Below are 57,523 nucleotides of genomic sequence, written 5' to 3' on the forward strand. Positions count from 1 at the left end.
TCGATTCTTTTGGAATCCCGGGCCGGTCCGCCGCGGCCCGGGGCGAAGGGTGCGTCGGCCGGTCAGCCGCTCACGCCCTTGCCGAGTTCCCACAGCTGCAGCGTCGACGAGGAGTTGAGCACGTAGGCGGTGCCCGTGACGTCGTCGCGTGCGGCGACGTACTGGTTGCCCTGCCACAGCGGCAGCACGGGGACGTCGTCGGCGACGATGTCCTGGATCTCGGTGAGGCTTCCGGCTGCGGCGATGCGGTCGGCTTCGCGGCGGGAGTCCGGAATCAGGGTGTTGCGGATCTCGCTGTTGTCGTACGGCGAGCCGAGGAAGTTGTCCTTGTCGAGGAAGGGCGCGAGGTAGTTGTCGGCGTCGGGGAAGTCCGGGAACCAGCCCATGCCGTAGACGTCGTACTTGCCCTTCTGCTCGGCCGGGCGGAAGGTGTCCCAGGGAGTGCCCTGGATGCTGACGTCGAAGAGCCCGCTGTCGTTGAGCTGCTTCTGCAGGTCCTCGAACTCCTCCTTGGTGGCCGGCCCGTAGTGGTCGGTCGTGTAGTGGAGGGTCAGCTTCACCGGGGTGGTGATGTTGGCCTGGCTCAGCAGCGACTTGGCCTTGGTGACGCTCGGGTCGCCGTACTTGTTGAAGAACGCGTTGGAGTGGCCGGTGATGGAGGCCGGGACCAGCGAGAAGAGCGGCTCGGCCTGGGTGCCGTAGACCTTGGAGACGAGTTCGCTGCGGTTGATCAGCTGGGCCATCGCCTGGCGTACCGCCCTGGACTTCACCGAGGGCGCCTTGGTGTTGAAGGCGAGGTAGCGGATCTCCAGGCCGGCCATCTCGACGAGGTCGATGTCGCCGCCGGACGTGTTCGAGAGCTTCTGGATCTGCGTGGGCGACATGGTGCGGGTCATCAGGTCGATGTCGCCCTTGCTGAGGGCGCTGCCCATGGCGTCGGCGTCGCTGAAGGAGCGCAGTTCGACCTTGTCGTTGTTCACCGTCAACGCCCCCTTGTAGTTGGGGTTCTTGGTGAACACGGCGTCGACGAGCTCGTCGTTCTTGACGTCGGCCTTCATGGTGTAGGGGCCGGAGCCGTCGACGTCGAAGCCGTCGCGGAGCTTGCGCTTCTCGTAGTCGTCGGGGTTGACGATGCCGGCGACCGGGGTCGACAGCTTGTACGGGAAGGTGGCGTCGGCGGTCTTGAGGTGGAAGATGACCTCGCGGTCGCCCTTGGTCTCGACGGTGTCGATGGTGGACAGCAGGGCGAAGACGCCGGAGTCGGCCTTGAGGGCACGGGCGCGGTCGATGGAGTACTTCACGTCGGCCGCCGTGATGGCGTCGCCGTTGGCGAACTTCAGGCCGTCGCGCAGGGTGCAGACGTAGCGTTCGTTGCCGCTGTCGCTGAAACCGCAGGACTGGGCGGCCTCGGGGACGGGGTCGCCGTCGCCCTTGGGCTGGATCATCAGGGTCTGCACGGTCTGGCGCAGGACGTTCCAGGTGCCGACGTCGTAGGCGTAGGCGGGGTCGAGCGGCGCCGGAGCGTCCTTGGTGGCGGTGAACCGGTCGGTGGTGCCGACGACGATCGCATCGCTCGAGCCACTGCCGCTGTCGGTCCCGCCGCAGGCGGCGAGTACCGGCGCGAGCAGACCGATGACGGCCGGCAGCACCAAAGTCTTGCGGTTCATGCTCGAGTTTCTCCAGAGCTCTTGGGTCCGTGTACCCGGCATGCATGGGTGGTGCGGCGGATCACGGGGGTGGGGCGATGTTCTCAGCAGGAGATTAGTCCGCACCTGAAGGAGGGTTCGCGGGCACCGGAGTTGAAGTGCCATCACACAGCGGAACCGGGTGCGGACGCACCGAAAACCCGACGGGGGAAGGATTAGTGCAGGATTCCATCAATCGGGACACATGGGCACGGCCGGAACCCCGGAAGCGGGGCGTCCGGCACAGCCGCGCCCGGCTGTCGAGCCTCCGTCGAGTGGGGAACCTCACACCCGTAACGGGGCGGCAGCCGACCGGAATTCGGCCATCCGGCGCGCTTCGAATTCCTGCGACGGGGATCTGGGGAATTACCGCGCTATCCGCGTTGCACGCTGGGTGAACACCGGAGGCATTTCCGTCATCGAAGGTTGATCAAGCCGCGCAGAAAAGTCAGGTCGATCTCTTCGAGGGAGCCGACGACGGTCCGTCCGGGGGCGGGCGGGATGGGGGCGACGGAGGGCACGGCCACGACCTGGCAGCCGGCGGCCTCGGCGGCGGCGACTCCGGTCGCGGTGTCCTCGACGACCGCGCATCTGGCCGGATCCGCGCTGAGTCCGGCGGCGGCGAACAGATAGGGGTCGGGGTGCGGCTTGGTGCGCGGCACCTCGTCCCCGGCGACCGTGAGGGCGAAGTGCTGGGGGCCGAGGGAGGTGAGGACGCGGTCGATGATGCGCCGGTGCGAGGCGGAGACCAGGGCCGTGGGGATCCGGTGCGCGGAGAGTTCGCCGAGCAGCCGCATGGCACCGGGCATCAGGGGCAGGGCGCGGTCGATGCGGTCCTCGAAGCCCTGGTTGAGCAGGACGGTGAGCTCGGGGAGGGTGATGTCGGCGCCGGTGGCCTCGATGAGGAAGCCGGCGCTGCGGGTCATGGGGCCGCCGACCACGACGTGCCGCCAGGAGTCGTCGAGGGTGTGCCCGAGGCTCGCGAAGACCTCGACCTCGACGTCCCACCAGAAGCCCTCGGTGTCCACCAGGGTGCCGTCCATGTCGAGGAGGACGGCCTGGAGGGCGGAGCCGTCTGCCGTACGGGTCAATGGTGCGGGGACCGTGCTGGTCATCCACGTACCTCCTTGGGGGACGAGCAGGCCGGTTCCCACGAAGGGAACCGGCCTGCGGTGGACCGACCAGTGTACGACTTATCCGATCAGCGTGCTCGGCGAGCGCTCGGTGGAGCCGACCGGCGACTCGGTGAGCGGCTTCAGCGGGCGTTGAAGTACTTCGCCTCCGGGTGGTGGATGACGATGGCGTCGGTGGACTGCTCGGGGTGGAGCTGGAACTCCTCGCTGAGGTGGACGCCGATGCGCTCGGGCTGGAGCAGGTCGGCGATCTTGGCCCGGTCCTCCAGGTTGGGGCAGGCGCCGTAGCCGAGGGAGAAGCGGGCGCCCCGGTACTTCAGGGCGAACATGTCCTCGATCTCGTTCGGGTCCTCGCCGGAGAAGCCGAGCTCCGAGCGCACGCGCGCGTGCCAGTACTCGGCGAGCGCCTCGGCCAACTGGACGGACAGGCCGTGCAGTTCGAGGTAGTCGCGGTAGGCGTTGGCCTCGAAGAGCTTGGCGGTCCGCTCCCCGATGCGCGAGCCGACGGTGACGACCTGGAGGCCGACCACGTCGGTCTCCCCCGACTCCTCGGGGCGGAAGAAGTCGGCGAGGCAGAGCCGGCGGCCGCGGCGCTGGCGCGGGAAGGTGAAGCGGGTGCGCTCGTTGCCCTCCTCGTCCAGGATGATCAGGTCGTCGTCCTTGGACACGCACGGGAAGTAGCCGTAGACGACGGCGGCTTCGAGGAGGTTCTCGGTCTGGAGCTGGTCGAGGAGGCCGCGCAGCCGGGGCCGGCCATCGGTCTCGACGAGCTCCTCGTACGTCGGTCCCTCGCCGGTGCGGGCCTGCTTGAGCCCCCACTGGCCCTTGAACAGGGCGCCCTCGTCGAGCCAGGAGGCGTACTCCTTGAGCTGGATGCCCTTGATGACGCGGGTGTCCCAGAACGGCGGGGTGGGCACCGGGTTGTCGGTGGCCACGTCGGAGCGGACGTGCCCCTCCTCGGGCCGCTCCTCCTCCACGGTCACGGCGCCGGCGCGCACCCGGCGCTGCTTGAGTTCGGGCAGCTTGGCGCCGGGCACGCCGCGCTTGACGCCGATGAGGGCGTCCATGAGGCGCAGTCCCTCGAACGCGTCGCGGGCGTAGCGGACTTCGCCCTCGTAGATCTCGTGCAGGTCCTGTTCGACGTACGCCCTTGTCAGGGCGGCTCCGCCGAGGATGACCGGGAAGTCGGCGGCGAGGCCGCGCTGGTTGAGCTCCTCCAGGTTCTCCTTCATGATCACCGTGGACTTGACCAGCAGGCCGGACATGCCGATGACGTCGGCGCGGTGCTCGGCGGCGGCGTCCAGGATCGCGGAGACCGGCTGCTTGATGCCGAGGTTGACGACGTTGTAGCCGTTGTTGGACAGGATGATGTCGACGAGGTTCTTGCCGATGTCGTGGACGTCGCCGCGGACGGTGGCCAGCACGATGGTGCCCTTGCCGGCCTCGTCGCCCTCGACCTTCTCCATGTGCGGTTCGAGGTAGGCGACCGCGGTCTTCATGACCTCGGCGGACTGGAGGACGAAGGGCAGCTGCATCTGGCCGGAGCCGAAGAGCTCGCCGACGACCTTCATGCCGTCCAGGAGGGTGTCGTTGACGATGTCGAGGGCGGGGCGGTCCTGGAGGGCCGCGTCCAGGTCGGCCTCCAGGCCGTTCTTCTCGCCGTCGATGATGCGGCGCTTGAGGCGCTCCTCCAGCGGGAGCGCGGCCAGCTCCTCGGCCTTGCCCGCCTTCAGCGACTTGGCGGTGGCGCCCTCGAACAGGGCCATCAGCTTCTGGAGGGGGTCGTAGCCCTCGCCGCGGCGGTCGTAGATGAGGTCGAGGGCCGTCTGCACCTCTTCCTCGCTGAAGCGGGCGATGGGGAGGATCTTCGACGCGTGGACGATCGCCGAGTCCAGGCCCGCCTTGACGCACTCGTCGAGGAAGACCGAGTTGAGCAGGATGCGGGCGGCCGGGTTGAGGCCGAAGGAGATGTTCGACAGGCCCAGCGTGGTCTGGACGTCCGGGTGGCGGCGCTTGAGTTCGCGGATCGCCTCGATGGTGGCGATGCCGTCCTTGCGGGACTCCTCCTGACCGGTGCAGATGGTGAAGGTCAGGGTGTCGATGAGGATGTCCGACTCGTGGATGCCCCAGTTGGTCGTCAGGTCCTCGATCAGCCGCTCGGCGATGGCGACCTTGGTCTCCGGGGTACGGGCCTGGCCCTCCTCGTCGATGGTCAGCGCGATCAGGGCGGCGCCGTGCTCCCGGGCGAGCTTGGTGACCTTCGCGAAGCGGGACTCGGGGCCGTCGCCGTCCTCGTAGTTGACGGAGTTGATGACCGCGCGGCCACCGAGCTTCTCGAGGCCGGCCTGGATGACGGGGACCTCGGTGGAGTCCAGCACGATCGGCAGGGTGGAGGCGGTGGCGAAGCGGCCGGCCAGCTCCTTCATGTCGGCGACGCCGTCCCGGCCGACGTAGTCCACGCAGAGGTCCAGCATGTGGGCGCCCTCGCGGATCTGCTCGCGCGCCATCTCCACACAGTCGTCCCAGCGGGCCTCCAGCATGGCCTCGCGGAACTTCTTCGAGCCGTTGGCGTTGGTGCGCTCGCCGATCGCCAGGTAGGAGGTGTCCTGACGGAAGGGGACGGTCTGGTAGAGGGAGGCGGCGCCGGGCTCGGGGCGGGGGTCGCGCTCGGTCGGGGTGACGTCGCGGACCCGCTCGACCAGCTGGCGCAGGTGCTCGGGGGTGGTGCCACAGCAGCCGCCGACCAGGGACAGGCCGTAGTCGCGGACGAAGGTCTCGTGGGCGTCCGCCAGCTCCGGCGGGGTGAGGGGGTAGGTGGCGCCGTTCTTGCCGAGCACCGGCAGGCCCGCGTTCGGCATGCACGACAGCGGGATGCGGGAGTGCCGCGCCAGGTAGCGCAGGTGCTCGCTCATCTCGGCCGGGCCGGTGGCGCAGTTCATGCCGATCATGTCGATGCCGAGCGGCTCCAGCGCGGTGAGCGCGGCGCCGATCTCGGAGCCCAGCAGCATGGTGCCGGTGGTCTCGACGGTCACGGAGACGACGATCGGCAGGTCCAGGCCGGAGAGCTGACGGGCGCGCTGGGCACCGATGACGGCGGCCTTGGTCTGGAGCAGGTCCTGGGTGGTCTCCACGATCAGGGCGTCGGCGCCGCCCGCGATCAGCCCCTCGGCGTTCTTCTGGAACGCGTCACGGATCGTGGTGTAGTCGATGTGGCCGAGCGTGGGCAGCTTGGTGCCGGGGCCGATGGAGCCCAGCACCCAGCGCTGGCGGCCGTCCCTGGCACCGTAGGCGTCGGCGGTCTCGCGGGCGATACGGGCGCCCGCCTCGGACAGCTCGTACACCCGCTCGGGGATGTCGTACTCGGCCAGTGCCGCGTGGTTCGCACCGAAGGTGTTGGTCTCGACGCAGTCCACGCCCGCGTCGAAGTACTCCTCGTGGACCGAACGGACGATGTCCGGGCGCGTGAGGTTCAAGATCTCGTTGCAGCCCTCGAGGTTCTCGAAGTCCTCGAGTGTGGGGTCCTGGGCCTGCAGCATGGTGCCCATCGCTCCGTCGGCGACCACCACTCTGGTGGCGAGCGCCTCGCGGAGCGCGGACACACGGGTCCGGCTGTCGGCGGAAGGGGTCAGTGGCGACGAGGCCATGAAGGGGCTCCCTCAGTTGCGACGGCTGTCGGCTTCAGGCGCCCGCGAGTCGTCCCACGCCGGGCGCACCACGCCAGGGTAGCCGGGTCCCGGCGAGGATGGTCGGCACGTCCATGGGACGGACGGGGGTGGCGGGCAGGTCACCGGCGGGATACCAGTGACGCAACAGATGCCGACCGACCATTAGCGGGAGGTCGGCATCGACCGGTAGTGTTCGACATTGCCGAACGGCGGCAGTACAGCCGTAACAATGGCAGCGACGCCGTCAACAGTCGGCTGTCGAAGGGGACGGAGGCAGAACGGCGATGGCACGGAACATCCAGTCGCTCGAACGGGCGGCCGCGATGCTGCGGCTCCTCGCGGGCGGCGAGCGGAGACTCGGCCTGTCGGACATCGCCTCGTCCCTGGACCTGGCCAAGGGCACCGCGCACGGCATCCTGCGCACCCTCCAGGCGGAGGGGTTCGTGGAGCAGGACGAGGCCTCGGGGCGGTACCAGCTGGGCGCCGAGCTGCTGCGCCTGGGCACCACCTATCTCGACGTCCACGAGCTGCGCGCGCGTGCGCTGGTGTGGACCGACGACCTGGCCCGCTCCAGCGGCGAGAGCGTGCATCTGGGCGTGCTGCACCAGCAGGGCGTGCTGATCGTGCACCACGTCTTCCGGCCCGACGACAGCCGGCAGGTGCTGGAGATCGGGGCGATGCAGCCGCTGCACTGCACGGCGCTGGGCAAGGTGCTGTCGGCGTACGACCCGGTGGCGCACAGCGAGGCACTGGAGAGCGACCGCAAGCCGTTCACCGACCGGACCGTGTGTGAGCTGGAGGAGTTCGAGCAGATCCTCGACATCACGCGCGCGCGTGGGTACGCGGCGGACGTCGAGGAGACCTGGGAGGGCGTGGCGTCCATCGCCGCGCCCATCCACGACCGGCGGCGCATGCCGGTCGGCGCGGTGGGCATCACCGGGGCCGTGGAGCGGCTGTGCCGGGACGGTGAGCTGCGTCCGGAGCTGATCGCGGCCGTACGGGACTGCGCCCGCGCGGTGTCGCGGGACCTGGGGGCGGGGCGGTTCTGAGCCCTGCGTGAGAAGCGGTCCTGAGGACCGCAAGAAGGGCCGGTTCGTCGGGCGACGTACCGGCCCTCAGTCGTAACCTGACACAACGGCACAAAACACCAGAACAAGATCGTTGGCACACAGGTATCAATAACGATCGTGTTTTCGACTACAGAACCCTTGACGTGCGTGTAACCCCGGAGCAAGACTCCCGTCCATCGGTCGGCATTGTCGAACACCTACCGGCAATACGCGCTAGAGTGTGACAACGCCAAGGGCCGGCATCGCTCTCACCCCCGAGGGCAGCTCGAACCTCCGGAGGGACCCGGGGTTCGGTCCCCTGGACGAAGGACAAAGGAGTCGCGGGTGTCCAGCTCCGACATCTTCATCGGCGAGACCATCGGTACCGCCATACTCATCCTGCTCGGCGGAGGCGTCTGCGCCGCCGTGACGCTGAAGGCCTCCAAGGCGCGCAACGCCGGCTGGCTCGCCATCACCTTCGGGTGGGGTTTCGCCGTTCTGACGGCCGTCTACACCTCGGCGCCGCTCTCGGGCGCCCACCTCAACCCGGCCGTGACCCTGGCGCTCGCGCTCAAGAAGGACGGCATCTCCTGGAGTGACGTCCCGATCTACTGGGGCGGGCAGCTGCTCGGCGCCATGATCGGTGCGGCACTGGTCTGGATCGCCTACTACGGCCAGTTCCACGCGCACCTCACCGACAAGGAGATCGTCGGCGCTCCGGGCGCGCAGGCCACCACGGCCAAGGCCGTCGAGGCGCAGGAGAAGGGCGCGGGCCCGGTCCTGGGCATCTTCTCCACCGGCCCCGAGGTCCGCGTCGCCTGGCAGAACGTCGCCACCGAGGTCATCGGCACCATCGTGCTGGTGCTCGCCGTCCTCACCCAGGGCCTCAACGGCGACGGCAAGGGCCTGGGCACCCTCGGCGCCCTCATCACCGCACTGGTCGTCGTCTCCATCGGTCTGTCCCTCGGTGGCCCGACCGGTTACGCGATCAACCCGGCCCGTGACCTCGGTCCGCGCATCGTGCACGCCCTCCTGCCCCTGCCCAACAAGGGTGGCTCCGACTGGGGCTACGCCTGGGTTCCGATCGTCGGTCCGCTGATCGGCGGTGCGATCGCCGCAGGCATCTACAACGTCGCTTTTGCTTAAAGCACCGGTAGAACGTCCCCTCCCACCCACGGAACCCCAGGAGCACACAGTGACCGACGCCCACACCGCCGGCCCCTTCATCGCCGCCATCGACCAGGGCACCACCTCCAGCCGCTGCATCGTCTTCGACAAGGACGGCCGTATCGTCTCGGTCGACCAGAAGGAGCACGAGCAGATCTTCCCGAAGCCGGGCTGGGTCGAGCACAACGCCAACGAGATCTGGACCAACGTCCAGGAGGTCGTCGCCGGGGCCATCCAGAAGGCCGGCATCACCCGTGACGACATCAAGGCCATCGGTATCACCAACCAGCGTGAGACCACGCTGCTGTGGGACAAGAACACCGGTGAGCCCGTCCACAACGCCATCGTCTGGCAGGACACCCGCACCGACGCCCTGTGCAAGGAGCTCGGCCGCAACGTCGGCCAGGACCGCTTCCGCCGCGAGACGGGCCTCCCCCTCGCCTCCTACTTCGCCGGCCCGAAGGCCCGCTGGCTGCTCGACAACGTCGAGGGTCTGCGCGAGCGCGCCGAGCGCGGCGACATCCTCTTCGGCACCATGGACACCTGGGTCATCTGGAACCTGACCGGTGGTGTCGACGGCGGCAAGCACTACACCGACGTCACCAACGCCTCCCGCACCATGCTGATGAACCTCCACACGCTGGAGTGGGACGAGAAGATCGCCGAGTCCATCGGCGTGCCGCTGTCGATGCTCCCGGAGATCCGCTCCTCCGCCGAGGTCTACGGCGAGGTCACCGGCGGCAAGCTGGGCGACCTGCTCGGCGGCATCCCGGTCGCCTCGGCGCTCGGTGACCAGCAGGCGGCCCTGTTCGGCCAGACCTGTTTCGCCGAGGGCGAGGCCAAGTCGACGTACGGCACCGGCACGTTCATGCTGATGAACACCGGCGAGAAGATCATCAACTCGTACAGCGGTCTGCTCACCACCGTCGGCTACCGCATCGGTGACGACAAGCCGGTCTACGCCCTGGAGGGCTCGATCGCGGTCACCGGTTCGCTGGTGCAGTGGATGCGCGACCAGATGGGCCTGATCTCCACCGCCGCCGAGATCGAGACGCTCGCGCTCTCCGTCGAGGACAACGGCGGCGCCTACTTCGTGCCGGCCTTCTCCGGTCTGTTCGCCCCGTACTGGCGCTCCGACGCGCGCGGTGTGATCGCCGGTCTGACCCGCTACGTCACCAAGGCGCACCTCGCGCGTGCCGTCCTGGAGGCCACCGCGTGGCAGACCCGTGAGATCACGGACGCCATGACCAAGGACTCGGGCGTGGAGCTCGCGGCTCTCAAGGTCGACGGCGGCATGACCTCCAACAACCTGCTGATGCAGACCCTCTCGGACTTCCTGGACGCCCCCGTGGTCCGTCCGATGGTCGCCGAGACGACCTGCCTCGGTGCCGCCTACGCCGCCGGTCTCGCCGTCGGCTTCTGGACCAGCACCGACGACCTGCGCGCCAACTGGCGCCGGGCCGCCGAGTGGACCCCCCGCATGGACGCGGACACCCGCGACCGTGAGTACAAGAGCTGGCTCAAGGCCGTCGAGCGGACCATGGGCTGGCTCGAGGACGAGAGCTGAGAGAAACACCCCCCTCTACAGCTCTGAAGAGGAGTAAGAACCCCACATGACCAGTCAGTCCACCCTCCAGTCCGTGCCTGCCCTCGGTACGCGCCCGGCCTCCGGCTCCAACCCGAGCCGCGCCGAGACCCGGGAGCAGCTCGCCAAGGCGTCGTACGACCTTCTCGTGATCGGCGGCGGCATCCTGGGCATCTCCACCGCCTGGCACGCCGCGCAGTCCGGCCTGAGGGTGGCCCTGGTCGACGCCGGCGACTTCGCCGGCGCCACCTCCTCCGCCTCCTCCAAGCTGCTCCACGGCGGTCTGCGCTATCTGCAGACCGGCGCGGTGAAGCTGGTGGCGGAGAACCACTTCGAGCGCCGTGCGGTCTCCCGCCAGGTGGCCCCCCACCTGGCGAACCCGCTCACCTTCTACCTCCCCGTGTACAAGGGCGGGCCGCACGGCGCGGCGAAGCTCGGGGCGGGCGTCTTCGCCTACTCCGCGCTCTCCGCGTTCGGTGACGGCGTCGGCCACCTCCTGTCCCCCGCGAAGGCGGCGCAGGACGTGCCGGAGCTGCGCACCGACAACCTCAAGGCCGTGGCCGTGTACGGCGACGACCAGATGAACGACGCGCGCATGGCGCTGATGACGGTCCGCGCGGCCGTCGAGGCGGGCGCGGTCGTGCTCAACCACGCCGAGGTGACCGGGCTGCGGTTCACCAAGGGCCGGGTGACGGGCGCGGACCTGCGCGACCGGCAGTCCGGCGACGAGTTCGGCGTCAACGCCCGGCTGGTACTCAACGCCACCGGCCCGTGGGTGGACCACCTGCGCAAGATGGAGGACCCGAACGCGGCGCCCTCGATCCGCCTGTCCAAGGGCGCGCACCTGGTCCTGAAGCGGACCGCGCCGTGGCGGGCCGCGCTGGCGACGCCGATCGACAAGTACCGGATCACCTTCGCGCTGCCGTGGGAGGACATGCTGCTCCTCGGCACCACGGACGAGGAGTTCGAGGGCGACCCGGCGGACGTCTCGGTCACCGAGAAGGACACGGCCCAGATACTCGACGAGGCCGCGTTCTCCATCCGCGACCAGCAGCTCGACCGGGACCTCATCACCTACGCCTTCGCCGGTCTGCGCGTGCTGCCGGGCGGTCCCGGCGACACCGCGAAGGCCAAGCGGGAGACCGTGGTCACGGAGGGCCGGGGCGGGATGCTGTCCGTCGCGGGCGGCAAGTGGACGACGTTCCGGCACATCGGCCGTACGGTCATGCAGAAGCTGGAGGCGCTGCCGGGCGCTCCGCTGGGCGACGACTACGAGCCGATCTCCTCCCTGCCGAAGAAGCTCCCGCTGCCCGGTGTGGCCAACCCGCGCGCGGTCGCGCATCGGCTCCTGGTCGACAACCCGGCGCCGGGTCCGCGCATGGCCGCCGACACGGCGAAGCACCTGGCGACGCACTACGGTTCGCTGGCCTTCGACATCGCCCGGCTGGCCAACGAGAACCCCGAGCTGGGCGAGCGGGTGCACCCCGACGCCCCGGAGATCTGGGCGCAGGTCGTCTACGCCCGGGACAACGAGTGGGCGGAGACCCAGGACGACGTCCTGCGCCGCCGTACGACGCTGACGATCCGGGGGCTCGCCACGGACGAGGTCCGCGCGAAGGTGCAGGACCTGCTCGACAAGAAGTAGGTCCCGCGCGGGGCCGACGCACGACGCGAAGGGGACGTCTCCCGGACGGGAGCGTCCCCTTCGCCGTGCGCGGGTGTTCCCTTCGCCATGCGCGGGTGCCCCCGTTCGCCATGCGCGGGTGTCCCGTTCGCCATGCGGGGGCGTCCCTCTTATCGTGTGCTGTCCGCCGAGCTCCCGCCCGCCCCCTGAACACACCCACGCGCTCCCTCACACGTGTTTCGAACAGCCCGTTCGTGCTGCGGCCGGCCGCTAGAACGGGAGGCTTCGGCGTGGCACGGTCATGGGGAGCTGGCATATGCGAGGCAGTTGGCACGGTGGGCGGGTCCGGCTGCGCGTGGGACTGGTGGTCTGCGGAGGCACCCTGGTCGCGCTGGCCGCCGTCCTGCGTCACTGGTGGCGGGACGCGGCCACGGCGGGCGTCCTGGTCTCGGCCATCGGCGCCTTCGTGTCCGTGGTGGCACTGGTGGCCGACTTCCTGCGCGCCGAGGACGGCCCGTCCGCGCGGTCCGCGGAGGAGCAGCGGCACCGGGCCGCCGACGCCCTCGCCGACGCCGTACGCGAGCAATGGGCGGCCGAGGCGCGGTTACGGCGCCTTCAGGATCCGGTCCCCCTCGACGTGCAGTGGGTACCCGCCGACCGGCGCCTGGCCGACCATCCGCAGAACATCCGGCGGGCCCGGCCGCTGCCCGCCCCGCGGGACTGCCGGATCGAGGACATGACCGGTTCGTTCGCCGCGCTGCCGGGCCGGCGGCTGGTGGTGCTGGGCGGCCCCGGGGCCGGGAAGAGCGTGCTGACCGTGCGGTTCGTGCTGGACCGGCTGGCCGCGCGGGGGCCCGGCGGGCCGGTGCCGGTGATCTTTCCGCTGGCGGGCTGGGACCCGGTGCGGACCGGGTTGCGCGAGTGGCTCGCGGACCGGCTCGCCGCCGACTACCGGCCGCTGGCCGCCCCGGTGGACGGGCGCCGCACCCTCGCACGGACGCTGCTCGACGCGGGTCTCGTGCTGCCGGTCCTGGACGGCTTCGACGAACTGGCCCGGCTCTCCTACGGCGAGGCGGTCCGCCGGGTCAACGAGGGGCTGGACGACGACCTGCCGTTGCTCCTCACCAGCCGCAGCGAGGCGTGGGCGGCCGCGGTGGCCGAAGGTGACGTCCTGACCGCCGCCGAGGTGGTCGAACTGCTGCCGCTGGACCTCGACCGGGCCGGTGCCCATCTGGAGCGTACGGCCCGCCCGCTGCACCCGGGGGACGGCGCACCGGTCACCGTGTGGACCCCGGTCCTACGGCGGCTCAGCGCGCGGCATCCGGTGGCGATGGCCCTCACCACCCCCCTGATGGTGTCGCTGGCACGCGCGGTGTACGGGGACACCTCCCGCGATCCGGCCGAACTGCTCGACACGGAACGCTTCCCGACGCCGGGTGCCGTGGAGGAGCACCTGCTCGGCGCGTTCGTGCCCGCCGCGTACGCCCCGGCGGGGGCGCGGGCCGGCACCGAGGCGGTGCGGGGGCTCGGGCTGCTGGCGCGGTCGCTCCAGGATCGGGACACCGGGCGGCTGGCGTGGTGGGAGCTGGACCTGCTGCTGCCGCGGGCCCTTCGGGTGTACGCGCCGGGCCTGCTGTCGCTGGCCGTGCTGTCGGCCCTGTTGCTGCCGGTCGCCCTCGCGCGGGCGGCGGGCGATCTGGCGGGGGTGGAGGACCTCGTGTCGTTGGTCGCCACGCTGGCCGGGCAGACGCTGGGCTTCGCCTTCGGTGTGGCGTGTCTGCTGCCGTCCGGCGACGACCGCCCCGGCCCGCGCTTCCTGCTCCGGCTGACGGCGCTGACCTCGGCGGTGAGCGCGCTGTTGTGGACCGGCTTCGCCTGGGTGGACGACCTGCGGTTCGGTTTCCGCTTCGGCGGGGTGACCGACGGTTGGGTCCCGGACCTGCTGGGCGGCTGTCTGTTCTCCCTGCTGTTCACCCTGTTCTTCGGGATCGCCGGGCTGCCGCAGCGGCCGGTGCCGCTCGGGCTGCCCTGGAGCGGTGCGGCGGGGCGGGCGGTGGCACGGGTCTGCGGAGGGGTGCTGCTGGTGGGCGGGGCGGGCGCGACGGGCGGTGTGCTGCTCGGCCGGACCGGCAGCCCCTGGACCGCGCTCGTCGGCACCGCCTGTGCGGCGGCCGGCACCGCGCTGCTGCTGAGCGGGAGCCACCGGGCCGGGCAGAGCGGTGCGCGTCCGCCTCGCCGCGGGCACATCGCGCGCCGGTTCGCCTCGGGGCTGGTCCGGGGCACCGCGGCCTCGCTGCTGGTGGGCGTCAGCGCCTGCTCGGCCGCGGGGGTCGCCGCCGTCGCGGTGACCGCGGTGAAGGCTCGGCCGACGGCGGATCTGGCCGGGCAGCGGATCGACGGCTGGCGGTTCGCGGCGCGCGACGGGGTCCGTACGGCCGTCACCGACCGGCCGCAACACGGCACGCTGCTGCTCCCCGGCGACGGGGCACGGCCGATCGCCTACCCCGCGGGTGCGGCTCCGCCCGACTGCACGATGCCGCTGCTGCACGACCGCAGGTGCGTCGCCTTCACGTCCCGCCGCACCGAGTTCGAGGCGCGGGACGGGGTGGTGGTGGTCCGGCTGACACTGGTCGGTGGGGGGACAGGGGTGGGAGCGCGGGGGGCGCGGGGCGCGGAGGGCCGGGAGACGCAGGGCCGGGAGACAGGGGCGCGGGACACAGAGGGTCGGCAGACGCAGGGCCGGGAAACAGGGGCGCGGGACACGAGAGGCCGTGAGATGGACGGCCGGGAGACAGCGGCCCATGACACGAAGGGCTGGGAGACGGAGGCCCGGGAGACAGCGGGCCGGACGACGGTGGCGTACGCGGCGAATCTGCGGTCCCTGCTGCCGGACGCGGCACGTCCCTGGCTGGCCCAGGGGCCGGTGCTGGGTGTGGCCGCCCGGTGTCTGCCGCCGCTGCTGGCGGCCGGGGTGCTGATCGGCGTGGTCGGCGGCTCGGTGTGCGGGGTCTACCGGGCGCTGAGCGTGCCGTCGGACGTCATGCGGGCGACCGGTCCCGGTTCCTCCTTGCGCACGGACCGCACCGCCTCCCTCACCCGCGGCGGTCTGGTCGCGCTGGTCGTCGCCGGGGTCAGTGTGCCGGTGGTGGCGCTGCCCGGCGACTGGGGCGGACTGGTGCACGTCGGAACCCAGTTGTGGCTTCCCCTGGGCACGGCGGCGCTCGCGCTGAGCGCCTGGGGCCGGTTCACGGTGGCCCGGGTGTGGCTGGCGGCGACGGGGCGGCTGCCGTGGCGGCTGATGGCGTTCCTGGAGGACGCCCACCGACGCGGGGTGCTGCGCCGGTCCGGGGCGTACTTCGAGTTCCGGCACCTGAGGCTCCAGGCCCACCTCGCGGGCCGTGACGCCGAGGCAGGGACCGCCCATGCCGCGATCCCCCGGCCGACCGACGGATCCCGGGTGGAGATGCGTGGCCCGGAGAGGCGGGACGAGGCGCGCCGTCCGGAGCGGTGAGGGCGGGACGCACTACCCGGACCGGCCAGGCAGGAAGCACCCCCCCCCGGTCAGCGGGACAGGATGCGCCACCCCGAGCGACGAACACGGGACGCACCCCCCGAACCACCGAGACGGAACCCACCCCCCGAACCAGCAAGGCAGGAAGCACCCCCCCGGTCAGCGAGACGGGATGCGCCACCCCGAGCGATCAAGGTGGGACGCGCTGCGCTTCGCGGAACCGCGAGGCGGGACGCCCCGCACGGACCCGCGTTGCGCCAGACCCCCGCGGAGCGGTCAGCGGGAAACCCCGTTCACAGAGCCGAGCTCACGACGTCACGCACGGCGTCCGGTCCCGGCAACTCTCCGCGCCGCACGATGAGTTCGCGTCCAAGGAGCAGTGCACGGCGGGACGCCGGGACCGGGTCCGGGAGGGTTGTCAGGTCGGTCAGGTGGGCGAAGCCGATGATGCGGCGGATGATTTCGGTGCCCGCGTAGCCCAGGGAGTCGGTCCAGACGCGTCCCAGGAAGCGGTCCAGGTAGGCGTCGTCGAAGAAGGTGTCGACGCGGGTCGGCCACAGACGGCGGAACTCCGTCTCGAACGCCTCCCAGGACAGGCGGAGTTGGTCGGCGTGGTCGCTCAATGTGCCGAGCGCGCGGGCCCGTTCCTCCGAGACCAGGGCGTTGGCCCAGTAGAGGCCGAGGTCGAAGCCGATGGGCCCGACGAAGGAGAACTCGGGGTCGAACACCCGGACCACGGGGGCGCCTTCACGGGCGCCGACCATGATGCTGCCGGTGTGCAGGTCGCCGTGGAGGAGGGCCTGGGCGCCGGTCATGAACAGGTGCCTGAGGTCGGCGACCTCCGTGCGGAGCACCGCGTCCGCGCGGAAGGCCGCCGCGAGGTCGTCCACGCCCTCGTGCCAGTGGTTGTGCTCGTGCTCGATGTACGGCTCGGAGAGGACCACGTCCTCGGTGATCTTGCACAGCTCCGGGCTGACCGAGGCCGCGACCAGTGCCTTGCGTTCCGCTGACGGCATGCCGAAGTCGCTGGTCGCGAAGGAGAGTTGGGCCACCAGCTCACCGACCCGGGCCGAGGTGTGGGGGCCGTACGACGCTCCCTCGTTGAGGAGGGTGCGCAGGACCTCCAGGTCCGACATGTCCTCCATCACGAGGGCGTAGTTCTCGGGGTCGTAGCCGTGGATCGCCGGGATCTTGTCGGGCGCGACCTTCGCGATCTGCTCGTAGGCGCGGGCCTCGGCGTCGGCCCGGTCCGGGTTCATCGGCCAGGACGGTCCGGCCACCCGCACCCAGGGCAGGGCCTGCTTCACGGCGAGACTGCGGCCGCCGTCCGCCGAGGACGCGAGGAAGACCCGGTTCATGTTGCCGTCGGAGACCTCCCGTACGGCGATGTCGCCCAGGTCCTCCCAGTGCCCGCGCTCACGCAGGTACGCCGGGATGTCCTCGGTCTCCAGGATGCGGTAACCCATTCGAACTCCCCTATGCGGTACGGCGCTTGGACAACGTGAAGCTGAAGACCAGGGCGAGGATGAGGACCGCGCCCTCGACGACGTCCTGGGTGTAGTAGGGCAGTCCCTTGATGGTCAGGCCGGTCGTGATGATCCCGATGAGCACCGCGCCGAGGGCCGTGCCCCAGACGTTGGGGCGGCCCCGGCCGAGGACGGACGTGCCGACCAGCGCCACGGCCACCGCCTCCAGGAGCTGCGAGGTGCCGGCGGAGACATCGCCCTGGCCGATGCGGGACGCCAGGATCAGCCCGCCGATCGAGGCGAGGACGCCGGAGAGGACGTAGGCGAGAGCCCGGTACGCGCCGACGCGGATGCCGGCCAGCCGGGAGGCCTCGGGGTTCGCGCCGATCGCGTAGAGCACCCGGCCCCAGCGGGTGCGGGCGAGGAAGACCCAGGCGGCGAGGGTCAGGCCGCCGAAGACGAGGACCGAGACGGGGATGCCGAGGACGGTGCCGCGGTCGATGCGCAGGAACCCGGCGGTGAACCTGCCGGGGGCCGTGGTGCCGTCGTCCAGGGTCATGCCCGGGGTGATCGACTGGCCGTCGACCAGGATGAGCTTGCCGCCCTGGATGACGAACATGGTGCCGAGGGTGGCGAGCATGTCGGGGATCTTCAGTACGACGATCAGCAGGGCGTTGAGCAGGCCCGCGAGGGCACCGGCCGCGAGGACGGCGACGATGGCGACCGTGCCGACCTGGTTCTGGACGACCATCGTCTGGGCGGCGACCGAGACGCCGAGCCCCGCGACGGCGCCGACGGACATGTCCATTCCGCCGACGGCCATGGTGAGGGTGACGCCGAGGCCGAGGATCGCGGCGACGGAGACATAGCGGAGGGTGTCGAGGAGGGTCGCCGACTCGCGGAAGGAGCCCTCGCTCAGCGCGAAGTACAGGAACAGCGCGACCGTGACGAAGATGAAGCCGTACTTGATGACGGCGTTCTGGACACGGACGGCGGTGCTGGTGGCGGGCGGGAGCGCCGCCTTCGTGGGGACTTCCGTGCTCTGGGTGGTGGTCATGGCGTAGTTCCTCAGGGGGCCGGGGTCACACGGACGCCGAGATGGTCTGGATGACGCGGTCGCGTTCCGCGTCCTCGCCGTACGCGTCGAGGTGGATCTCACCGGCCGCGAGCACGACGACCCGGTCGGCGACCTCCAGGACCTCGTCGACGTCGGCGGACAGGACGAGCACGGCGGCGCCCTGGGCGGCGAGGGTCCTGGCGCGGCGGCCGATGTCCCGACGGGCGCCGATGTCCACGCCTCGGAACGGCTCGTCCAGGATGAGGACACGGGGTGTCTCGGCGAGCCAGCGGCCGACGACGACCTTCTGCTGGTTGCCCCCGGACAGTTCCTCCACGGTGCTGTGCTCGTCACGGGCGACGACACCGAGGGCCTCGATGGTGTCGCGGCCGAGGGTGTCCTCCTTGGCGCGCTGCACCAGTCCGGCTTTCGAGAGCGACTTGAGGAACGGCAGCGAGATGTTCTGGGCCAGGGACCAGCCCGGGACCAGGGCGTCGGCGTGCCGGTCCTCGGGGACCAGGTGGATGCCGGCCCGGATCGCGTCCGAGGGCCGCTTCGGCGCGTACGGCTCACCGTCCAGTGCGGCGGACCCGGTGGTGAAGGGCTCGGCGCCGAACAGGCCGCGGGCCAGCTCGGTCTTGCCGGCACCCAACAGGCCCACGACACCGGTGACTTCGCCGGCGCGCAGGTCGAGGTCGAGAGGGGCGCGGCCCTCGAAGAGCCGTACGCCACGCAGCGAGAGCACGATGTCGCCTTCGGCACCCTCTCGAACGGGCCGGGCCGTGGTCGCCTCCTGGGCCTGGGCGAGCATCGCGCGCAGGGCCGCGTCCCAGTCGAAGGGCTTGGCCTGGTCCTCGGTGAGACGGCCGTCCCGCAGGACGACCAGCCGGTCGGCGAGGGCGTCGATCTCGCCGAGGCGGTGGGAGACGTAGAGGACCGCGATGCCGTCGTCACGCATCCTCTCGACGAGCGCGAAGAGGCGTTCGGCCTCGGCGGCGGACAGGGCCGAGGTCGGTTCGTCGAGGATCAGCAGCCGGGGGCGGGTAGCCAGGGCGCGGGCGAGGATCAGCAACTGGCGGTCGGAGATGCCGAGTTCGCTCACATCGCGGCGCAACACCGAGTCGCTCCAGCCGAGTTCGAGGCCCGCCTGGATCTCGCGGGCGCGGGCCAGCAGTCGGCGCCCGTTGAGGAACGGGTTGCCGCGTGCCTGCGCGAGCTCCTCGAAGACCAGGTTCTCCGCGACCGAGAGCCCCGGCACGATGCCCTCGCCGATGCGCTGGTGCACGGTCTGGATGCCCAACTGCCGGGCGGCGAGCGGGGACTGGAGTGCGGCGGGCTCACCGGCGACCCGCACCTGGCCCCCGTGACCGGTGTGCACGCCCGACAGGATCTTGATCAGCGTGGACTTGCCGGCCCCGTTCGCGCCGAGCAGCGCGACCACGCTGCCCGGGGCGATGTCGAGGGAGACGGAGGCGAGCACGGTCTTGCCGCCGAACGCCATGCTGACGTCGGTGAGGGCGACCGCGGGGACGCCCCCGGGGGCCTCAGTGGGCGACATTCGAGATCCAGTCCGCGGTCGAGACCTGGGACAGGTTCAGCGCGGGAAGGGCCGCCCGCAGCTGGTCCATGTTCTCGATCTTCTTCTCGCGCAGGAAGTCCTGGGTGATGGCGACGGCCGGGAACTCCACGGAGGACTTGTTCAGTTGACCGGCGAGTTCCAGGGCGGTCGTACGGACGACGGCGGCGCCGACCGCGGAGGGGTCGGTACCGGCCGTGGCGACCCACGGGCTGCCGGCGGCGGTCATCTGCTGGATGTCGGCGTTGGAGACGTCCGCGCCGAACACCTTCACCTTGTCCTGGAGCTTCTTGTTCTGGACGGCGAGGACGGTGCCCTTGGCGAGCTCGTCGTAGGGGGCGAAGATCCCGGTCACGTCGGAGTGCTGGGTGAGCGCGGCGGAGACCAGGGGAACGTTGTCGGTGGCCGTGGAGTCGGTGACCTTGCCGACCTTGAACTGCTGCTTCCAGCCCTGCGCGGCGAGTTCCTTCGCCCAGACGGTGTTGCGCTTGTCGAGGGCCGCGTAACCGGCCACGTTGACGTAGCCGACCTTGGCGTTCTTGCCGAGGTCCTTGGACATCACGTCGAGGACGGCCTGGGCCATGCTGGCGTCGTCCTGCTCGGTGCTGACCACGCCCTTGGTGGGGGTCTCGACGTCGTAGACGACGACCTTGATGCCCTTCTTCACGGCCTTGTCGATCTCGGGCTGGATGGTCGCCGGGAAGCCGTGGTCGATGATGATCGCCTTGGCGCCGGAGTTGATCGCCGAGGACAGGTCGGTGGCCTGCTTGGCGTTGTCGGCCTGGGCGTCGTACACCGTCAGGTCGATGCCGAGGGCCTTGGCCTGGGCCTTGGCGCCGTTGCCCCACTGCTCGAAGTAGTCGCCGGCGCCGCTCTGCCGGACCAGGGCCACCTTGACCGCGCCCGCGTTGAAGGGGGCGGGCTTCTTGCCGGTGGCCGCCGAGGCGGAGGCGGCGGTGTCGCCGGTGTTCTTCGACGCGTCCGTGGACTGCGAGCAGCCGGAGAGCACGAGGGCGGACACGGACGCGAGGGACAGCGCGGCGAGGGGAAGACGGGTGCGGGACATGAAGGGCTCCAGGGGCGGGGTGGTGCGGAGGGGATGAAGGAGGTCAGTGCGTGGCCCGGAGCGGGGACATGGGCATGCGCCGACGCGTCTGCGGCGGGCAGGGCGCGCCCGGATCGGGGCGCGAGGGGGCTCCGGGAGGGGTCAGCGACAGCTGGCTGTGGTCGACCGGAGCAAGTCCACGTACAGCCGCCGCACGAGCAGCAGCGTCTTCATATGCAGATCATGAGAACGATTTCAGCCATGCGTCAAATGTTTTGGAACCGCTTTCTCAGCAGGTGAGACAACGACTACGTCACACCCGGTGCAGGTCACGACGCCGGTTACCATCACAAGACCGGCACCCGACCCGGCACAGTGAGGCCCCGATGACGACAGCTGGCGCGAAAGCGACGCACATGCCCCGCATGCGCCGCTGTTGCCGCGCGCTGTGTCGCGGCTGACCGAGCGCCGCCGTCCGCCCGTCGCCGTCCCTCTTCCTCCCCCGCCCGTCCGGTGCTTGTCTCGGTATCCGGACGTTCCTTCCAGACTCCTGGAGTTGTTCTCATGACGCTGCTGACCACCTGGTCCGAGTCCGGCCCCGAGACCCTGGTCCGCCGCACCTCGGACCCCGCCGAGATCGCCGAGGCGCTGAAGCCGCTGGGCGTGCGCTACGAGCAGTGGCCGGTCCGCGAGGACGTCCCGTTCGACGCCGACAGCGAGACCGTGTTCGCCGCGTACGGCCCCGAGATCGACAAGCTGAACGCCGAGGAGGGCTTCACCACGGTCGACGTCCTCGGTCTGCACCCCAGCGACGACCCGGAGTTCCCGGCGAAGGCCAAGGCGGCCCGGGAGAAGTTCCTCCAGGAGCACACCCACGACGACGATGACGAGGTGCGCTTCTTCGTCTCGGGCTCCGGCATCTTCTACCTGCACGTGAACGGCGAGGTGCACGCGGTCCTCTGCGAGAAGGGCGACCTGCTGGGCGTGCCGCGCGGCACCACCCACTGGTTCGACATGGGTACGAACCCGTCCTTCACCGCCATCCGTTTCTTCCACGAGGAGGACGGCTGGATCGGCAACTTCACCGGTTCCACGATCGCCTCCCGCTTCCCGGACTACGACACCATCGCCGCCGGACACCACGCGTGAGCCTGCACTACGACGTGGACGCCGTGGTGCTCGACATCGAGGGCACCACGAGCGCCACGGGCTTCGTCGTCGACGTGCTGTACCCGTACTCGCGCGCACGGTTCGCCGCGCTGCTCGCCGAGCGGTCCGGGGACCCGGAGGTGGCGCGGGCGGTGGCCCGGGTGCGCGAGGAGATCGGCGAACCGGACGCCGACGCCGCACGGGTCGAGAAGGCGCTCAACTCCTGGCTCGACGAGGACCGCAAGGCGACCCCGCTGAAGACGCTCCAGGGCCTCATCTGGTCCGAGGGCTTCGCCCGGGGCGACCTCGTCTCGCACTTCTACGACGACGTCGTACCGGAGTTGCGCGCCTGGCACGCCTCGGGCGTACGGCTGTACGTCTACTCCTCGGGGTCCGTGGCTGCGCAGCGGGCGTGGTTCAGCAACAGCCCCGAGGGCGACCTCACTTCACTTCTCTCGGGGCTCTACGACACCGAGAGCGCCGGACCCAAGCAGGACCCGGAGTCGTACCACCGGATCGCGCGGGCGACCGGTCTGGCCGGGGACCGTCTGCTGTTCCTCTCCGACCGGCCCGGCGAACTGGACGCGGCCCGCGCGGCGGGCTGGCACGCCGTCGGGGTACAGCGGCCCGGGGAGCCGTATTTCGAGCAAGGCGTCGGCGACCACACCGCGGTGGGGACGTTCGACGAGATCACCGTTTCTAGGAGCACCACGTGACCGCCGACATCAGCGCCCTCGACCTGGAAGAGGCGGGGGCGGTCCTCGCCGCCGAGTCCGCCCGGTTCGCCTCCTTCGGCTGGATGCGGGGGACCTCCGGCAACCTGTCCGTGGTGCTCTCCCGGGATCCGCTGCGGCTCGCCGTCACCGCCAGCGGCCACGACAAGGGTGAACTGACGCCCGCGGACGTGGTGTTGGTGGACGGGCAGGGGGCTGCCGTACAGGGTGGGAAGCCGTCCGCCGAGGCCGAGCTGCACGCGCGTGTGGCCGCGCTCACCGGGGCCGGTGCCGTGGTCCATGTGCACACCGTGGCCTCGGTGGCCATGGGCAGGCGGGAGCCCGGCGGGATCGTCTTCAGCGACCTGGAGATGCTCAAGGGGGTCGGCCGGCCCGCGCACGACGTCGAGGTGACCCTGCCGGTCATCGCCAACAGCCAGGACATGAAGGTGCTCGGGGACCGCCTGGAGGAGGCGCGGAACCCGCGGATGCCGGCGGTGGTCGTGGCCGGGCACGGGCTGTACGTGTGGGGCGCCGATCCGCGCCAGGCCCGGCATCACACCGAAGTGGTGGAGTGGCTGCTGGAGTTGGAGCTCACCGGCCGCTGAGACAGCGAAAGGGGGTCCCCGGGTTGGGGGACCCCCTCTTCTTTCGTATCGACCGGCTACTTCAGCCGGTCGCCCGGGAGTTCACCGGCCGAGACCTCCAGCACACCGCGCTCGGTCACCAGGCCCGTCACGAGCCGCCCGGGGGTCACGTCGAACGCCGGGTTGTGGCCGCGGGACTCGGCGGGAGCCGTCCGGACGCCGGCCCACTCCAACACCTCCGACTCCCCTCGGAGTTCGATGTGGATGTCGTCGCCGGTCGCGGTGGACAGGTCCACCGTGGTCGTCGGTGCCGCCACCAGGAAGGGGATGCCCGCGTCGGCGCAGGCGAGGGCCACGCCCACCGTGCCCACCTTGTTCGCCGTGTCGCCGTTCGCCGCGATGCGGTCCGCCCCGACGATCGCCGCGTCGACCTCGCCGCGCAGGATCGTGCCCGCGGCGGCCCCGTCGGCCTGGACCCAGTGCGGGATGCCCTCCTGGACCAACTCCCAGGCGGTGAGCCGGGATCCCTGGAGCAGGGGGCGCGTCTCGTCGGCGTAGACGACCTCCAGGCGGCCGCGCGCGTGGAGTTCGCGGACGACACCGAGGGCCGTACCCCAGCCCGCCGTGGCGAGCGCACCCGTGTTGCAGTGCGTGAGGATCCGCAACGGCCGGTCCCCGCCGACCCGTTCGAGCAGCCAGTCGGCGCCGAACGCGCCCATCGCGCGGTTCGCGGCGACGTCCTCCCGCTGCACGGCGGCGGCCTCCTCCAGCACCGCGTCGAGCCCCTCCTCGAAGCGGGTCATGACCCGGTCCACGCACACCATGAGATTGACGGCGGTGGGCCGGGCCTCGCGGACGCGGGCGACGGCCGCGCGCACCTCGGACTCCGACCAGCCCTCCCGCTCCCCCTCCAGCAGCGCGAGAGCGACGCCGTAACCCCCCGCCGCGCCGATGGCGGGCGCGCCCCGCACCACGAGACGCTGGATCGCGTCGACCAGGGTGTCCACATCGTGGACATCCACCGTCTCGGTGCGGTGCGGCAGCAGTGTCTGGTCGATGAGCGCGAGGCTGGATCCGGTCCATTCGACGGCGCGCAATTCCTGGGGCATTTCGGGACACTCCTGATGTTCCGGTGGCTCTCGCCACCGTACATGACCTGGGCGAACCATAGTTCGAGACAGTCGAGCAGGTGTCTGGAAACGGGTGTTAAAGTCCAGCACCCAGTCCGCAGACCGAGACGAAGGAGGAAGCCAGTGCTGCTGACCAAGCGCCGTTTCCTCGACTTCGGCCGGTGTGCCGGCGACTGCTGTCGACGCTGAGCCTTCCCCACGCCCGTCGCGCTTCTCACCCTCACCCGCTCACCGCCGAGCGTGGTCCTCGCCGTACCCCGGAAGGTCCCGATGTTCCGCAGAAACCGCCGTACCCTGCAGGTCGCCGCCGCCACCGCGCTCCTGGTCACCGCCGCCACGGCCTGCAACGCCGCCGCCAAGGACGACGCCTCCGATGCCGCGAGCGGCGGCAGCGGCACGTCGTTCACCCTGGTCACGCCGGACGCGGTGGGGCAGAACGAGTTCCTGAAGCTCGCCGTGACCGGCGTCAAGGCCGCGGCGAAGCAGCACGACGGCACGCAGAAGGTCTACGAGTCCACGGACACCGCCTCCCAGCAGCAGAACGTGCAGGCCGCCGTGGACGCGAAGCCGGACGTCATCGTGCTGGTCGGCTTCGAGTTCGCCGACCTCGTGGCGCAGCAGGCGCAGAAGAACCCGAAGCAGCAGTTCCTGATCATCGACGCTTGCACGAACAAGGCGTTCAAGAACGTCAGTTGCGCGGTCTTCCGCGAGCACGAGGGCGTCTACCTCGCGGGCGCGGAGGCGGGTCTGCTCAGCAAGTCGGGCAAGGTCGGCGCGGTCGACGTCCTCGACACGCCCCAGTTCCGCCGCTACAGCGACCCGTTCGCGGCCGGCGCCAAGATGGTGGCGCCGAAGACCGCCACGGGCACCCGCTTCGTCGGCGGCCAGTCCCCCTTCGACGACTCGGCCCGCGCCAAGGAGCAGGCGAACACCCTGCTCTCGCAGGGCTACGACCAGATCATGGCGGCGGCCGCGGCCGGCAACTACGGCGTCTTCGAGGCCGCGAAGGCCAAGGGCGCGTTCGCGTACGGCGTCGACGTCAACCAGTGCCCCTCGGCGCCCGGCACGGTCGTCGACAACGTGATCAAGCGCACGGACATCGCCGTCGAGAAGGGCATCGAGTCGGTCCTGGCCGGGAAGGCGGGCACGACGGTGTCGTACGGCCTGAAGGAGGGCGGTATCAGCCTCACGGGTCTGGAGGCGGGCGTCGACTCCTCGAAGTGCGTGATCGCCGACCACAAGGACGTCCTCGCCAAGGTGAAGGACCTGCGCGACCAGATCGTCGCCGGGAAGCTGACGGTCGATGACCCCGCCGCGAGCTGAACCCGCCGAGTCGCGGGACGTCGCCGTCGAGCTCCGGGGCATCACCAAGCGGTTCCCCGGCACGCTCGCCAACGACTCCGTCGACCTGACCGTCCGCCGCGGCGAGATCCACGCCCTGATGGGTGAGAACGGCGCGGGCAAGTCCACGCTCATGTCGGTCCTGTACGGCATGGAGGTCCCGGATTCCGGGACGATCCGTATCGAGGGGCGGGACGTCACCTTCGGCAGCCCGTCCGACGCGATGGCCGCCGGGCTCGGCATGGTCCACCAGAGCTTCAAGCTGTTCGACTCGCTGACGGTCGCCGAGAACGTCGTCTACGCCGCCGAGCCGCGCCGCTTCGGCCTGGTGGACCGGGCCGCGGCCCGCCGCCGGGTGCGTGAGCTGGCCGAGGAGCACGGTCTGGCCGTCGATCCGGACGCGCGGGTGGGCGACCTGCCCGTCGGGCTGCGCCAGCGGGTGGAGATCCTCAAGCTGCTGCACCGCGGCGCCCGCACCCTGATCCTCGACGAGCCGACCGCGGTGCTCACGCCCGCCGAGGCCGACGGCCTCTTCGCCGTGCTCAAGTCGCTTGCCGCACAGGGCCGTACGGTGATCCTCGTCACGCACAAGCTGCGCGAGGTGCTGGAGGGCAGCGACCGCGTGACCGTGCTGCGGGACGGGCGGGTGGTGGCCCGGCTGGTCACCGCTCGGACGTCCGCCGACGAGATCGCGGCCGCGATGACGGGCCGCGCGGTGGAGCTGGACCGCATCCACGCGCCGGGCACCGCGGGTGACGTGGTGCTGGACGTGGCCGGGCTCGCGACTCCCGGGGTCCACGGGGCCGAACTCACCGTCCGCGCGGGCGAGATCGTCGGCATCGCGGGCGTCGCCGGCAACGGACAGGGCGAGTTGGTCGAGGCCCTGGCCGGGCTGCGTCCGGTCACGGCCGGCCGGGTGACGCTCAAGGGCGACGACATCACCCACGCCTCGGCCACCGAACGCCGTCTCAAGGGCCTGGCGTACGTCCCCGAGGACCGGCACGCGGTCGGTACGGCCCCTGCCGCGTCCGTCGCCGACAACCTCGCGATGGGACACCACCGCACGTCCCTGTCGCACCGCGGGCTGCTGCCTCCGGCGTCCGTCCGGGCGCACGCGCGGCGGCTGATCGAACGCTTCGGCATCAAGGCCTCCACGCCCGACGTACCGGCCTCCGCGCTGTCCGGCGGCAACCTCCAGAAGCTGCTGATCGGCCGCGAACTCGCCCATGACGCGCCGCTGTTGCTGGTCGAGCAGCCCACGCGCGGGGTCGACATCGGCGCGATCCAGAACATCCACGACCAGCTGATCGCCTACCGCGACGCCGGTCACGCGGTCCTTCTCGTCTCGGCCGAACTCAGCGAGATCCGGGGGCTCGCGGACCGGGTCCTGGTGATGTACGAGGGCCGGATCACGGCGTCGTACGACAAGTCCGATGCGGACGAACGGACGTTGGGGCTCGCGATGGCGGGCGGCATGAGCGAGCAAAGGGAAGCCGCCGACTGACATGAATCCTTTCCTGCGACGAACCCGGGGAGCCCTGCGCTCCCCCGTCACCTTCTCCGTGCTCGCGGGCGTCCTCATCGGCGCGCTCTTCCTCGTCGGCACCGGCGCGGACCCGGTCACGGCGTACGAGGCGGTCCTGACCGGCTCGTTGGGCGCCGACGGCATCGGCTCCACGCTCTCCACCGGCACCAGTGTGCTCGGCATGGCGCTCGCGCTGGCGATCCCGCTGCGGGCCGGATTGATCAACCTGGGCGGCGACGGGCAGATGGTGCTGGGCGGGATCACCGCGGCCGTCACCGGCCTGTACTCGCCGCTGCCGGCGCCCCTGACCGTCGTGCTCGCCCTGCTCGCCGGCATGGCGGCGGGCGCCGCGTACGCCGCCCTGGCCGCCCTGTGCGAGAACCGGCTCGGCGTCCCGCTCCTGGTCAGCAGCCTGCTGCTGAGCTATCCGGCGGTCTCGCTCGCCTCCTACCTGGCGCGCTATCCGCTCAAGGAGCCCGGCTCCAGCCTCCCGCAGACCCGGGCCCTGCCCGACGGGGTGGCGCTGCCCGCGTTCGGCGACTCGACGGTGACGGTCGGGCTGCTGCTCGTCGTCCTCGCCGCGGCGGCCTACTGGTTCACGGACCGACGGACCGCCTTCGGGTACGAGATCCGCATGACCGGCCTCAACTCCCGCTTCTCCGCGTACGCCGGGGTCGAACGACGGGGTCTGACACTGAGGTTGATGTCGATATCGGGCGCGCTCGCCGGACTCGTGGGCGCGATCGGGGTGTTGAGCTTCCCGTACCGCTTCGTCGACGGCTCGCTCACCGCACCCGGCTACACCTGGACGGGACTCACGGCCGCGCTGCTCGCGACGGCCGCCCCGATCGGCACGGTGGTCTCGTCGTTCTTCTTCGCCGTCCTCCAGGTCGGCGGGCTCGCGATGGAGCGGACGACCGAGGTGCCGCGCGAGCTGACCCAGGTGCTCCAGGCCATCGTGATCGTGTTCCTCGCGGCCCGACTGCGGTTCCCCGGACGGTGGTTCAACCGCAGCAAGGAGGCGGTGTGATGTTCTTCGACTCGGATCTGCTGATGTCGGCGCTGCGCGCCCTCACCCCGATCCTGCTGGCCGCGCTCGGCGGCGCGGTCTGCGAACGGGCTGGCGTGTTCAACATCGGCCTCGAAGGCATGATGCTGATGGGCTGTTTCACGTCGGTCGCCACCAGCTGGTTCACCGGCAGCGCCTGGCTCGGCGTGCCGGCCGCGGCCCTCGCGGCCGCCGCATACTCGCTGATCCTGGCGGTCGGCGCGGTCACCCTGCGCGGGGACGCGGTGGTGCTGGGCGTGGCCATGAATCTCCTGGCCGTCGGCCTGACCGGCTTCCTCCTGCGTACGGTCTTCGGTGTGCAGGGCACTTTTGACGATCCGTCACTGGCCGGGCTGCCGTTGGTCGGTGGCTTCACGCCGCTCACCTATCTGTCGTGGGCGGCGGTCGCCGTGGCCGCGGTGCTGCTCTCGCGGCACGTGTGGGGGCTCAGGCTGCGCGGGGTCGGCGAGGCCCCGGACGCGGCGGCGACACTGGGCGTGAGCCCGGCGAGGTACAAGTACGCGGCCGTGCTGCTCTCCGGAGTCCTGTGCGGGCTCGCCGGGGCCCAACTCGCCCTCGGCAACGTCACCTTGTTCACCGAGAACATGACCGCGGGCCGCGGCTGGATCGCCGTCGTCGCGGTCATGCTCGGCCGCGCGGCCCCCGTCGGTGTGCTGCTCGCCGCGCTGCTCTTCGGTCTCGCCGAAGCGGCCGGCTTCCGTCTCCAGGGCCTCGGTCTGCCCCAGCAGGCGACCGACGCCGCGCCCTACGTCGTCACGCTGGGCGCCCTCTTCCTCACGACGGCCCGTCGCCGTCGCCGTACCCCTTCTCCGTCCGGAGCCGCCTCATGAGCCAGGATCAGCCAGACCTCCTTCCCGTCACCCGCATACCGCGCACCGGCCTTCCGGAGCACGCCGTCGTCGTCGGCGACCCGGCCCGCGCGGCCGCGGTCGCCGCCCTGCTCGACGGTGCCGAGGAGGTGTCGTACCACCGCGAGTACCGGGTCTTCAGCGGGAGTTGGAAGGGCGTGCCGGTCGTCGTCGCCTCGCACGGTGTGGGCGGTCCCGGTGCGATCCTGCTGTTCCAGGAGCTGGCGGACGCGGGGGTCCGCACGATCCTGCGGTTCGGTACGGCGGGCGCGATGAAGCCCGGCATCGGCGACGGCGACCTCGTCATCGCGGAGGCGGCCGTACGGGACGACGGGGTGACCCAGCAGCTGCTGCCGCCCGAGTACCCGGCGGTCTCCTCCCCCGAGGCGGTCCTCGCGCTCCAGCGCGCGGCCCGTGAGACGGGAGCCCCGCACCACCGCGGCATCGTCTGGACCCGGGCCGCGTTCCAGCCCGGGCTCCTCCCGCTCTTCTCCTACGACGGTGCCGGGCTCGCGGCGATCGAGATGGAGCTGTCCGCGCTGCTGGTCACCGCCTCGCTGCGGGGGCTCGTCGCGGGCGGTGTGCTCGTGGTCGACGGGGCGAACGCGGACGAGCTGGTCGACGACGAGGGCACCAGCGTGTACGACCCGCACCGCGAGGTCGTCGCGGCCGGTGTCGAACGGGGCGCGGTGGTCTCGCTGGAGGCGCTGCGACTGCTCGCGGAGGGGAACACGCTGTGAACATCGACCTGTTGGTGCACGGCGGTGCCGTCCTGACGGTCGACGAGGCGGGAACCGTGGTGCACAGTGGTGCCGTCGCCGTGCACGAGGGCGAGATAGTGGCCGTCGGTCAGGCGGAAGAGCTGTGTACCCGGTTCACAGCCGACGAGTCCATCGACGCGAGTGACTGTCTCGTCCTGCCGGGCCTTGTGAACACGCACACCCACCTGGCGATGACCCTGTTGCGCGGCCGCGCCGACGACGTGACCCTCCAGGGGTTCCTGGAGCGGGTGCTGCCCGCGGAGGCCGAGCTGCTCGCGCCGAAGAACGTGGCGGCGGCCGTGCGACTGGCGATCGCCGAGAGCGTGCGGGCGGGGGTGACCTCGGCGCTCGACATGTACTGGTTCCACGAGGCGGCCGAGCGGGCGGCCCGGGAGGCAGGCTGGCGGCTGCACTCGGGGCCCACCTTCATGGACGTGCCGGAGCCGCCCGACGGCCGCCCGTACGAGGAGCGGCTCGGGTGGGCCCGGCGGGACCTGGAGGCGCGCGGTGCGGCACGGCCCGGCCGCCGGCCCGTCGTCTTCGCACACTCCGCCTACACGCTCTCCCCGGACCAGCTGACCGAGATCGCCGCCCTGGCCTGGGAGTTCGGGGCGCTGCTGCACATCCACGCGGCGGAGAACGCCACCGAGGTCGCCACCGTCGAGGTGCGGTACGGCAAGCGGCCGGTCGAGCTGCTGGACTCGCTCGGTGTCCTCGGCCCCGACCTGCTGCTCGCGCACGCCGTCGACCTCACCGGCCCGGAGATCGCGGCGCTGGCCCGCACCGGCACCGCGGTCGCCCACTGTCCGGTCTCGAACCTGAAGCTGGGCTGCGGGATCGCGCCGGTGCCCCGGCTGCTGAGCGCCGGGGTCACCGTCGGGCTCGGCACGGACGGGGCCGTCAGCTCCAACTCGCTGGACGTGCTGGGGGCCGTACGGCAGGCGGCGCTGGTGCACAAGGCGGACGGTGACCCGACGGCGGTCGGTGCCGAGCGGGCCGTACGCATGGCGACGATCGAGGGCGCCCGGGCGCTGGGCCTCGCGGAGCACCTGGGGTCGCTGGAGAGGGGCAAGCGGGCCGATCTGATCGTCCTGGACCTGAACGCCCCGCATCTGCGGCCGCTGCACGACCCCTGGTCGACGCTGGCGTACGCGGCGCACTCGGCGGATGTCCGCGACACCGTCGTGGACGGGCGGGTGCTGATGCGGGACCGTGAGCTGCGCACGCTCGACGAGCGGGCCGTGATCGCGGATCTGGAGGCGCTCGTCTGAGCAGGCCGCATAATGTGCTGAGACATCCGACGTCTCAGCGCAGTGCGGGGCGAGAAGGAGGCCGACATGGCTGTCACCGACGAGGCGATCGAGAAGATCAAGGGCATGATCGTCTCCGGCGCGCTGCGCCCCGGCGACCGGCTCCCCAAGGAGAGCGAACTCGCCTCCGAACTGGGGCTGTCCCGCAACTCGCTGCGCGAGGCCGTGCGGGCGCTGTCGCTCATCCGGATCCTGGACGTCCGGCAGGGCGACGGCACCTATGTGACCAGCCTGGACCCGCAACTCCTGCTGGAGGCGCTGAGCTTCGTCGTGGACTTCCACCGCGACGACACCGTCCTGGAGTTCCTCGCGGTGCGCCGCATCCTGGAGCCGGCCGCCACCGCGATGGCCGCCTCCCGGATCAGCGAGCAGCAACTGGACGCGCTGGGCGCCCAGTTGGACAAGCTGGGCGACAGTCCGTCGGTGGAGGAGCTGGTCGCCTGCGACCTGGACTTCCACCGCGGGATCGTGCAGAGCTCCGGCAACTCCGTGCTCTGCTCGCTGATGGACGGCCTGTCCGGGCCCACCACCCGGGCCCGGATCTGGCGCGGTCTGACCCAGGAGGACGCGGTCAGCCGCACCCTGCACGAGCACCGCGCCATCCTCGCGGCCCTGCGCGACCGCGACGCCGAGGCGGCCCGCTCGTGGGCGACCGTGCACATCGCGAGCGTGGAGCAGTGGTTGCGCTCCACGCTGTGAGCGGCCTGTGTGAAGCCTCCGAGCGGCACCGGAACGGGGGGTGTTCCGGGGTGGCTGACGGGGCAGTGATCCGTTCACTCCCCCGTGCAAGGGGGCTGCGGGCGCCCCCGCCGGACGCCGTAAGGTTGGTGCGTTAAGCGAGGGCACGTCGGAAGGAGGCGCTGGGTGATCGAGCTCGAGGGGGTTCCCGAGCTGATCGACCCGGTCATGGTGGCCGCGTTCGAGGGCTGGAACGACGCCGGCGACGCCGCCTCCACCGCGGTCGCGCATCTGGACAGGGAGTGGAAGGGCGAGGTGTTCGCGGCGCTCGACGCCGAGGACTACTACGACTTCCAGGTGAACCGCCCCACGGTGTGGCTGGACGGCGGAGTGCGCAAGATCACGTGGCCGACGACAAGGTTGTCGGTGGTCCGCGTCGGCGGTGACAAGCCGCGCGATCTCGTACTCGTCCGAGGTATCGAACCGTCGATGCGGTGGCGGTCGTTCTGCAACGAGCTGCTGGGCTTCGCCCACGAACTGGGCGTGGAGCTGGTGGTGATCCTGGGCGCGCTGCTCGGCGACACCCCGCACACCCGCCCGGTGCCGATCAGCGGGACCACGTCCGATCCGGACCTGGCCCAGCGGATGGACCTGGAGGAGACCAAGTACGAGGGCCCCACGGGCATCGTCGGCATCCTCCAGGAGGCGTGCACCCACGCGGGCGTGCCCGCGGTGTCGCTGTGGGCGGCCGTACCGCACTACGTGTCGCAGCCGCCGAACCCGAAGGCGACGCTGGCCCTCCTGAACCGTCTGGAGGACCTGATCGACGTACGGATCCCGCTGGGCGAGCTGGCCGAGGACGCGCGCGCGTGGCAGGTGGGCGTGGACCAGCTGGCCGCCGAGGACACCGAGGTCGCGGAGTACGTCCAGACGCTGGAGGAGGCCCGGGACACCGCGGAGCTGCCGGAGGCCTCGGGCGAGGCGATCGCCCGGGAGTTCGAGCGGTATCTGCGGCGCCGGGACGGCGGCCAGCCGGGTCAGCCGGGCGGGCACGCGACCGCGGACGGCAGTGACAGCACGGCCTATCTGCGGGACGCTCCCGGGGGCCGTACGAAGCCGCCCAAGCCGCCGAGGCCGGAGACCGACCGGGACACCGACGCGGACGCGGAGACGGGCACGGAGACCGGTACCGGGGCCGAGCCGGACGACGGGGACTCGGCGTCGGAGGACTGAGCCGGACGACGGGGACTCCTTGTCGGAGGACTGAGCCGGACGACGGGGACTCCTTGTCGGAGGACTGAGCCGGTGAGGGCGGTGCGCGGTGTCCGGCGCATCGCCCTCCGGCGTGTCAGACCTGGTCGACCGCCACCACGTCGTAGTCGGTGGTCGGCGTCGGCTCCACGTCGAAGCGCGCGTTGGGCAGGTACAGGCGCCTGCCCCAGGCGGCGACCGTGGTCGGGATGCGGAAGCGCGGGTCGGTGATCCGGGTGAGCGCGGTGCCCCGGGTGCCGGCGTCGTTCAGCCGGAACACGTCGATCGCGTTCTGCTGCTGCTGGACGGCGTAGAGGATCCGGCCGAGCAGCAACAGCCCGTCGCCGTTGGGGAGTTTCGCCCCGCCCAGGTCGACGGCGCGGGCGGCGCCGGTGCGCGGATCGACCCGCATGAGTCCGCCGCCGTTCGCGAAGCCGTTCACCACGAGCAGCGCCCGGCCGTCGGGGGTGCGTTCGATGCCGTTGGCCGTGAAGTCGGGTCCCTGCTGCCAGTCCCCGGACAGGGGTACGGTCGTCACCGCGCCCTTGGCCAGCTTGTAGAGCACCGGCTTGAAGGAGTCGGTGAACCAGGCGGCGCCCGGCGTGAGGATCACGTCGTTCACGAAGGTGCCGCCGGTGGCGTACACCTGCTCGGTCTCACCGGAGCGGGCGTCGGCGACCCGGATCTCGCCGCTGGCGCCGCCGGCGAGGAAGAGTCTGCCGTGCGCGTCGATCTTGAGGCCCACGGTCGGGCGGCCCGCGCCCTTCACGACGACCCTGCCCTGACCGGTGGCCAGGCTCGCGCGGTAGACGTCACCGTTCGCGAGAGACCCGAAGTAGCCGTACGGCTTCGAGCCGATGGTGATGCCCTCGGGCTGGAAGCCGTCGGGGAGAGGGAACTGCGCGGGCCACGCGGTGGGCCGGGTTCCGGCCGCCTGGGCGGTGCCGCCGACCAGGGCCGCTCCGGTCAGCGCGGCGGTCGTGGTCAGGAGTGTGCGACGTGCGAAGGAACGGTCTGCGGGTGCCACGGTGCGTCCTTCCGCGAGGAGGCCGGCGCGGGGCCGGCCGAACGGTCAAGCGACGCTCCCACCCCATCACATGACGGCCGTCTCCACAGCCCCTGGCCGGATTGTGACGTGACCCAACTCAACCGGTTCTCCAACCGAGTTGGCGAACGCGGTCCGGACGGGCCGACCGGGAAGGGGCGCTCCCTCGGTGGTGAGGGAGCGCCCCTTCTCGACGGCCTGCGTACGGCCTGCGTACGGCCTTCTAGAGGGCCACGCCCAGCAGCGCGTCCACGGCACGTGTCACCACTCCGGGCGCGCCGATGTCCGTGCCGCCCTGCTCCTCCTGTACGGCGGCCCAGCGGTCGACGGCGAGGAGCGCGGCGGGCGCGTCCAGGTCGTTCGCGAGGGCCTCGCGGATCTCCTCGACGAGCGCCTCGGCGGACGGTCCGTCGGGCCGGGAGACGGCGGCACGCCAGCGGCCGAGCCGGTCGACGGCGTCCTGGAGGACCTGGTCGGTCCACTCCCAGTCGGCGCGGTAGTGGTGGGCGAGCAGCGCCAGCCGGATGGCGGCGGGGTCCACGCCCTCGCGCCGCAGCTGCGACACGAAGACCAGGTTGCCCTTGGACTTGGACATCTTCTCGCCGTCGAGGGCGACCATGCCGGCGTGGACGTACGCCTTGGCCATGGGGAACTCGCCGGTGAGCACCTGGGCGTGCGAGGCGCCCATCTCGTGGTGCGGGAAGGCGAGGTCGGAGCCGCCGCCCTGGACGTCGAAGGTCATGCCGAGGTGGTCCAGGGCGATGGCGACGCACTCGATGTGCCAGCCGGGGCGGCCGCGCCCCAGGGAACCGCCGTCCCAGCTGGGCTCGCCCTCGCGGGCGGCCATCCACAGCATCGGGTCGAGGGGGTTCTTCTTGCCCGGCCGGTCGGGGTCGCCGCCGCGCTCGGCGGACAGCAGCCGCATGGCGGCCGCGTCGAGGTTCGAGACCTTGCCGAAGTTCGGGTCGGACTCGACGGAGAAGTAGACGTCCCCTTCGAGTTCGTAGGCGGCGCCGGCGTCCCGCAGCCGCTCCACGAGCGGCACGATCCCGGGTATCGCCTCGACCGCGCCGATGTAGTGCCGCGGGGGCAGCATGCGGAGCGCGGTCATGTCCTCGCGGAAGAGGGCCGTCTCCTTCTCGGCGAGGGCGGCCCAGTCGACGCTGTCCCGCTCGGCGCGCTCCAGGAGCGGGTCGTCGATGTCGGTGACGTTCTGGACGTAGTGCACCTGCCGCTTCGTGTCGAGCCACACGCGCTGCACGAGGTCGAACGCGTTGTAGGTCGCCGCGTGCCCCATGTGGGTGGCGTCGTACGGCGTGATGCCGCAGACGTAGAGACGGGCGACGGGACCGGGGTCGAGGGAGACCAGACCGCCGGTCGCGGTGTCGTGGATCCTCAGGTCGCGGCCCTGACCAGGCAGGGCGGGGACCTCGGAAGCGGGCCAGGCATGCATGTCATGAGCCTAACCGGACGGATGTTCCGTATACGAACCGGACCGGGCCGGATGGCCGGTTGGGCCTTCTTGCGCGGTACGGGCGTATGTGCAGTGTCCTGCTAGACGGGCGGCCAGGGAATGGCCGGCCACTCGCCGCTCGGTTCCGGGTGCCTGCCGGAGTCCAGCAGCGCGTCGACACGCGCGCGTGTGGCGTCCAGTTCGGCGGGCGTGATCAGGGGGGCCAGTCGGGTGGCCAGCTCTCCCGAGAGTGCCTCCCGGAGCCCTTTCAGCACGTCGACCGCCTCCCCGGTCAGGGGCTCCCCGGCCCAGCCCCACAGCAGGGTCCGCAGCTTGTTCTCGGCGTTGAAGGTCACACCGTGGTCGATGCCGTACAGGCGGCCCTCGGCGCCGGGCAGCAGATGGCCGCCCTTGCGGTCCGCGTTGTTGATCACCGCGTCGAGGACGGCGAGCCTGCGCAGCCGCTCGTCGTCGGCGTGCACCAGCAGCGCGGTCTTCCCGTCCCCGACCTCGGCGAGGCCGATGGCCTTCCAGCCCGGCTCGGGCTCCTCGGCGTCGACCAGGGCGAGCAGCTCACTTCCCGGCACGCCCTCGATCCACAGCTGGCACATGCCCTCGCCGTAGGGGCCGTCGCGCAGCACCGTGGGCGGTACGAGCCCCCAGCCGGTCGCCTCGGACACCTCGTACGCGGCGACCTCGCGCTGGGCGAGGGTGCCGTCCGGGAAGTCCCACAGGGGCCGCTCGCCGCGGACCGGCTTGTAGACACAGAGGACTTCCTGGCCCTCGTGCGCGACGGAACACTGGAGCACCGCGTTGGAGGCGTCCCGGATCTGCCCGCGTACCGTCAGCTCACCCCGGGTGAGCAGCTCTGCCGTGGTCACGCTCCGCGGCGGTATCCGTTCTGGCGCGGACATACGTGTCCTTCCGGGTCGAGCGGGAGGCTGCACAGCGGGCACGGCGGCCGCCCGGCGTTGACGACGTCCAGGGCACGCTTGGCGAAGGCTCTGGCCTGCGCGCCGGTGAGGCGCACCCGCAGCATCGGGGGCCCGTTCTCCTCGTCCTGGAGGAGCCGCTCCTCGGCCTCGGCGAGGTCCTCCTCGGAGTCGGCCTCCAGCTCGACGAGGGCCTGCGCCTCGACGATCATGCGCTGTTCCTCGCCGTCCCAGGCCAGCGCCATGGTGCCGACCCGGAACTCCTCCTCGACGGGGGTGTCGAGGGGCGCGGTGTCGGCGACGTCGGTGGGCGGCACGGCCGGCACGGAGGCGCTGCCACCGCTGCGGCGCACGACCTCGTCGAGGAGTTCGTCCATCCGCTCGGCGAGGGCGGCCACCTGCGTCTTCTCCAGGGCCACGCTGGTCACTCGGGGGCCGGCCGTGGCCTGGAGGAAGAACGTACGGCGCCCGGGCAGTCCGACCGTGCCGGCCACGAAGCGGTCCGGCGGGTCATAGAGGAACACCTGACGGGACACGTCCTGTCTCCATGGGATCGGTGTGGATTCGCGAGTACGGGAACGTCCATGTGCGAACGCGCGTGAGTGAACCGCTTCACCCTACTGCGCCCGACGATCACGGTGCGCCCGCACCACCACCGACCGGGGCGTCCCCGCCCGCCGTCTCCTCGCGCGGCACCAGGGACGCGAAGTCACCGGTGTCACCGAGGCGGACGAGGAACGGCCTCAGCCGGGTGTAGCGGATGACGGTGATGGAGCACGGTTCGACGGAGATCCTCTGGAAGAGGTCCAGATGAAGTCCGAGTGCGTCCGCCACGAGCGACTTGATGATGTCGCCGTGCGAGCACATCAGATAGACGGCGTCGGCGCCGTGATCGCGCTCCACGCGCGCGTTCCACTCGCGTACGGCCTCCGCCGCCCGGGTCTGCATCGCACGCATGGACTCGCCGCCGGGGAACGCGGCCGCCGAGGGGTGGGCCTGGACGACCTCCATGAGCGGCTCGTCCATGAGCTCGGCGAGCTTGCGGCCGGACCAGTCGCCGTAGTGGCACTCCCCGATCCGCTCCTCGCTGTGCACGGCGAGGCCGGGGCGGGCGTCGAGCAGCGGGCGGACCGTCTCCTGGCAGCGCTGGAGGGGGCTGGCGACCACCTCGGAGATCGGCACGCCCTCGAGCCGGCCGGGCAGCGCGGCGGCCTGTGCGGCGCCGCGCTCGTCCAGGGCGACCCCGGGCGTCCACCCGGCGAGCAGTCCCTCGGTGTTCGCGGTGGATCGTCCGTGCCTGACAAGGATCAACGTGGGCATGCGGCAAGGGTAGGCGTACACCGGAATGTCATGTCCTTCGAGCGACGGGAGAACACGCTCCGTGATCGTCGACTGTGCCATCTACCGGGAGGGACACCGGACCGAGGGGCCTGAGGACCTGTCGGACGCGCTGGACGAGGCGCGATCGGCGGGCGGGTTCGTGTGGATCGGTCTGCACGAGCCCTCGGAGAAGGAGTTCGAGCTGGTCACCAAGGAGTTCGGGCTGCATCCGCTGGCCGTGGAGGACGCCCTCAAGGCGCATCAGCGGCCCAAGCTGGAGGTCTACGACGACTCGCTGTTCGTGGTCCTCAAGCCGGTCGTGTACGAGCCGGAGAGCGACGCCGTCTCGACCGGTGAGGTCATGCTCTTCCTCGGCGACGGCTTCGTCGTGACGGTCCGTCACGGTGTGGGGTCGCCGCTGAAGGCCGTACGGGAGCGTCTGGAGCACGAGCCGAAGCTGCTCGGCAAGGGACCCACCTCGGTGCTGTACGCGGTCGCCGACGCCGTCGTGGACCACTACCTGGAGGTGGCGACGGAACTCGGGACCGACCTGGAGGAGCTGGAGGCGGAGGTGTTCTCACCGGACGGCGGCGGCTCACGGAACACCGCGTCCCGGATCTACACCTTCAAGCGGCAGATCCTGGAGTTCCGCCGGGCCACCGTCCCGCTCACCATGCCGCTGACCCGGCTCGCGGGGGTGGGGGCGTACGGCGGGACGGTGCCGTTCGTCAACGACAAGGCGCGGCCCTTCTTCAGGGACGTCAACGACCATCTCGCGCGCGTGAACGAGTCGGTGGAGGGCCTTGACCGGCTGGTGTCGGACGTCCTGTCGGCGCATCTCGCGCAGATGAGCGTGCGGCAGAACGACGACATGCGGAAGATCTCGGCGTGGGCGGCGATGGCCGCGATCCCCACGATGATCGCGGGGATCTACGGCATGAACTTCGAACACATGCCGGAGCTGCACTGGGTGTGGTCGTATCCGGCGGTGATCGCGGTGATGGGCGTCCTGGAGGTGCTGCTGTACCGGACGTTCAAGCGGCGGGGCTGGCTCTAAAGCCGGGCGTCGCGCGGCAGACGAAAATTGTCAGCCAGGCCCTCGGGGTGGTTCAGGCGAACTCGGGTGCCGAGGTCGCGGGTCCGCCGAGGGCGTCGCGGCGCTCCGGCATCCTGAGGGAGACCATGCGGCGCCAGCCCGCGGCGCGCTCGTAGGCGTAGACGGCGTGGATGCCCGCGGCGAGGAGCGCCGACTTCGCGCGCGACCAGCCGAGGATGCGGCCCATGTGGGACATCACCGCGAGGCTGACGTCCCGGTAGACGCGGATCTCGGCCAGCGCGCACTCCCTGAGGGTGCTCTGGATGGCGCGGCCGTGGCCGGCGCGGGCGAAACGGAGCAGTTCCTCGTGGCAGTAGGCGAGGTGGTTGTCCTCGTCGGCCGAGATCATCCGCACCGCGCGGCCGAGTTCGGGGTGGTCGGCGAAGTGCTTGCGCAGCAGTTCCATCTGCTCGGAGGCGCGCTGTTCGGTGACCCTGCTGTGCGCGAGGTAGGTGACGATGTCCTGCACGGTCAGCGGCTCGTCGCTCTTGAGCTTGTCGTGGGCGAGTCCGATGCCGTGCTTCTCCAGGAGCATCGTGTAGTCCGTCTCCGGGGGGACCGGGACGGGTTCGAGCCGGCGCTTCTTCAGCAGGGCGTTGAAGATCCGCCCGTGCTTGTCCTCGTCCGCTCCGTGGCGGGTGATCTTGGGGGCGAGTGCGCGCTCGCCCGGGGGCACCAGCGCGGCGATACGGGCGTTCTCCCAGCCGCCCTGGGACTCCCCGCTGGCCGCGATGGAGCAGAACAGCCGGAAGGACTCGTCGTGGTCGAGGATCTCCTGGAACAGACTCTTGGCCGAAAGCATCGTGGGGCACCTCTCTGCCGGACTCCGCGGCAATCCGCAAAGAAAGAGTCAAATGCGGCGCGAGGGGTGCTGCAACAGCTGTGTCGGACAACTCCGCCAAAAGGAGGACGGGCGGGGTCACTCCGGGGGCGTAACCGCACGGGCGCGACCGCGTTGTTTGAGGTGACGGCCGTGGCGGGGAAGACCCCCGAGCCCCCACCACGGCCGCGGAAGCCTCCGGCGGCGGGACCGGGGTCGTGAGGGTGACTGGCTTGGGCGGTGGGGCCGGGTCAGGGTGGTCGGCTTGGGTGGTGGGGCAGGGTCAGGGTGACCGGCTTGAGGGGTGGGGCCGGGTGGCGCGGAAGTGTGGGGCGGTCGGGTCGGGTGCACGCTGACCGGCCCCGGCGGTCGGGGCGGTGACACGGCAGCCTCCGGTTGGTGGACCGGTTGCACGCTGAGCCCTCTGACCATCGGACCGAATGCCACGGGAGCCGTCCGGAAGTCGGGCCGGGTACGCGCGGACTGCCTCCGGGGGGGAGGCCGGGCGCCGAGGAAGCCTTCGCTACCGCCGCCGGGCGGGACGGTTGGGCCACCGGTCGGCGGACCAGTTGCACGCCGACCGACTTCAGCAGTCGGGCCAGGCTCCGTCTTCGAGCCTCAGGGGCCGGGGGCCGGGGGGCCGGAAGGGCTCGGTCGGCGGCAGCGTGTCGTCGGAACGGAGTTGAGGCCGGGGGGCGGGGTGTACGGCCCGGACCCCGGCCGTGACCATGGGCGGGCGGCCCTGGCAGGGGCTAGGCGAGGCCCGCGCGGTCCAGGGCCTCCGTGCCGGCTCGGAGGGCCGCGAGGCGTTCGTCGAGGGTGAAGCCGGCGGGGGCCAGGGTGAGGGTGGTGACGCCGGCCGCCGCGTACTGCTTCATCCGGTCCGCGATGCGGTCCACCGACCCGAGCAGCGTCGTCTTGTCGATCAGGTCGTGCGGGATGGCGGCCGCGGCGCCGTTCTTGTCGCCGGCCAGGTACTTGTCCTGGATCTCGGCTGCCGCCGCCTCGAAGCCCATGCGCTGGGCAAGCTGGTTGTAGAAGTTCTGCTTGCGGCTGCCCATGCCGCCCACGTACAGCGCGGTGTAGGGACGGAACGTGTCGGCGAGCGCGGGCACGTCCTTGTCCTCGCCCAGGGCGAGCGGCAGGGTCGGCACGATGTCGAAGCCCTCGAGGGTCTTGCCGGCCTTCTCACGGCCCGCCCGCAGGTACTGGATCGCGGTCTCCTCCAGGTGCTCCGCGGAAGGGAAGATCAGCAGGGCGCCGTCGGCGATCTCGCCGGTCTGCTCCAGGTTCTTCGGGCCGATCGCGGCGATGTACAGCGGGATGTACTCGCGCTCGGGGTGCACGGTCAGCTTGAGCGGCTTGCCGGGACCGCCGGGCAGCGGCAGCGTCCAGTGCTGCCCCTCGTAGGACAGCCGCTCGCGCGACATGGCCTTGCGGACGATCTCGACGTACTCACGCGTGCGTGCCAGCGGCTTGTCGAACTTGACGCCGTACCAGCCCTCGGACACCTGCGGCCCCGAGACCCCGAGGCCGAGGCGGAAACGGCCGCCGGAGAGCGAGTCGAGGGTGGCCGCGGTCATCGCGGTCATGGCCGGCTGACGGGCCGGGATCTGGAAGATGGCCGAGCCGACGTCGATGCGTTCGGTCTGCGCGGCGACCCAGGTGAGCACGGTGGCCGCGTCCGAGCCGTAGGCCTCGGCGGCCCAGCAGACGGAGTACCCGAGGCGGTCGGCCTCCTTGGCGACGGCGAGATTGTCCGCGTCCATTCCGGCGCCCCAGTAGCCGAGGTTGATCCCGAGCTGCATGGCCGATTCCCCTTACCGATCAGTAACGTCCTTGTCGCAGACCTTAGCGCGGCCGGGCTCACCGGGGCAGGTCGCGGGCCGTGCCATGACGGACGCCATTCCCGCGCACCTGTCGCAATCCGTTGTCCACAGGCCCCCACGCGACAGGTTCTGGCCAGTAATCTCGGCGTTCATGGAGCAGAGGCATCTCGGCCGTACCGGCCTGCGCGTGTCCCGGATCGGACTCGGCACCCTCACCTGGGGCAGGGACACCGACGAGCACGACGCGGCGGACCTCCTGAAAACGTTCTGGGAGGCGGGCGGGACGCTGGTCGACACGGCGGACGTGTACGGCGACGGGGAGGCGGAGTACCTGCTCGGACGCCTCATAGACGGCCTGGTCCCGCGTCGGGACCTGGTCATCTCCACGAAGGCGGGCAGCGTGCCCGACCCGGACCGCCGCGTCGACGGCTCGCGCGGGCATCTGCTCTCCGCGCTGGACGACTCACTGGCCCGGCTCGGCACGGACTACGTCGACGTCTGGCACATCCACTCCTACGACCCCTGCACCCCCCTGGAGGAGACGCTCCACGCCCTCGACCTGGCCGTCAGCAGCGGCCGCGTCCGCTATGCCGGGGTGTCCAACTTCTGCGGCTGGCAGCTCGCCAAGGCGGGGACCTGGCAGCTGGCGGCGCCCGGGACGCGGACCCGGCTGGCCGCGACGCAGCTGGAGTACTCGCTGCTCCAGCGCGGGATCGAGCGCGAGGTGCTGCCGGCCGCGCTGGATCTGGGCATCGGACTGCTGCCGTCCTCGCCGCTGGGGCGCGGGGTGCTGACGGGCAAGTACCGCGGGGACGCGACACCGGCGGACTCCCGGGGGGCCTCGGAGCATCTGGCGCCCTTCGTCGCGCCCTACCTCGACGACACCGCGAGCCGCATCGTGGACGCGGTGACGACCGCTGCGGACGGGCTCGCGGTGACGCCGCTCCAGGTGGCGCTCGCATGGGTCCGGGATCGGCCGGGGGTGGCCGCCCCGATCGTCGGCGCGCGCAACTCGCAGCAGCTCACGGCGGCATTGTCAGTGGAGGCCCTTAGTCTTCCTGACGAGATCTGCCGGGCGCTCGACGATGTGTCGGCGCCCGTGCACCGCTATCCCGATCACGACTGGAGCACGCTGTGAGCACGGAGCCGGAGCCCACGGAGAACACCGATCCGGAGACGCGGGTGGCCGCGCCGGAGCCGGAGCCCGAGCCGGCTCCGCAGGGTGCGGACGCAACACCGGACGCAGCACCGGGCCCGGAGGCCGACGCCGAGGACGCCGGGGCGGAGGCCGAGGGTGAGGGAGCCGAGGCGACCGGGAGCGGGGACACCGAAGGCGACGGCGCGGACAAGGCTCAGTTGTCCGAGGCCGAGGCCGAGCTGGCGGCGCAGCGGGTCGAGCGGGAGCGGATCGCCCGGCGCAAGGCGGAGAAGCAGGGGCCCGTCGAGGCCGGGGCCAAGCTCAGCGGGAAGGCCGCCGATCTCCTCGCCGCCGTACGGGCCGTGGAGAGCGGGGCGAAGCCCGTGGCCGCCGTGTTCAGCGAGCCCGAGCCGCCGCGTCGGCCCGCGCAGGAGGCGGCACGGTCCCGGCCTGTGTCGGCGGCGGGCCGTGCCGGGGACGGGGTCGGGGTCGGCGGGGCCGTCGGCGTGGCCGCTTCTCCCGGTGGCGGCGGTTCCCCCGCCGGGCCCGGGCCCGAGGCCGTCGAGGCCGTCCGGCGGGTGCTGGCCGAGGGCGGGGCGCCGGAGGGGCTCGCACCGCAGGTGGCCGCGGTGCTCGGGGAAGGGGCCGACGCCGAGCTGCGGGCGGATCCCTGGCAGTTGCTGCGGGTCGCCGGGGTGCGGCCCGAGCAGGCCGACGGGTTCGCGCGGACCCTGCTGGGCGCGGAGTGCGCGCCGGACGACGAGCGGCGGGGGCGGGCGGTCACCGTCTGGCTCCTGGAGCAGGCGGCGCTCGCCGGGCACACCGCGCTGGAGATGCCCGCGCTCACCGCCGCGCTGGCCCAGCGGGGCGTGCCGGACACCGACGCGGCCGTACAGAGCACGATCGCCGAGGCGGAGGCCCTGGTCTTCCAGGACGCCCTCGACCCGACCGCCCCGGAGCCCGCACATCCCGTCGAGGGCGCCGAGGACGACGAGGAGGGTGCGGAGCGGCCGGTGCGGATCCTGGTCGGTCTGGAGCGCTACGCCCTCGCGGAGGAGAGCCTCGCCGACGGACTGGCCCGGTTGATCAACTCCGTGCCCAAGGAGGACGGTTCGGCCGAGGAATGGGAGCGCGCGGCCGCGTCGGCCAAGGGTTCCGCCGCCGAACTGATCCGCGCGACCGCGACACACGGCCTGGTCCTGCACACCGGAGGCGAGGCGTCCGTGGCCGAGCCGGCGGCCCTGCTGGAGGCGGCGCGGAGCCTCGGCCTGCGGGCCTGGGCGGCCACCCACAGCCCCCTGGGCCGCGACCGCTTCGGCACGCTGCTGGGAGCCGGGCGGCAGGGTGCCGCGGCCTCGCAAGGAGCCGCCCACCCCGGCGACGCCCGCCCCCACCCCTGCGACGCCCGCCCCCACTCCGGGCCCGGTCGCCCGGAGGATGCCGCGCCCCCGGAGCGCACCCCGCAAGACCAGCCCGCCGCCGACTCCCCCGCCCGCCCCGTCACCACCGTCGTCACCGTCGCCGGACTGCTCTCCGGTGCCGAAGGGCCCGGGCGGGACGGCGACGGGGCGTTCGATCTGGATGTGCTCGTCGTGCTCGACGCGCCCCAGCTGGACGTCGAGACGGCCGCGCTGCTCGTGGAGTCGCTGCCGGACGGGGCGCGGCTGGTGCTGGCCGGGGATCCGGCGGTGCTGTGGTCGGCGGGGCCCGGGCGGGTCTTCGCGGATCTGCTCGCCGCGCGGATCTGCCCGCAGGTCGCCTCGCGCACTCCGGACCCCGGGCCGCTGGGCGAGTTGGTCTCCGGGATCGGCATCGGTGAGCTGAACAAGGTCGAGGCCCCCGGCAAGGAGGTCGTGATCGTGCCGGTGCGGGACGCGGGCGAGGCCGTGCACCGTACCGTGCAGCTGGTCGCGGACTCGGTACCGCGGGCGATCGGCGTGCCCGCCGAGCAGACCCAGGTGATCACGCCGGGGCACGGCGGCGCCGCGGGCACCCGCGTGCTCAACGCGGCCCTGAAGGAGCGCCTCAACCCCGGCCCCGGCCGCTTCGGCGGCTTCGACCCCGGCGACCGCATTGCCTACTCCCCCACGCCGGGCCGTACGATCCCGGGCCACGTGGTGGGGGCCGACGCGGAGGGACTCCGGCTGAGCTGCGGCGGCGAGGACGTGGTCGTACCGAAGGAGCGGGTGGAGCAGTCCGTACGGCACGGGTGGGCCCTCACCGCGCACCAGGCGGTGGGTGGTCGCTGGCCGGCGGTGGTGGCGGTGCTGCCGGGCGACGCGGCCCAGGCCCTCACCCGCCCCTGGGTCTACACGGCCTTCGGCAGGGCGTCCCGCCACCTCTCCGTGGTCCACGGCGCGGACCAGGCCCTCCCGAGGGCGGTCGCCGAGATCCCGGCCAAGCCCCGGACGACGCGTTTGCCGACTCTCCTGGCAACACCGACGGCCACCTGACGCGCCCCAAAGGGGCGCGGGGAACTGCGCGACCAGCCACAACGAACCCGCAGGCCGCCGTCTACGGACAACACAACGGCGGCCCCGGAGCCAATCCCTCCGGGGCCGCCGTCACACACCTCAGCGCTGATCCAGATCCAACGGTTCCAGATCCTCGTCCTCGAGATCCGCCCCGTCGGCCAGGTCGTCATCGTCGTCGTCGAACACCGCGCTGACGTCGAAGCGGCACACCACCCGCTCCACATCCACCTGCTCGAACGGCGCCTCCAGCCACTCCCCCGGCTCGGCCGGTTCGTCCGCCGCGGTCACCCACAGCGTGGAGTCGCCCTCCTCCAGGCCGAACTCCTTGTGCCGGGAGGCGATCTCGTCGGGCTCGAACTCCCCGAAGAGCACGCTCAGGGCGCCGTGCACGGTGCCGGAGGCCTCCGTGCCGAGACTCTCGTCGGCCGCCTCGACGCGCTGGGCCTGGGCCAGCAACCGCTGCGGCTCCGCCACCGAGTAGTCGCGGCGGATCAGCACGCTGAGCGCGTTCGGCTCCTCGGGGCCGGTGTAGGGCGGGGCGTCGTCCGCGCCGGGGATCTCGAAAGGGGTGACCTCGTCGTAACGGTCGTAGAGCAGCTCGTCGTACACCTCGGCGGCCGCGGCCAGTTCGTTGAAGGCCTCGTAGACGGCCGGGTCGTCCTCCCCCGACCTCCGTTCGACCGCGGCCAGGTGGCGGTCGAGCGCGGTCTTGACCGCCTCGGCGGCGGCACGTACCTCGGCAGCGGTGGGCTGCACAGCATCAGACATAGTGCAGACGCTATCCGTACCGGGCCCCGGCCCGCACAATAGATGCGATGCCGGAATACGAATTTGTCGACGTGTACGTACCGCGCGGGGTCTCCCGCAAGGACGCCACACGCCTGCTGACGGACCATGCCGAGTACGGACACTGGGAGTTGGACCGACTGAGCCTGATGCGCGACGGCAGCCGCAGGGTGCGGTTGCGCCGGCGGATCATCCGCCAGGTGCGTGCCACGTGGTGAGACAGTACGAACGGAGCGGGCCCCGCCGAGGCGGGGCCCGCTCCGTTTCACGCGGTCTGCCCTACGCGGAGGCGCGGGCCTTGCGGTAGAGCACCGCGCCGGCCAGGAGCGCTCCGGCGCCCACGGGGACGGCCAGCCCGATCGGCAGGTCACTGCCGGTCCGGGCGAGCTGCGCGCTGCCCAGGGGCTGGGTCACCGTCTGGGTGCCCGGGTGGTTGCCATGGGTGCCGCCACCGGGAGTGCCGTGCGGAGTGATCGGGGATCCGGGCGGACCGGGCTCCACGGGGCTTCCGGGGTGCCCCGGGGTGCCGGGCTGTTCCGGGGATCCGGGGGGAGTCTGGTGGCCGCCACCGGGCGGGAGGTGCCCGCCGGAGCCGTTGCCGCAGGCGTTGCCCATGGCGGGGTTGCCGATGCCGATGACATCGACGCTGTTGCCGCAGACGTTCACGGGAACGTCGATCGGGACCTCGACGTGGTTGCCCGACCCCACGCCGGGCGAGCCACCGGTGTGACCACCGGCGTGCGAGCCCCCACCGGAGCCGCCGTGACCGCCGTGGCCGCCCGAGCCTCCGGATCCGCCGTGCCCACCGTGACCCTGGCCGCCGTGGCTCCCGTGTCCTCCGGAGCCGCCAGAGTCGCCGTATCCGCCCGAGTCGCCGTAGCCGCCGGGCGATCCGTGGCCTCCGCCCCGGCTGCCGCCCTTGTTGCCGCCCTTGTTGCCGCAGCTGTTGCCCATCGCGGGGTTGAGGACCCCGACGACGTCCACGGTGTTGCCGCAGGCGTTGACCGGCGCGTGCACCGGCGCGGAGACCGTGTTGCCCGACAGCACGCCGGGTGAGTTCGCGCTCGATCCGCTCGCGCCCGCGTCCGCGTGGGCGGCGCCTCCCGCGGCGGCGATCACGCCGGTCGCGGCCGCCACTGTCATCAGGCCCTTACGGGTGACTTGTCGCATGTACTGATTCCCTGCCTTCGACCTTGTCTCGAAATACCGCTTCAGCGCGGTTCTTTTCTTTTCGAAAAGGCCGGTCGGCCCCGGAGCGCATGGCGTGCGCTCCGGGGCCGACGGGCTCAGCCCTGTTTAACTGAGGGCGAGGCACAACGTCACTTGTTGATGCACGTGTTGCCGAAGGCGGGGTTCAGCAGACCGATCACGGAAACCGTGTTGCCGCAGACGTTCACCGGGACGTGCACGGGAACCTGGACGACGTTGCCGGACAGCACGCCCGGGGAGCCCACGGCGGCACCCTGCGCACCCGCATCGGCGACGGCAAGGCCCGCGCCCGCCAGAACCAGGCCACCAGTGGCAGCCGCAGCGGCGACGACCTTCTTGATCATTGTTCCTCCTTGTTGGCAATGCGATCCCAAGTAGCGGATCGCATCACCTGTAACGAGGAGGGAGTAATGGGGATACGAGCTTATGAGCGCATTCACTCTTCCCGGAGGATCTCGCACGGGCGGCCGAATAACCGCGTCAATCCCCGTCCGCGCATGTCCTTTCGCGCCGGCTCTCGTCAGCTCGCGTCGATGAAGCGGTCCAGCACCCGCACACCGAATTTCAGCCCGTCCACCGGCACCCGCTCGTCGACGCCGTGGAACATGCCCGCGAAGTCCAGCTCCGGCGGCAGCTTGAGCGGTGCGAAGCCGAAGCCGCGGATGCCGAGCTCGTCGAAGGACTTGGCGTCGGTGCCGCCGGAGAGCATGTAGGGGATCGCCTTGGCGGCCGGATCCTCGGCGACCAGCGCGGACTGCATGGCGTCCACGAGGGCGCCGTCGAAGGTGGTCTCGACGGCCTTGTCGGAGTGCACGTCCTCGCGCCTGACCTTGGGGCCGAGGATCTTGTCGAGGTCGGCGAGGAACTCCTCCTCGTAGCCGGGCAGGAAGCGCCCGTCGACGTGCGCGGTGGCCTCGCCGGGGATGACGTTGACCTTGTAGCCGGCGCCGAGCTGGGTGGGGTTGGCGGTGTTGCTGAGGGTCGCGCCGATGAGCTTGGCGATGCCGCCGAGCCGGGCGAGCGTGCCCTCCATGTCCTCCGGGTCCAGCTCGGTGCCGAGTGCGTCGCCGAGTTCGTCGAGGAAGGCCCGGGTGGTCTTGGTGACCCGGACCGGGAACGTGTGGCGCCCGAGGCGGGCGACGGCCTCCGACAGCTCGGTGATGGCGTTGTCCCGGTGGATCATCGAGCCGTGTCCGGCGGTGCCGGCCACGGTCAGCTTCATCCAGTGCATGCCCTTCTCGGCCGTCTGGATCAGGTAGAGCCGGCGCTGCTCGTTCACCGTGAAGGAGAAGCCGCCGACCTCGCTGATCGCCTCGGTGACGCCCTCGAAGAGGTCGGGGTGGTGGTCGACGAGGTGCCGGGCGCCGTAGGTGCCGCCCGCCTCCTCGTCGGCGAGGAACGCGAGGACGATGTCCCGCGGCGGCCTGCGCCCGCTACGGAGGCGGTCGCGGACGACCGCGAGGGTCATCGCGTCCATGTCCTTCATGTCGACGGCGCCCCGCCCCCACACGCACCCGTCCGCGACCTCTCCGGAGAACGGGTGGTGGGTCCAGTCCTGCGCGTTGGCGGGTACGACGTCCAGGTGGCCGTGGATCAGCAGCGCGGGCCGGGACGGGTCCTCGCCGGCGATGCGGGCCACGGTGGAGGCGCGGCCCGGGTTCGACTCGAAGATCTGCGGGTCGAGCCCCACCTCGGCGAGCTTCTCCGCGACCCACTCGGCCGCCTTGCGCTCACCCGGGCCGGAGTGGTCGCCGTAGTTGCTGGTGTCGATCTGGATCAGCTCGCGGCAGAGGTCCACGACCTCGTCCTCGCCGGTGACGCCCCTGGCCGTGTCCGTGTCGCTCACGCTGTTCCTCCCGCTGTCACTGCTGGTGGTTCCCCTCATCCTCTCCCCGCGGACCGGTCCGCCCCAAGACCGGTCCCGGTCCGTCACACGCCGTTCACGCGCGGGCCGGGACGGGGACGGGGGGTGATCGGGGCCCCTCGAAAGCCTGGTAATGTTTCCTTCGTCGCCGCGAGGGAAACCCCGCACGACAGACACCTTGTCCGGGTGGCGGAATGGCAGACGCGCTAGCTTGAGGTGCTAGTGCCCTTTATCGGGCGTGGGGGTTCAAGTCCCCCCTCGGACACCAACAGCGGTGCTGACCGGTTCTCGGTCGGCACCGTTTTCTTTTGCCCGGGAGCAGGTGCTCCTCACGCACAGTGTGGGCGATCTCTCTCGGGAGTGAAACTCCCAGGTCACAGCGTCTCCGGTGGTCGCAAACGGCCCCGAACGGTCCTCCGGAATGGCCGATCAAGCCGTACGGACCTAGCTTCGTACTAAAATTTCCGGCTTGTTACGAGCTGGAGCCGGACAACCCCAGGCAGACCTGCGGGCCCGCCAGCGCCCCGGAGGTCTCCGGGATCGAGACGCGAGGACCGATGGCAGCCACTCACGAGAGCAGTGCTCTCGGCCTGCTCAACGAAGAGCTCAGCGCAGAGATCCGCGAACAGTTCGGCGACACCGCCCGTTTCTCCGGGGCCCCCGCCGCTTCCCCCCGCACCCTCGTCGACGTGTTCGACGCGTCCGTGCGGTCCTGCCCCGACGAGCTCGCCCTGGACGACGGGACGACCCGGCTCACCTACCGCGCCCTCGCCGCCGAGGTGGAGCGGCTGCGCCGCAGGCTCGCCGCGTCCGGGGTCGGCCTGGGCGACCGCGTGGGCGTGCGGGTGCCGTCCGGCACCAACGACCTCTACGTGGCGATCCTCGCCGTCCTCGCCGCCGGTGCCGCCTATGTCCCCGTCGACGCCGAGGACCCCGACGAGCGGGCCGAGCTGGTGTTCGGGGAGGCCGGGGTGCGGGCCGTGGTCGGCGCCGGGCACGAGCTGACCGTCCACGGACGTGCCGACGTCCCCGCCGCCCGGCCGGGCATCGAGCACGACGCGTGGATCATCTTCACCTCCGGCTCCACCGGCAAGCCCAAGGGTGTCGCGGTGAGTCACCGCAGCGCGGCCGCCTTCGTGGACGCGGAGGCGGCGCTGTTCCTCACCGAGGACCCCATCGGTCCCGGCGACCGGGTCATGGCGGGCCTGTCGGTCGCCTTCGACGCCTCCTGCGAGGAGATGTGGCTGGCCTGGCGCTACGGCGCCTGCCTGGTGCCGGTGCCCCGCTCGCAGGTCAGGAGCGGCGCGGACCTCGGGCCCTGGCTGGTGGAGCAGGAGATCACGGTCGTCTCGACCGTGCCGACCCTCGCCGCGCTGTGGGAGCCCGAGACCCTCAACGACGTACGGCTGCTGATCTTCGGCGGTGAGGCCTGCCCGCCCGAGCTGGTGCAGCGGCTGGTCACCGAGGGGCGCGAGGTGTGGAACACCTACGGGCCCACCGAGGCGACCGTGGTGGCCTGTGCCTCGCTCATGTCCGGCGAGGAGCCCATCCGGATCGGGCTGCCGCTGGACGGCTGGGAGCTGGCCGTCGTGGACGAGGCCGGGGACCCGGTGCCGATGGGCGCGAGCGGGCAGCTGGTGATCGGCGGGGTCGGGCTCGCCCGGTACCTGGACGCCGAGAAGGACGCGGAGAAGTACGCCCCGCTGAAGTCGCTGGGCTGGGAGCGGGCGTACCGCAGCGGTGACCTGGTGAAGGCGGAGCCCGAGGGGCTGGTCTTCCTGGGGCGGGCCGACGAGCAGATCAAGCTCGGTGGCCGGCGGATCGAGCTCGGTGAGGTCGACGCGGCTCTCCAGGCGCTGCCCGGGGTCGCGGGAGCGGCCGCCGCGGTGCGTACCGCCCGTAGCGGCAACCAGCTCCTGGTCGGGTACGTCGTCACGCAGGACGGCTGGGACCAGGCGGCCGCCGTGGAGAAGCTGCGGGCCGAACTGCCCGCCGCGCTCGTGCCGTTGCTCGCCCCGGTCGAGGACCTGCCGACCCGGACCTCCGGCAAGGTGGACCGCAACGCGCTGCCCTGGCCGCTGGAGGGGCTCGAAGCCGCCGTGAAGACAGAGGAGTTGTACGGCACCGAGGCCTGGCTCGCCGAGCAGTGGGCGGAGGTGCTCGGCATCCCGGTCTCCAGTGCCCGCGACGACTTCTTCGCGATCGGCGGATCCAGCCTGGCCGCCGCCCAGTTGACCACCCGGCTGCGCAGCCGCTACCCGAGCGTGGCCGTCCTCGACATCTACCAGCAGCCCACGCTGCGGAAGTTGGCCCGGCGCCTGGAGGAGTCCGCGCAGGACGACAGCGCGGCGCGGGTGATCGCACCGGTGCCGCTCAGGTCTCAGGCGATCCAACTCCTCGTGCTGCTCCCCCTGTTCACGCTGATGGGGCTGCGCTGGATGGTGCCGCTGGCCGCCATCGGGAACCTGCTGCCTTCCTACGGCTGGCTGCCGACCGCCTCCTGGTGGCTGGTCGGTGCCGGGACGCTGCTGCTGTTCAGTCCGCCCGGACGGCTCGCCCTGGCGGCCGGCGGGGCGCGGCTGCTGCTGCGAGGCGTGCAGCCCGGCCGCTACCCGCGCGGTGGCAGTGTCCATCTGCGGCTGTGGACGGCGGAGCGGCTCGCCGAGTTCACCGGGGCGACCTCGCTGACCGGCTCCTGGCTGGAGCGGTACGCGCGGGCGCTGGGCGCCAAGGTCGGCCAGGACGTCGACCTGCACTCGCTGCCGCCGGTGACCGGCATGCTGAAGCTGGGCCGGGGTGCGGCCGTGGAGTCCGAGGTGGACCTGTCGGGCTGGTGGCTGGACGGTGACCGGCTGGAGATCGGTCAGGTCAAGGTGGGCGCGCATGCCGTCGTCGGCACGCGCAGCATGCTCTTCCCGGGCGCCCGGGTCGGCAAGCGGGCCGAGGTGGCCCCCGGCTCGGCGGTCACCGGGCAGATCCCGACCGGTCAGCGCTGGGCGGGCGCGCCCGCGGTGAAGCTCGGCAAGGCCAAGCGGAACTGGCCGAAGGAACGGCCGGTGCGGGGCACGTGGTGGCGGGTGATGTACGGCGTGACGGGCTTCGCGCTGAGCGCCCTGCCGGTGCTCGCCGGAGGAGCGGCCCTCCTCGTGGCCCATGCGATCGTCATGCCGGAGCCCACGGCCACCGGTGTGGCGCTCGCGCTGGTCCCGGCCACGCTCGCCTTCGGGCTCGCCTACGCGCTGCTGCTCCTCGTCGCCGTACGGCTGCTGAGCCTGGGGCTGCGCGAGGGGACGTATCCGACGCACAGCCGGATCGGGTGGCAGGCCTGGACCGTGACCCAGCTGATGGACCGCTCGCGCGAGACGCTGTTCCCGCTGTACGCCGGTCTGGTCACGCCCGTGTGGCTGCGGCTGCTCGGGATGCGGATCGGGCGCGGGGCCGAGGTGTCGACGGTGCTGGCGCTGCCGAGCCTGACGACGGTCGGCGAGGGCGCGTTCCTGGCCGACGACACGCTGACCGCGCCGTACGAGCTCGGTGGCGGCTGGGTGCGGATAGGGCGTGCGGAGATCGGGCGGCGGGCGTTCCTCGGGAACTCGGGGATGACCGCGCCGGGGCGGACCGTGCCGGACGGCGGGCTGGTGGGCGTGCTGTCCGCCACTCCGAAGAAGGCGAAGAAGGGCACGTCCTATCTGGGGCTGCCGCCGGTGAAGCTGCCGCGCAGTGCCGCCGACAGCGACCAGAGCCGGACGTACGAGCCCTCGGCGGGGCTGCTGTGGGCGCGCGGACTGGTGGAGCTGTGCCGGATCGTGCCGGTGTTCTGCTCGGCCGGGCTCGCCCTGCTGACGGTGGCCGCGCTGTGTGTGCTGGGGCCGTGGGCCTGGCTGCTGGCCGGAGTCGTGCTGCTCGCGGCCGGTGCGGCGGCAGGGCTGGTGTCGATCGTCGCGAAGTGGCTGCTGGTCGGCCGGCATCACACCGGTGAGCACCCGCTGTGGAGCGGCTTCGTGTGGCGCAACGAGCTCGCGGACACCTTCGTCGAGGTGCTGGCGGTGCCGTGGCTCGCGGGTTCCGTGCCCGGTACGCCGCTGAAGACGGCGTGGCTCAGGGGGCTCGGCGCGAAGATCGGCAAGGGCGTCTGGGTGGAGAGCTACTGGCTGCCGGAGACCGATCTGGTGACGCTGGAGGACGCCGCGACGGTCAACCGGGGCTGTGTGCTCCAGACCCACCTCTTCCACGACCGGATCTTGCGGACGGATACTGTTGTTCTCCGTGAGGGCGCCACGCTGGGCCCTGGCGGGATCGTGCTGCCCGGCAGCACGGTCGGGGCCCGCACCACGCTGGGTCCCGCGTCGCTCGTCATGGCCGCGGAGTCCGTCCCGGACGACACCCGCTGGCTCGGCAACCCGATCGAGGCATGGCGTCCCTGAACGCGGGCCACTCGGAGTCGGTGAGCGGTGTACCGGCGGATCCGAGTGACGACGCGGCGCAGGGAGCGGAAGCGGCAGTGGCAGTTCAGCAGGCGGCGGGTTCGGACCCGTACTTCCCGGACCACGGTGACGCCCGGTACCGGGTGCACCGGTACGAGCTCGCGCTGGACTACCGCCCCGCCCCGAACCGGCTCGCCGGGAGCGCCCGGATCAACGCCATAGCGGGGCGCTCGCCGCTCGCCGAGTTCATGCTCAACCTGTCCGACTTCAAGATCGGCCGGGTGCGGGTGGACGGCCGGCAGGCGCACTACACGCACCGCGGCGGCAAGCTGCGGGTGCGGCCCGCGAAGCCGGTGCGGCCCGGAGCCGCGTTCACGGTCGAGGTGCACTGGTCGGGCAACCCCAAGCCGATCGGCAGCCCCTGGGGCGGGCTCGGCTGGGAGGAGCTGGAGGACGGGGCGCTGGTGGCGAGCCAGCCGATCGGGGCGCCTTCCTGGTACCCGTGCAACGACCGGCCCGCGGACAAGGCGTCGTACCAGATCTCGGTCACCACGCCGTCCGCGTACGCGGTCGTGGCGGGCGGCCGGCTGCTGACCCGCACCACCCGTGCCTCCACGACGACTTGGGTGTACGAGCAGGCCGCGCCCACGTCCAGCTATCTCGTCGGGCTGGCGATCGGCAAGTACCAGACGGTCCTGCTCGGCGACCCGGGCCCGGGCGGAGTGCCGCAGCACGGGCACATCCCCGCGCATCTGCTCCCGGAGTTCTCACGGGACTTCGCGCGGCAACCACAGATGATGGACCTGTTCCAGGAGCTGTTCGGGCCGTATCCCTTCGACGAGTACGCCGTCCTCGTCACCGAGGAGGAGCTCGATGTGCCCGTCGAGGCCCAGGGGTTGTCGCTGTTCGGCGCCAACCACGTGGACGGGGCCCGGGGTTCGGAGCGGCTGGTCGCGCACGAGCTGGCCCACCAGTGGTTCGGCAACAGCGTGTCCATCGCGGACTGGCGGCACATCTGGCTGAACGAGGGGTTCGCCAAGTACGCCGAGTGGCTGTGGTCGGAGCGCTCCGGCGGCCGTACGGCGCAGCAACTCGCCGCCGCCGCACACCGGTTGCTGTCCTCGCTCCCCCAGGACCTGCGACTGGCGGACCCGGGCCGCAAGTCGATGTTCGACGACCGGCTCTACGAGCGCGGCGGGCTCACCGTGCACGCGATCCGCTGTGCGATGGGCGACGAGGCGTTCTTCCGGATGCTGCGCGGCTGGGCCGGGCTGCACCGGGGCGGGGCCGTGACCACGGCGACCCTGGCGGCCCATGTGAACCGCTTCGCGGACGAGCCGCTGAACGGCCTGTTCGACGCGTGGGTGCACGGGACCTCGCTGCCGCCGCTGCCGACGCTGGGTCCGGCGCGGCCGGCGCATCCGCCGACCAACACGGGACGGGTGCAGCCGTGAGCCGACGACGTGCCCCGCGGCAGCGGCCCGGCTGTCCTTGCGGTCTTCAGGAGACGTACGACAACTGCTGCGGCCGGTTCCACCGGGGCGAGGCCGCCGCGCCGACCGCCGAGGCGCTGATGCGGTCGCGGTACAGCGCCTTCGTGCGGCTGGAGCGGGACTACCTGCTGCGCACCTGGCATCCCAGGACCAGCCCCGGTTCGCTGGAGCTCGATCCCGGCATGCGCTGGACCGGGCTCGAGATCCTGGACACGACGGACGGCTCGGCCTTCCACTCCACCGGCACGGTGACCTTCCGCGCCTCCTTCAAGGGCGGCTCCCTGCAGGAGCGCAGCCGCTTCGAGCGGGTCGACGGGGCCTGGGTGTACGTCGACGGGGAGTTCCTCGACTAGGGCGCCAGGATGTCCAGTTCCTGAAGCGCGCCCTCCGCGATCTCGCGGGTCAGTGCCTCCGCGTGGCCCGCGTCGCCCGCGCGGATCGCCTCGGCGAGGCGGACGTGGAGGGTGACGGCGGCCGGGTCGGGGTCCTCGAACATGACCTCGTGCCGGGTGCGGCCGGTGAGGACCTCGGCGACGACGTCCCCGAGGCGGGCGAACATCTCGTTGCCGGACGCGTTGAGGATCACGCGGTGGAAGGCGATGTCGTGGAAGAGGTAGCCCTCCAGGCGGTGGCCCTTGGAGTTGGCGACCATGCCGAGCGCGCACTCGGTGAGTTCGGCGCACTGCTCGGCGGTCGCGTGCTTCGCGGCCAGGCCCGCCGCCACCGGCTCGATCGCCGAGCGCAGCACGGTCAGTGAACGCAGCTGCTGGGGGCGGTCGGCGCCGGCCAGCCGCCAGCGGATGACCTGGGGGTCGTAGACGTTCCACTCGGCCTTGGGGCGGACCGTGACGCCCACGCGGCGGCGGGACTCGACCAGGTGCATGGACTCCAGGACCCGGACCGCCTCGCGCATCACGGAGCGTGAGACGTCGAAACGCTGGGCCAGTTCGTCGGTGCGCAGAACGCTGCCCGGCGGGTACTCGCCCGCGGTGATCGCGGGGCCGAGGGTTTCCAGTACCTGGCCGTGCAGCCCCCGGCCCGATGTGCTCATGCACTCAGAGTACGGGGCGCGTCACGCCCAGAAAAAGTCAGACTTATTTGGCGCATACTCTTGAATAGTCCTACCTAATGGGTTTCAGTGGCGTCGGCATCCGTCGGCATCGGATGTCGAGACGACAGCAGACAGTGAGGCAGCGATGAGTACCCCCCATGTCGTCGTGGTCATGGGCGTCGCGGGCACCGGGAAGACCACCGTCGGTCCCCTGCTCGCGGCCCGGCTGGGCGTTCCGTACGCCGAGGGCGACGACTTCCACCCGCAGGCCAACATCGCCAAGATGTCGGCCGGCATCCCGCTCACCGATGACGACCGGTGGCCGTGGCTGGACGCCATCGGCTCCTGGGCGCACGGGCGGGCGGGACTCGGCGGGGTGGTCAGCTGCTCGGCGCTGAAGCGGTCGTACCGTGACCGGCTGCGGGCCGCGGCGCCCGGGGTCGTCTTCGTGCACCTGGCGGGCGACCGGGCCCTCATCGAGGACCGGATGTCGCACCGGCAGGGGCACTTCATGCCGACCGCGCTGCTGGACTCGCAGTTCGCCACGCTCCAGCCCCTCCAGGAGGACGAGGCCGGGGTCGTGGTGGACGTGTCCGGCAGCCCGGAGGAGATCACCGGGCGGGCCGCCGAGGCGCTCGCCGCCTTGCCGTAACGCACCGTTCCGGATCGCCGGCCCCCCGCAACGCACATTTCCGAAGCACCCCCGTAAGAAGTCCCCGTACCTGCAAGGGAACCCCCGTGACCAGACTCAGCGTCGAGATGCTGGCAGCGGACGCACCGGAGCCGATCACCTCGGCCGGTCACGCTCAGCTGGGCATCGCCGTCCTGGCGGGCATCGCCGTCATCGTGCTGCTCATCACCAAGTTCAAGCTCCATGCCTTCCTGTCGCTGACGCTCGGCACGCTGGTGCTCGGCGCGGTCGCCGGAGCGCCGCTGGACAAGGCCATCGCCAGCTTCACCACCGGCCTCGGCACCACGGTCGCCGGCGTCGGTGTGCTGATCGCGCTCGGCGCGATCCTCGGCAAGATGCTCGCCGACTCGGGCGGGGCCGACCAGATCGTCGACACCATCCTGGAGAAGGCGGGCGGCCGTTCGATGCCGTGGGCGATGGTCCTCATCGCCTCCGTGATCGGTCTGCCGCTGTTCTTCGAGGTCGGCGTGGTGCTGCTGATCCCGGTCGTGCTGATGGTCGCCAAGCGCGGCAACTACTCCCTGATGCGCATCGGCATCCCGGCCCTCGCCGGTCTGTCCGTGATGCACGGTCTGGTGCCGCCGCACCCGGGTCCGCTGGTCGCGATCGACGCGGTCGACGCCAACCTCGGCGTCACGCTCGCGCTCGGCGTCCTGGTCGCCATACCGACGGTGATCATCGCGGGACCGCTGTTCTCGCGGTACGCGGCCCGTTGGGTGGACGTGCCGGCGCCGGACCGGATGATCCCGCAGCGCGCCTCGGAGGAACTGGAGAGGCGCCCGGGCTTCGGCCCCACGCTGGCGACGATCCTCCTCCCCGTCGTCCTGATGCTGTCCAAGGCCCTGGTCGACATCGTGATCGACGACCCGGAGAACCTCACCCAGCGCGTCTTCGACGTCATCGGCTCCCCGATGATCGCCCTGCTGGCCTCGGTCCTCGTGGGCATCTTCACGCTGCTGCGGCCCGCCGGCTT

45 protein-coding genes and 1 tRNA gene (1 of these 46 running past the window's edge) are annotated in these 57,523 nt (G+C 71.5%); 26 read left to right on the forward strand and 20 right to left on the reverse strand.

The genetic code is table 11. The annotated features are described in order from the left end of the window. Positions 1-62 precede the first annotated feature (62 nt). The 3 genes from AC2XR2_RS08475 to metH all read right to left on the reverse strand — a co-directional run bounded on the left by AC2XR2_RS08475 (position 63) and on the right by metH (position 6,462). Positions 63-1,667, reverse strand: a complete 1,605-nt coding sequence (locus AC2XR2_RS08475) for an ABC transporter substrate-binding protein (RefSeq protein ID WP_449350110.1) — start codon at positions 1,665-1,667, stop codon at positions 63-65. Between the two features lie 434 nt (positions 1,668-2,101). Next, positions 2,102-2,800, reverse strand: coding sequence for an HAD family hydrolase (locus AC2XR2_RS08480; RefSeq protein ID WP_330268033.1), 699 nt, complete (start codon positions 2,798-2,800; stop codon positions 2,102-2,104). A gap of 140 nt (positions 2,801-2,940) precedes the next feature. Continuing rightward, positions 2,941-6,462 carry a methionine synthase gene (metH, locus tag AC2XR2_RS08485; RefSeq protein ID WP_449350109.1) on the reverse strand — a complete coding sequence of 1,174 codons (3,522 nt, stop codon included), beginning with the start codon at positions 6,460-6,462 and terminating at the stop codon, positions 2,941-2,943. A 305-nt stretch (positions 6,463-6,767) separates the two neighbouring features. Here metH and AC2XR2_RS08490 point away from each other — a divergent pair, with 305 nt between their 5' ends. The 5 genes from AC2XR2_RS08490 to AC2XR2_RS08510 all read left to right on the forward strand — a co-directional run bounded on the left by AC2XR2_RS08490 (position 6,768) and on the right by AC2XR2_RS08510 (position 15,419). Further along, positions 6,768-7,532: an IclR family transcriptional regulator gene (locus AC2XR2_RS08490; protein WP_330268031.1), complete on the forward strand. Its 765-nt coding sequence runs from the start codon at positions 6,768-6,770 to the stop codon at positions 7,530-7,532. Positions 7,533-7,877: 345 nt separating this feature from the next. Continuing rightward, complete coding sequence (locus tag AC2XR2_RS08495) at positions 7,878-8,678, forward strand: MIP/aquaporin family protein (RefSeq protein WP_330268030.1); 801 nt, start codon at positions 7,878-7,880, stop codon at positions 8,676-8,678. A 49-nt stretch (positions 8,679-8,727) separates the two neighbouring features. Further along, on the forward strand, positions 8,728-10,266 hold the full coding sequence (gene glpK, locus AC2XR2_RS08500; protein WP_381306031.1) for a glycerol kinase GlpK: 1,539 nt from the start codon (positions 8,728-8,730) through the stop codon (positions 10,264-10,266). A 46-nt stretch (positions 10,267-10,312) separates the two neighbouring features. Next, a complete protein-coding gene (locus AC2XR2_RS08505; RefSeq protein WP_330268028.1) occupies positions 10,313-11,929 on the forward strand; it encodes a glycerol-3-phosphate dehydrogenase/oxidase in 1,617 nt (538 codons plus the stop codon). Between the two features lie 295 nt (positions 11,930-12,224). Further along, a complete protein-coding gene (locus tag AC2XR2_RS08510) occupies positions 12,225-15,419 on the forward strand; it encodes an NACHT domain-containing protein (RefSeq protein ID WP_491514693.1) in 3,195 nt (1,064 codons plus the stop codon). A 293-nt stretch (positions 15,420-15,712) separates the two neighbouring features. On the opposite strand, the gene mtnK is transcribed toward AC2XR2_RS08510, so the two are convergent. The 4 genes from mtnK to AC2XR2_RS08530 are packed head-to-tail and all read right to left on the reverse strand — an operon-like array spanning position 15,713 to position 20,584. Beyond that, positions 15,713-16,885, reverse strand: a complete 1,173-nt coding sequence (gene mtnK / locus AC2XR2_RS08515; RefSeq protein ID WP_491514694.1) for an S-methyl-5-thioribose kinase — start codon at positions 16,883-16,885, stop codon at positions 15,713-15,715. A 10-nt stretch (positions 16,886-16,895) separates the two neighbouring features. Further along, the gene (locus AC2XR2_RS08520; protein ID WP_491514695.1) at positions 16,896-17,942 is read right to left on the reverse strand and encodes an ABC transporter permease; all 1,047 of its coding nucleotides are present in this window, start codon (positions 17,940-17,942) and stop codon (positions 16,896-16,898) included. A gap of 25 nt (positions 17,943-17,967) precedes the next feature. Then, on the reverse strand, positions 17,968-19,500 hold the full coding sequence (locus AC2XR2_RS08525) for a sugar ABC transporter ATP-binding protein (protein ID WP_491514696.1): 1,533 nt from the start codon (positions 19,498-19,500) through the stop codon (positions 17,968-17,970). Beyond that, the gene (locus AC2XR2_RS08530) at positions 19,487-20,584 is read right to left on the reverse strand and encodes a substrate-binding domain-containing protein (protein ID WP_491514697.1); all 1,098 of its coding nucleotides are present in this window, start codon (positions 20,582-20,584) and stop codon (positions 19,487-19,489) included. The genes AC2XR2_RS08525 and AC2XR2_RS08530 overlap by 14 nt, the downstream gene beginning before the upstream one ends. 543 nt (positions 20,585-21,127) lie before the next feature. Here AC2XR2_RS08530 and AC2XR2_RS08535 point away from each other — a divergent pair. From AC2XR2_RS08535 to mtnB, 3 genes are read left to right on the forward strand one after another with little or no spacing between them, the layout of a single operon-like run. Next, positions 21,128-21,712 carry a 1,2-dihydroxy-3-keto-5-methylthiopentene dioxygenase gene (locus tag AC2XR2_RS08535; protein WP_491514698.1) on the forward strand — a complete coding sequence of 195 codons (585 nt, stop codon included), beginning with the start codon at positions 21,128-21,130 and terminating at the stop codon, positions 21,710-21,712. Beyond that, positions 21,709-22,428, forward strand: coding sequence for an acireductone synthase (gene mtnC / locus AC2XR2_RS08540; RefSeq protein WP_491514699.1), 720 nt, complete (start codon positions 21,709-21,711; stop codon positions 22,426-22,428). The genes AC2XR2_RS08535 and mtnC overlap by 4 nt, the downstream gene beginning before the upstream one ends. Then, complete coding sequence (mtnB, locus tag AC2XR2_RS08545) at positions 22,425-23,033, forward strand: methylthioribulose 1-phosphate dehydratase (protein ID WP_381306051.1); 609 nt, start codon at positions 22,425-22,427, stop codon at positions 23,031-23,033. Before mtnC ends, mtnB begins: the two co-directional genes overlap by 4 nt. A 56-nt stretch (positions 23,034-23,089) precedes the next feature. On the opposite strand, the gene mtnA is transcribed toward mtnB, so the two are convergent. Beyond that, a complete protein-coding gene (gene mtnA, locus AC2XR2_RS08550) occupies positions 23,090-24,121 on the reverse strand; it encodes an S-methyl-5-thioribose-1-phosphate isomerase (protein WP_491514700.1) in 1,032 nt (343 codons plus the stop codon). A gap of 291 nt (positions 24,122-24,412) precedes the next feature. On the opposite strand from mtnA, the gene AC2XR2_RS08555 reads away from it, so the two are divergent. The 8 genes from AC2XR2_RS08555 (at position 24,413) to AC2XR2_RS08590 (ending at position 32,907) form a co-directional block, all read left to right on the forward strand. After that, a complete protein-coding gene (locus tag AC2XR2_RS08555) occupies positions 24,413-25,465 on the forward strand; it encodes a BMP family ABC transporter substrate-binding protein (protein WP_491514701.1) in 1,053 nt (350 codons plus the stop codon). Next, complete coding sequence (locus AC2XR2_RS08560) at positions 25,446-26,987, forward strand: ABC transporter ATP-binding protein (protein WP_491514702.1); 1,542 nt, start codon at positions 25,446-25,448, stop codon at positions 26,985-26,987. The genes AC2XR2_RS08555 and AC2XR2_RS08560 overlap by 20 nt, the downstream gene beginning before the upstream one ends. Before the next feature lies 1 nt (position 26,988). Next, entirely contained in the window at positions 26,989-28,038 is a 1,050-nt protein-coding gene (locus AC2XR2_RS08565; RefSeq protein WP_381306062.1) for an ABC transporter permease, read from the forward strand. After that, on the forward strand, positions 28,038-28,907 hold the full coding sequence (locus AC2XR2_RS08570; protein WP_381306065.1) for an ABC transporter permease: 870 nt from the start codon (positions 28,038-28,040) through the stop codon (positions 28,905-28,907). The genes AC2XR2_RS08565 and AC2XR2_RS08570 overlap by 1 nt, the downstream gene beginning before the upstream one ends. Next, positions 28,904-29,665 (forward strand): nucleoside phosphorylase, encoded by a 762-nt coding sequence (locus AC2XR2_RS08575; RefSeq protein WP_491514703.1) that lies wholly within the window; start codon positions 28,904-28,906, stop codon positions 29,663-29,665. The genes AC2XR2_RS08570 and AC2XR2_RS08575 overlap by 4 nt, the downstream gene beginning before the upstream one ends. Further along, positions 29,662-30,957 carry an amidohydrolase gene (locus tag AC2XR2_RS08580; protein ID WP_491514704.1) on the forward strand — a complete coding sequence of 432 codons (1,296 nt, stop codon included), beginning with the start codon at positions 29,662-29,664 and terminating at the stop codon, positions 30,955-30,957. Before AC2XR2_RS08575 ends, AC2XR2_RS08580 begins: the two co-directional genes overlap by 4 nt. Positions 30,958-31,023: 66 nt before the next feature. Further along, on the forward strand, positions 31,024-31,695 hold the full coding sequence (locus tag AC2XR2_RS08585; protein ID WP_330268014.1) for a FadR/GntR family transcriptional regulator: 672 nt from the start codon (positions 31,024-31,026) through the stop codon (positions 31,693-31,695). A gap of 165 nt (positions 31,696-31,860) precedes the next feature. Then, positions 31,861-32,907 (forward strand): PAC2 family protein, encoded by a 1,047-nt coding sequence (locus AC2XR2_RS08590; protein ID WP_449350096.1) that lies wholly within the window; start codon positions 31,861-31,863, stop codon positions 32,905-32,907. Between the two features lie 115 nt (positions 32,908-33,022). On the opposite strand, the gene AC2XR2_RS08595 is transcribed toward AC2XR2_RS08590, so the two are convergent. The 5 genes from AC2XR2_RS08595 to AC2XR2_RS08615 all read right to left on the reverse strand — a co-directional run bounded on the left by AC2XR2_RS08595 (position 33,023) and on the right by AC2XR2_RS08615 (position 37,675). Next, positions 33,023-33,952, reverse strand: a complete 930-nt coding sequence (locus tag AC2XR2_RS08595) for an SMP-30/gluconolactonase/LRE family protein (RefSeq protein WP_491514705.1) — start codon at positions 33,950-33,952, stop codon at positions 33,023-33,025. A 241-nt stretch (positions 33,953-34,193) separates the two neighbouring features. Further along, on the reverse strand, positions 34,194-35,423 hold the full coding sequence (gene mshC, locus AC2XR2_RS08600; RefSeq protein WP_491514706.1) for a cysteine--1-D-myo-inosityl 2-amino-2-deoxy-alpha-D-glucopyranoside ligase: 1,230 nt from the start codon (positions 35,421-35,423) through the stop codon (positions 34,194-34,196). Positions 35,424-35,524: 101 nt separating this feature from the next. After that, positions 35,525-36,337: an SCO1664 family protein gene (locus AC2XR2_RS08605; RefSeq protein ID WP_381308784.1), complete on the reverse strand. Its 813-nt coding sequence runs from the start codon at positions 36,335-36,337 to the stop codon at positions 35,525-35,527. Next, positions 36,301-36,891, reverse strand: a complete 591-nt coding sequence (locus AC2XR2_RS08610) for a DUF3090 domain-containing protein (protein WP_123759678.1) — start codon at positions 36,889-36,891, stop codon at positions 36,301-36,303. Before AC2XR2_RS08610 ends, AC2XR2_RS08605 begins: the two co-directional genes overlap by 37 nt. 97 nt (positions 36,892-36,988) lie before the next feature. Next, entirely contained in the window at positions 36,989-37,675 is a 687-nt protein-coding gene (locus AC2XR2_RS08615) for a histidine phosphatase family protein (RefSeq protein ID WP_449350092.1), read from the reverse strand. Between the two features lie 61 nt (positions 37,676-37,736). Here AC2XR2_RS08615 and corA point away from each other — a divergent pair, with 61 nt between their 5' ends. Next, positions 37,737-38,732: a magnesium/cobalt transporter CorA gene (gene corA / locus AC2XR2_RS08620; RefSeq protein ID WP_330268009.1), complete on the forward strand. Its 996-nt coding sequence runs from the start codon at positions 37,737-37,739 to the stop codon at positions 38,730-38,732. Positions 38,733-38,784: 52 nt separating this feature from the next. Here the strand turns inward: corA and AC2XR2_RS08625 are convergent, their stop codons facing one another. Both AC2XR2_RS08625 and AC2XR2_RS08630 read right to left on the reverse strand, forming a co-directional pair. After that, the gene (locus tag AC2XR2_RS08625) at positions 38,785-39,573 is read right to left on the reverse strand and encodes a ferritin family protein (RefSeq protein WP_491514707.1); all 789 of its coding nucleotides are present in this window, start codon (positions 39,571-39,573) and stop codon (positions 38,785-38,787) included. 770 nt (positions 39,574-40,343) lie between these two features. Further along, positions 40,344-41,399, reverse strand: a complete 1,056-nt coding sequence (locus tag AC2XR2_RS08630; protein ID WP_381308793.1) for an LLM class F420-dependent oxidoreductase — start codon at positions 41,397-41,399, stop codon at positions 40,344-40,346. Between the two features lie 172 nt (positions 41,400-41,571). Between AC2XR2_RS08630 and AC2XR2_RS08635 the strand changes: the two genes are divergently transcribed. After that, entirely contained in the window at positions 41,572-42,558 is a 987-nt protein-coding gene (locus tag AC2XR2_RS08635) for an aldo/keto reductase (protein WP_491514708.1), read from the forward strand. Then, positions 42,555-45,011 (forward strand): helix-hairpin-helix domain-containing protein, encoded by a 2,457-nt coding sequence (locus AC2XR2_RS08640; RefSeq protein ID WP_491514709.1) that lies wholly within the window; start codon positions 42,555-42,557, stop codon positions 45,009-45,011. Before AC2XR2_RS08635 ends, AC2XR2_RS08640 begins: the two co-directional genes overlap by 4 nt. 120 nt (positions 45,012-45,131) lie before the next feature. Here the strand turns inward: AC2XR2_RS08640 and AC2XR2_RS08645 are convergent, their stop codons facing one another. Further along, positions 45,132-45,800: a hypothetical protein gene (locus tag AC2XR2_RS08645; RefSeq protein WP_381308799.1), complete on the reverse strand. Its 669-nt coding sequence runs from the start codon at positions 45,798-45,800 to the stop codon at positions 45,132-45,134. 47 nt (positions 45,801-45,847) lie between these two features. Here AC2XR2_RS08645 and AC2XR2_RS08650 point away from each other — a divergent pair, with 47 nt between their 5' ends. Then, a complete protein-coding gene (locus tag AC2XR2_RS08650; RefSeq protein WP_007380901.1) occupies positions 45,848-46,036 on the forward strand; it encodes a DUF5703 family protein in 189 nt (62 codons plus the stop codon). A gap of 61 nt (positions 46,037-46,097) precedes the next feature. Here AC2XR2_RS08650 and AC2XR2_RS08655 read toward each other — a convergent pair whose 3' ends face one another. The 3 genes from AC2XR2_RS08655 to AC2XR2_RS08665 form a co-directional block, all read right to left on the reverse strand. After that, on the reverse strand, positions 46,098-46,988 hold the full coding sequence (locus AC2XR2_RS08655; protein WP_491514710.1) for a chaplin: 891 nt from the start codon (positions 46,986-46,988) through the stop codon (positions 46,098-46,100). Between the two features lie 149 nt (positions 46,989-47,137). Next, complete coding sequence (gene chpH, locus AC2XR2_RS08660) at positions 47,138-47,371, reverse strand: chaplin ChpH (protein WP_007380902.1); 234 nt, start codon at positions 47,369-47,371, stop codon at positions 47,138-47,140. A gap of 176 nt (positions 47,372-47,547) precedes the next feature. Beyond that, a complete protein-coding gene (locus AC2XR2_RS08665) occupies positions 47,548-48,873 on the reverse strand; it encodes a M20/M25/M40 family metallo-hydrolase (RefSeq protein ID WP_491514711.1) in 1,326 nt (441 codons plus the stop codon). Between the two features lie 198 nt (positions 48,874-49,071). Here AC2XR2_RS08665 and AC2XR2_RS08670 point away from each other — a divergent pair. The 4 genes from AC2XR2_RS08670 to AC2XR2_RS08685 all read left to right on the forward strand — a co-directional run bounded on the left by AC2XR2_RS08670 (position 49,072) and on the right by AC2XR2_RS08685 (position 55,161). Next, positions 49,072-49,159, forward strand: a tRNA-Leu gene (locus AC2XR2_RS08670). Between the two features lie 289 nt (positions 49,160-49,448). Continuing rightward, positions 49,449-53,315, forward strand: coding sequence for a Pls/PosA family non-ribosomal peptide synthetase (locus AC2XR2_RS08675; RefSeq protein WP_491514712.1), 3,867 nt, complete (start codon positions 49,449-49,451; stop codon positions 53,313-53,315). Positions 53,316-53,392: 77 nt separating this feature from the next. Then, on the forward strand, positions 53,393-54,769 hold the full coding sequence (locus tag AC2XR2_RS08680; RefSeq protein ID WP_491514713.1) for a M1 family metallopeptidase: 1,377 nt from the start codon (positions 53,393-53,395) through the stop codon (positions 54,767-54,769). After that, complete coding sequence (locus AC2XR2_RS08685) at positions 54,766-55,161, forward strand: YchJ family protein (protein ID WP_381299438.1); 396 nt, start codon at positions 54,766-54,768, stop codon at positions 55,159-55,161. The genes AC2XR2_RS08680 and AC2XR2_RS08685 overlap by 4 nt, the downstream gene beginning before the upstream one ends. Here the strand turns inward: AC2XR2_RS08685 and AC2XR2_RS08690 are convergent. Beyond that, positions 55,158-55,859, reverse strand: coding sequence for a FadR/GntR family transcriptional regulator (locus tag AC2XR2_RS08690; protein ID WP_330267998.1), 702 nt, complete (start codon positions 55,857-55,859; stop codon positions 55,158-55,160). The genes AC2XR2_RS08685 and AC2XR2_RS08690 overlap by 4 nt on opposite strands. Before the next feature lie 145 nt (positions 55,860-56,004). Between AC2XR2_RS08690 and AC2XR2_RS08695 the strand changes: the two genes are divergently transcribed. Together AC2XR2_RS08695 and AC2XR2_RS08700 are read left to right on the forward strand one after the other, a co-directional pair. Continuing rightward, a complete protein-coding gene (locus tag AC2XR2_RS08695; RefSeq protein WP_491514714.1) occupies positions 56,005-56,511 on the forward strand; it encodes a gluconokinase in 507 nt (168 codons plus the stop codon). A gap of 86 nt (positions 56,512-56,597) precedes the next feature. Then, on the forward strand, positions 56,598-57,523 hold the 5' portion of the coding sequence (locus AC2XR2_RS08700; RefSeq protein WP_491514715.1) for a GntP family permease. The gene runs 472 nt beyond the window's last position; only the first 926 of its 1,398 coding nucleotides appear in the window; its start codon is at positions 56,598-56,600; its stop codon lies off the right edge, out of view.

This window comes from Streptomyces sp. LS-MS-L19 (assembly GCF_058382285.1).

Bases quoted from the DNA above. Each gene is read 5' to 3' on its own strand.
- AC2XR2_RS08630 (WP_381308793.1), bottom strand. From the start codon at position 41,399: ATGCAGCTCGGGATCAACCTCGGCTACTGGGGCGCCGGAATGGACGCG.
- AC2XR2_RS08605 (WP_381308784.1), bottom strand. From the start codon at position 36,337: ATGTCCGCGCCAGAACGGATACCGCCGCGGAGCGTGACCACGGCAGAG.
- metH (WP_449350109.1), bottom strand. From the start codon at position 6,462: ATGGCCTCGTCGCCACTGACCCCTTCCGCCGACAGCCGGACCCGTGTG.
- AC2XR2_RS08615 (WP_449350092.1), bottom strand. From the start codon at position 37,675: ATGCCCACGTTGATCCTTGTCAGGCACGGACGATCCACCGCGAACACC.
- mshC (WP_491514706.1), bottom strand. From the start codon at position 35,423: ATGCATGCCTGGCCCGCTTCCGAGGTCCCCGCCCTGCCTGGTCAGGGC.
- AC2XR2_RS08555 (WP_491514701.1), top strand. From the start codon at position 24,413: ATGTTCCGCAGAAACCGCCGTACCCTGCAGGTCGCCGCCGCCACCGCG.
- chpH (WP_007380902.1), bottom strand. From the start codon at position 47,371: ATGATCAAGAAGGTCGTCGCCGCTGCGGCTGCCACTGGTGGCCTGGTT.
- mtnK (WP_491514694.1), bottom strand. From the start codon at position 16,885: ATGGGTTACCGCATCCTGGAGACCGAGGACATCCCGGCGTACCTGCGT.
- AC2XR2_RS08535 (WP_491514698.1), top strand. From the start codon at position 21,128: ATGACGCTGCTGACCACCTGGTCCGAGTCCGGCCCCGAGACCCTGGTC.
- AC2XR2_RS08690 (WP_330267998.1), bottom strand. From the start codon at position 55,859: ATGAGCACATCGGGCCGGGGGCTGCACGGCCAGGTACTGGAAACCCTC.
- AC2XR2_RS08575 (WP_491514703.1), top strand. From the start codon at position 28,904: ATGAGCCAGGATCAGCCAGACCTCCTTCCCGTCACCCGCATACCGCGC.
- AC2XR2_RS08530 (WP_491514697.1), bottom strand. From the start codon at position 20,584: ATGTCCCGCACCCGTCTTCCCCTCGCCGCGCTGTCCCTCGCGTCCGTG.
- AC2XR2_RS08675 (WP_491514712.1), top strand. From the start codon at position 49,449: ATGGCAGCCACTCACGAGAGCAGTGCTCTCGGCCTGCTCAACGAAGAG.
- AC2XR2_RS08475 (WP_449350110.1), bottom strand. From the start codon at position 1,667: ATGAACCGCAAGACTTTGGTGCTGCCGGCCGTCATCGGTCTGCTCGCG.
- AC2XR2_RS08565 (WP_381306062.1), top strand. From the start codon at position 26,989: ATGAATCCTTTCCTGCGACGAACCCGGGGAGCCCTGCGCTCCCCCGTC.
- AC2XR2_RS08585 (WP_330268014.1), top strand. From the start codon at position 31,024: ATGGCTGTCACCGACGAGGCGATCGAGAAGATCAAGGGCATGATCGTC.
- AC2XR2_RS08650 (WP_007380901.1), top strand. From the start codon at position 45,848: ATGCCGGAATACGAATTTGTCGACGTGTACGTACCGCGCGGGGTCTCC.
- AC2XR2_RS08570 (WP_381306065.1), top strand. From the start codon at position 28,038: ATGTTCTTCGACTCGGATCTGCTGATGTCGGCGCTGCGCGCCCTCACC.
- AC2XR2_RS08490 (WP_330268031.1), top strand. From the start codon at position 6,768: ATGGCACGGAACATCCAGTCGCTCGAACGGGCGGCCGCGATGCTGCGG.
- AC2XR2_RS08695 (WP_491514714.1), top strand. From the start codon at position 56,005: ATGAGTACCCCCCATGTCGTCGTGGTCATGGGCGTCGCGGGCACCGGG.
- AC2XR2_RS08520 (WP_491514695.1), bottom strand. From the start codon at position 17,942: ATGACCACCACCCAGAGCACGGAAGTCCCCACGAAGGCGGCGCTCCCG.
- AC2XR2_RS08625 (WP_491514707.1), bottom strand. From the start codon at position 39,573: ATGCTTTCGGCCAAGAGTCTGTTCCAGGAGATCCTCGACCACGACGAG.
- AC2XR2_RS08480 (WP_330268033.1), bottom strand. From the start codon at position 2,800: ATGACCAGCACGGTCCCCGCACCATTGACCCGTACGGCAGACGGCTCC.
- AC2XR2_RS08510 (WP_491514693.1), top strand. From the start codon at position 12,225: ATGCGAGGCAGTTGGCACGGTGGGCGGGTCCGGCTGCGCGTGGGACTG.
- AC2XR2_RS08505 (WP_330268028.1), top strand. From the start codon at position 10,313: ATGACCAGTCAGTCCACCCTCCAGTCCGTGCCTGCCCTCGGTACGCGC.
- AC2XR2_RS08635 (WP_491514708.1), top strand. From the start codon at position 41,572: ATGGAGCAGAGGCATCTCGGCCGTACCGGCCTGCGCGTGTCCCGGATC.
- AC2XR2_RS08525 (WP_491514696.1), bottom strand. From the start codon at position 19,500: ATGTCGCCCACTGAGGCCCCCGGGGGCGTCCCCGCGGTCGCCCTCACC.
- mtnA (WP_491514700.1), bottom strand. From the start codon at position 24,121: ATGCCCCAGGAATTGCGCGCCGTCGAATGGACCGGATCCAGCCTCGCG.
- AC2XR2_RS08655 (WP_491514710.1), bottom strand. From the start codon at position 46,988: ATGCGACAAGTCACCCGTAAGGGCCTGATGACAGTGGCGGCCGCGACC.
- AC2XR2_RS08560 (WP_491514702.1), top strand. From the start codon at position 25,446: ATGACCCCGCCGCGAGCTGAACCCGCCGAGTCGCGGGACGTCGCCGTC.
- AC2XR2_RS08645 (WP_381308799.1), bottom strand. From the start codon at position 45,800: ATGTCTGATGCTGTGCAGCCCACCGCTGCCGAGGTACGTGCCGCCGCC.